Source organism: Kitasatospora sp. NPDC001132 (genome assembly GCF_053598415.1).
On the sequence record NZ_JBSFKF010000041.1, the window covers coordinates 1 to 56,379 of the forward strand.

Sequence of the window (56,379 nt, forward strand, 5' to 3'; positions counted from 1 at the left end):
GCACCGGCACCCTCGGCGCCCTCACAGCCCGCCACCTCATCACCCACCACGGCGCCCGCCACCTCCACCTCACCAGCCGAACCGGCCCCAACGCCCAGAACGCAGCCCAACTCGAAGCCGAACTCACCGCACTCGGCGCCCACATCACCATCACCGCCACCGACACCAGCAACCCCCACGACCTCACCACCCTCCTCACCCGGATCCCCGACCAACACCCCCTCACCGCCGTCATCCACACCGCCGGCACCCTCGACGACGCCGTCGTCACCGAACTGACCGAGGCCCACGTGGACCGGGTCTTCGGGCCCAAGGTGGACGGGGCCGTGATCCTGGACGAACTCACCCGCCACGCCGACCTGTCCGCGTTCGTGCTCTTCTCCTCGGCCGCCGCCACCGTCGGCGCCGCGGGCCAGGCCAACTACGCCGCGGCCAACGCCTTCCTCGACGCCCTCGCCCAGCGGCGGCGCCGCGCGGGCCTGCCCGCCGTGTCGATGGCCTGGGGCCTGTGGGAGCAGCGCTCCGGGATGACCGCTCACCTGGACGGCGCGGACCTGGGCCGGATGGCGCGCGGCGGCATGGTCCCGCTCACCGCGCAGGACGGCCTCGCCCTGTTCGACCAGGCCCTCTCCGGCGCCGAGCCGGTCGTCGTGCCCGCCCGGCTCGACCTGGCCGCGCTCCGGGAGCGGGCCGAGTCGGGCACCCTGCCGGCCGTGTTGGGGAGCGTCCTGCGGACCCCGTTGCCCCGCGTGGCGGCGGCGGGGGGTGCCGCACCGGCCGACTCCTGGGAGCGCCGACTGCTCGCCCTCCCGCCGGGCGAGCGGGAGGGTGCGCTGCTCGATCTCGTGCGCGGGCACGCGGCCGCGGTGCTCGGGCACGCGACGCCGGACACCGTGGACGCCGCGCGCCTCTTCAAGGAGAGCGGTTTCGACTCCCTGACCGCCGTGGAGTTCCGCAACCGGCTGGTCGCCGCGACCGGGCTGCGGCTGCCCGCGACCCTCGTCTTCGACCACCCGACGCCCGAGGCGCTGGCCCGTCATCTGCACGGGGAGCTGCTCCCCGACGAGCCCGCCGCCGCGGACGCGGCACTCACCGAACTGGCCGGTGTGGAAGCCGTGCTGAGTGGTGCCGCCGAGGCGGACGACGACGTACGGCAGGAGATCGTCCAGCGGCTGGAGGACCTGGTGGCCCTCTGGGGCCGGCTCCGCCGGCCGGAGGGGGAGCCGGCCACCGGCCGGCCGATCGATTCCCAGCGGATCGCCGAGGCGTCGCCCGAGGAGATCTTCGCCCTGATCGACAACGGCCTCGGCCGGGCGACGGGCCGCTGATGTCCCACCGACCGACCGATGCCGACGAGGAGAAGCCCACCGTGTCCAACGAAGAGAAGCTGCTCGACTACCTCAAGTGGGTGACGGCCGACCTGCAGGAGACCCGGGAGAAGCTGCGGGAGGCCGAGGAGGCGGCCGCCGAGCCGATCGCGATCGTCGCGATGAGCTGCCGCTACCCCGGGGACGTCCGTACCCCCGAGGAGCTGTGGCGGCTCCTGGAGACGGAGGCCGACGCCGTCTCGGCCTTCCCCCGCAACCGGGGCTGGGACCTCGCGTCCCTGTACCACCCCGACCCGGACCGAACGGGGACGACGTACGCCTCCGGCGGGGGCTTCCTGCACGACGCGGGCGACTTCGGCGCCGAGTTCTTCGGCATCAGCCCGCGCGAGGCCACCGCCATGGACCCGCAGCAGCGGCTGCTGCTGGAGACCGCCTGGGAGGCCTTCGAGGGAGCGGGCATCGTCCCCGAGACCCTGCGCGGCAGCCGTACGGGCGTCTTCGTGGGGGTGGCGGACATGCGCTACGCGCCGCACCCGCACGAGGCACCCGAGGAGTTCGAAGGCCAGCTGATGACCGGCACGTCGAGCAGTGTCGCCTCCGGCCGGATCTCCTTCACCTTCGGCCTGGAGGGTCCGGCGGTGACGCTGGACACCGCCTGCTCGTCGTCGCTGGTCGCCATCCACCTGGCCGTCCAGGCGCTGCGCGGCCGCGAGTGCGCGCTCGCGCTGGCGGGCGGTGCCACGGTGATGGCCACGCCCAACACCTTCGTCGAGTTCAGCCGCCAGCGCGGGCTGTCCCCCGACGGCCGCTGCAAGGCCTTCTCCGCCGGTGCCGACGGGACCGGGCTGGCCGAGGGCGCGGGCCTGGTGCTGCTGGAGCGCCTGTCGGACGCCCGGCGCAACGGCCGCCGGATCCTCGCGGTCGTCCGCGGCAGCGCGGTCAACCAGGACGGCACGAGCAACGGCCTGACGGCCCCGAGCGGGCCCGCGCAGGAGCGGGTGATCCGCCAGGCCCTCGCGGACGCCCGCCTCACCCCCGCCGACGTGGACGCCGTCGAGGCGCACGGCACCGGAACCATCCTTGGCGACCCCATCGAGGCCCGGGCCGTCCTCGCCACCTACGGGCGCGGCCGGCCCGCCGAGCGGCCGCTCCGGCTCGGCTCGCTCAAGTCCAACATCGGCCACACCCAGGCCGCGGCGGGCGTCGGCGGCGTCATCAAGATGGTGCTGGCCATGCGCCACGGCGTGCTGCCGAAGACCCTGCACGTGGGCGAGCCCACCCCGCACGTCGACTGGTCGTCAGGGGCCGTCTCGCTGCTCACCGAGGCGGCGCCGTGGAAGACGGACGCTGATCGCCCCCGCCGGGCGGCCGTCTCCTCCTTCGGGATCAGCGGCACCAACGCCCATCTCGTGCTGGAGCAGCCGCCCGCCGCCGAGGAGCCGGCGGCCGGGATGCCCGCGCAGGAAGGCCCGCTGCCGTGGGTGCTGTCGGCCCGCACCCGCGGCGCCGTACGGGCCCAGGCGCGGCGGCTGCACCGCCACCTGCTCGACCACCCGGAGACCGGGGCCGCGGACGTCGGTCTGTCGCTGGCGACCACGCGGACCCACTTCCCGCACCGCGCCGCGGTCGTGGGGCGGGACCGCGAGGAACTGATGGCCTCCCTCGCCGACCTCGCGCGGGACCGCGGCACGTCCGGGCTCGTGCGCGGCACCGCGGCCGGGGCGGGCGGCACCGCCTTCCTCTTCACCGGCCAGGGCAGCCAGCGGCTGGGCATGGGGGCCGAACTGAGCGAGGCCTTCCCGGTCTTCGCCAAGGCGTTCGGCGAGGTCTGCGACCACCTGGACGTCCACCTGGAACGTCCGTTGCGCGAGGTCGTGTTCGCCGCGCCGGACAGCCCGGAGGCGGCGCTGCTGCACCGCACCGCCTACACCCAGCCCGCGCTGTTCGCCCTGGAGACGGCGCTGTACCGGCTGCTGCGGCACTGGGGGATCACACCCGGCCGGCTCGCCGGGCACTCCATCGGCGAACTGACCGCCGCGCACGTGGCCGGGGTCCTCGACCTGCCGGACGCGGCCGCCCTGGTGGCCGCCCGGGCACGGCTGATGGACGCGCTGCCCGCGGGGGGCGCCATGATCGCCGTGGAGGCCGAGGAAGCGGAGGTCCTGCCGCTGCTGGCCGGATACGAGGACAGCGTCGGCATCGCCGCCGTCAACGGCCCCCGGGCGCTGGTGCTGTCCGGGGAGCGCGAGGCGACCGAGCGGGTCTCCCGGCACTTCGCCGAGCAGGGGCGCAGGACCACCTCGCTCCAGGTCAGCCACGCCTTCCACTCACCGCTCATGGAGCCCGCGCTGGAGGAGTTCCGGGCGGTCGCCGAGACGCTGACGTACCACCCGCCGGCGATCCCCGTCGTCTCGCTCGTCACCGGCCGCCCGGCCACCTCCGAGGAGCTGTGCTCGCCCGGCTACTGGGCCGGGCAGATCCGCGCGACCGTCCGTTTCCACGACGGCGTCCGCCACTTGAAGGACGCGGGCGTGTCCACCTACCTCGAACTCGGCCCGGACGCCGTGCTGACCTCCATGGCGCAGCTGAGTCTGCCCCCTGGTGAGACGGTGTGCGCACCGGTGCTCCTCAAGGGCCGGCCCGAGGCCCCGCGCGCGCTGGACGCCCTCGCCCGGGCCTGGGCCAACGGCGTGGACGTGGACTGGGAGGCCGTCCTCCCCGGCGGGCACCGCGTCGCCCTGCCGCCCTACGCCTTCCCGCGGCGGCGCTACTGGCTGGAGTCGGCCGCCGTCCGCGGCGCGCACCGCGCGAGCGGGGGCGAGGCGGAGTTCTGGAACGCGGTGACGGGCGGGGACCTGGACGCGCTGGCGGAGCGCCTGGAACTGGACGACGGCGGCCGGGCCGCGCTGGGCGAGGTACTGCCCGCCCTGTCCGCCTGGTGGAACCGTTCTGCCCCGGACGCCCCGGAAGAGGCCGCCGAGCCGCCCCAGGTCCTGGAGGACACCGACAAACAGCGGCGGCTGAGCGAGAGCCTCGCCGGCTCCTCCCACGAGGAGCAGGAGCGCGTCCTGCTGGACATCATCCGCACCCACGCCGCCGCCGTGCTCGGACACGACACGCCGGACGCCGTCGAGGCGGAGGTGACGTTCCAGAACGCCGGGTTCTCCTCCTTCACCGCCCTCGACCTGCGCAACCGCCTGTGCGAGGCCACCGGACTGCTGCTGGAACCGGTCGTCGTCTACGACCACCCGGCTCCCGTGTCCCTCGCCCGCTACCTGCGCGCCGTACTCGGCGCTCTGCACACCAAGGAGTGATCCGCATGACGACGAACGAGACCCGGCGACCGGTGGTGGTCTGCGGCGCCGGCCCGACCGGGTTGATGCTGGCCGCCGAACTGCGGCTCGCGGGCGTGGAGGTGGTGGTCCTGGAGAGGCGTCCGGGATTCACCGGCGAACGCGAGTCGCGCGCGCCGGGGGTGTACGCGCGGACGATCGAGATCTGGGACCAGCGCGGGATCCTCGACCGGTTCACCGGCAGCCGAACCGGCCGCTACAGCCACTTCGCGCTGCTGCCGGTCGGCGTCGACCTCGGTCGGCTCGACAGCCCGCACGCGGTGCTGCTGTTGCCCCAGGCGCGCATCGAGCGGGTGCTCGCCGAGTGGGCGGAGGAGCTCGGCGCCGAGGTCCGGCGCGGCCACGAGGTGACAGGGCTGCGCCAGGACGCGGACTGCGCGGAGCTGGAGGTGACGGGCCCGGACGGCCCGTACCGGCTCCAGGGCTCGTACGTCGTCGGCTGCGACGGCGGCCGCAGCACGGTCAGGTCGCTCCTCGACGTCGAATTCCCCGGGACCGACGCCACGGCGGACGTGCTGCTGGCCGACGTCTTCGGGGTGAGCCGGGACCTCCCCGGGCTGACGCAGCGGCCTTTCCCCTTCGTACGGAGCGAGCGCGGCTGGCTCGCGGTCTCCGCCGTCGCGGTCTCCACGGCGGGCGAGGACGTGCTGCGGTTCATCGTCGGCGACTTCACCCGGCCGCCGGTGCGACGGGCCGCGGCGCCGAGCTTCGAGGAGGTCTGCGAGACCGTCGCCGCCGTCGCCGGCATCGACCTCTCGGGCGCGACGCCGCAGTGGCTGAGCCGGTTCGGCAACACCACCCGACAGGCGGCGCGGTACCGCGTCGGTCGGGTGCTGCTCGCCGGTGACGCGGCGCACGTCCACCCGCCGTTCGGCGGCCAGGGGCTCAACCTGGGGGTGCACGACGCGGTGAACCTCGGCTGGAAGATCGCGGCCGAGGTCGGCGGCCGGGCGCCCGAAGGCCTGCTGGACAGCTACGAGCAGGAGCGCCACCCGGCCGCGGCCCGCGTGCTGCTCAACACCCGGGCGCAGAACGTCCTGATGACCGGGGGCCCCGACATCGACGCGCTGCGCACGATCGTCGCGGAGACCCTGGAGTCGGTCGAGGTGAACGACCGGCTGGCCGGGGAGCTCAGCGCCGTCGACGTACGGTACGACCTCGGCGGTGAGCACCCGCTCGTGGGCAAGCGCATGCCGCACCGCGAGCTGACAGCTCCGGACGGCTCCACATACGGCAGCCTGCGGCTGCTGGAGCGGGCGCGCGGGGTGCTGCTCGACCTGGCGGGCGCGCCTGAGTTGAAGGGCGTCGCCGAGGGCTGGGCGGACCGGTTGGACGTGGTCACCGCCACCTGTCCGCAGGCCGCGGCCGACGACCTGTCCGCCGTGCTGATCAGGCCGGACGGGCACGTCGCCTGGGTCGCGCCGCAGGGCCTCGCACCCGACGTGCGGGGGCTGGAGGCGGCCCTGGGCCGCTGGTTCGGGGCCGCCTCCGCGCAGGACACTCCCGCTTCTCTTCCCTCCTGACACCTTCATGTCCCAGGCAACCGAAAGGAATTGACAATGCATCTGATCGACCCGTTCCGCGCGGCGGTGGAGATGTGCCCCGAGTGCGCGGCCTCGATGGTCACCGAGCCGATGACCGTGTCGGAGAAGCCCGCAGGCGACTGCTTCGCGCTCACCGGCCTGTCCGAGACGGTGAACCTCGACTACAAGGCGGTCTCGGAGGACGGCTTCAACGCCGGTGACCGCAGCACGCACACCGACGAGTTCTTCACCGCCGACGGCACCTCCGTGGGCCACCTCGTCGGCCACAGCTGGAAGGTCGTCAAGCAGCCGTCCAACGGCCACCTGATGGCCTTCTACCGGGAGGAGATCACCCTGCCCGACGGGGAGATCCAGACGGCGGGCTGGATCGATGTCAACGCCATCCTCGCCGGCGAGTGGCAGGTGCTCCACGCGGTGGGCACCGGCGGCTCCTACATGGGCAAGGTGGGCGTGCGGGAACTGCGCAGCGAGGTGCTGCGCCACCGGTTCCAGGCGAATCTCGTGCTGTGCGGTGCGCCCGGCCGATGAGCGCTCCGGGGGCGGCGGCCCGCCGCCCCCGTACCACCCCTCCGAACGAGACCGTGGGGCGCCTCCGTACCAGGTGGAGGTTCGGTCCGAACCGCACCGCAGCCTTCTTCCGTTTCCGTTGACCGCGCCGATCGGCGCCGGTTAGGTTCCCAATACGGCTGGATGACATTGCGTCAGATTTTTTCCGCCGCTCCCCCACGACGTCGAAACGGCTGCCCTACCTGAGTACTTGGAGCATCACGTGCGCTACAGAATTCTTGGAAAGCTCCGCGTCATGCACGACAGCGAGCCGGTTTTCCTCTCGGCACGCAAGAAGGAGATCGTGCTCGCGTCGCTGCTGGTCCGGGCCAATCACGTGGTGTCGCTCGAGGAACTCATTTCCGAGATCTGGGGCGGGGATTCACCGCTGCGCGCCACCACGGCGGTCCACGTCCGCATCTGCGAGCTGCGGAAGTTCCTTCGCTCCTGCGGCATGGCCGGGAGCCCGATCGTCACGCGCTCCCCTGGCTACTTCATCCACGTCGAGCCCGGCGAGCTCGATGCGCACGTGTTCAGCTGGCTCGCCGAGGAGGGCCGCGCCGCGGCACGGGCCGGGGCGCACCACGAGGCCGTCGAGAAGCTCCGCTCCGCGCTGGAGCTGTCCCAGGAGACGTCCCTCGGGGGACTGCGCAGCGGCCCCATCATCAACGGCTTCGTGAACTGGCTCGACCAGGCCCGCCTGGACTGCACCGAGCAATGGATGGAATCGGAACTGGCATTGGGCCGGCACCGTGAAGCGGTGGGCCGACTCTATTCGTTATTCAGCCAGCACCCCTTACACGAGGCATTCCACCGGCAGCTCATCCTGGCGCTCCACCGCTGCGATCGGCGGGCGGACGCCCTGCACGTCTACCAAGTGGCCCGCAACACCCTCCGGGAAGAACTCGGCCTCGAACCCTGCCTTGCCACCCGCCGGGTCCACCACGCGATTCTCACCGCGGACGACCACCTGCACGCGCGGGCTTCCGCCTGACGGCACCGCGGGCGGGCTTCCGGGTGCTTCGGCCGCGGGGCTCCGCCCGGCCCTCCCCCGCGCGGCCGCACGCTCGACGGCCGGGCGGGGAGGCTCAGCCGGATCCGGGCGTGCGCAGTGCACCGGAGAGTTCCGTGCGCCTGTGGACGGCCAGCTTGCGGTAGACGGCGGTGAGGTGCTTCTCCACCGCGCGCCGTGTCACCCCCAGTTCGCCGGCGATGGCGCCGTTCGACAGCCCGCGGGCCGCCATGCGGGCCACCGTGAGCTGCACCGGGGACAGGCCGTGGACCGGGTCAAGAGCCGGTCCGCCCAGCAGCGCCCGGGCGCGGGCCGAGAGACCGGGCAGCCCGCAGGCGTCGGCGAGCGCGGCACCCTCTCTCAGCAGTTCCTCCGCCCGCGGGCCTCCCTCGTCGGCCTCCCGGCCGCCGAGCCGCACCAGTGCTCTGGCCAGTTCCAGGCGGTGGTGCGAGCCTCGCAGCACCTCCACCGCCTCGTACAGCAGCCCCCTTCCCCGTTCCCCTCCGGCCAGTGTGCCGTGCACGCGCAGGGCACGGCCGAGCGCGGCGGGGGCTCCCCAGGCCCGGGCCCGCTCACACTCCTCGCGCATCAGGTCCTCGGCCGCCCGCACGTCGCCGAGGCGGCGGTGGGCGAGGGCCGCCCAGCAACGCCACGGGCCGAGCGCGGGGTTGTGCCGGCCGTCCCCCTCCAGCCGCCTGCCCCAGGCGAGGAAGTGGTCCAGGGCGGTGGCGTCGTCGCGCCGCTGGAAGGCGCGTACGCCGCGGAGCATCCGGTAGGTGATGCCGCGGTGGACGTCGGCGGCCTCTCCGTACGCGGAGCCGGAGTCCTGCGCCAGGAGACGGTCGCACAGCCGCAGGTCCATGGTCTCGACGGCGACGGCGGCCAGGGCGACGTCGGCCGCCGTTCGATCCTCCCACCGCTCCCCCGCGAGCCGGTGGGTATCCAGGGCCAGGGCCCGGGCTCCGGCCACGTCCCCGGACCGCAGCCGCACCAGGGTCAGCTCGGTCCCCGTGCTCACTTGGGACACCAGGGCCTTTTGCTGTGCGGAGCGCGCCAGGCGCGTCTCCAGCCAGGCCGCGAGGTCGGTCAGGTCGTCCGCTGCCACGAGCGTGATCGCCAGCAGGGGCACGGTGGTGTACGACAGCTCGGGCACCGCCGGTTCGCGTTCCAGGACTCGCCGGGCGAGCCGGACGGCGTCCTCCCGCGCGATCCCCGCCCCCACCACCGCGTCGTGCAGGAGCGCGGTCACGAGCTCACGCTCCCCACCGGTCCCCAGCCCGGGTTCCGGGCCCAGTTCCCGCAGTCGCCGCACCGAGTCCGCGAGCCGTCCGGGGGCAGGGGGCTCCGCGCGGCGGACCCGGGCCTCCAGCCGCAGCGCCACCTCGTGTCCGGCGTCGCACGCCGCACGGTCGGGACCGAGCGCGGCGAAGACCTCGCGGAACAGGTCGACCGTCTGCGGTGTCGCGGTGTCGAGGACGGGCGGCGGGATGCGCAGCAGCGCTGCCGCCCGCTGCTCGGCCGAGGGCAGCAGGGGCACCGCCTGGGAGACGTGCCGCGCGGCCATCCAGGGGTCGGTGATCCGCTCGGCACCGGCCAGGTCCACCAGGACCACGGCGCGGTCGTCGCCGTCCGTGGAGGCTTCCTGGAGGGCCCGGCGCAGGAAGCGCACCGCGTCCCCGGGCTCGCCGCGGTCGAGTGCGGACTCGGCGGCCGCGCGCAGCACGGTCACCGTCCAGGGCGCGTCGGACGAGGCGGAGGGTGCCGTCGCCATCAGCCGGGCGGCGATCTGCTCGGCCGGGTGGTCGGCCCGGAGGAGGAGCACGGCCGCCCGGCTGAGCAGCCCTTGCCGTTCCTCGACGGTGGCGCTCTCCTCCGCGGCGGCCCGGAAGACGGGGTGGACGAAGACCGGCACCGGCGAGCCGGGACGCGGGCGGAGCAGGCCCAGCGCCCGCAGGGCCCGTTCGGCCGCGCGGCACCCGACGGCGTCCAGTTCCGCGAGCCGCGCCACGAGCTCCGGCTCGGCCTGTTCCCCCAGGACGGCCACGGCCCGAGCGAATTCCGGCAGGGGCGAAGGGAGCTGTTCCAGGCGCAGGGCGAGCCGTTCCTGGAGGGCGGGCGGGCTCACCCGCGCGGCCCGCTCGCCGTGCTCCGCGACCGGCCTCAGCCCCGTCCGGCGCAGGGCGTGGCCGACGGCGACCGTGATCATCGGGTTGCCCCCGCAGGCGTCGTGGCAGGCCCGCGCGAACCCGTCGTCCGCGGGCTCACCGAAGCTCCGCTCCACCAGGGCCCGGGTGCCCTGATGGGACAGCGGGCGCAGCGGTAGGGTGCGGCCGGCCGCGGCGAGGAGGTCCCGCACCAGGGGTGTCCGGGCCCCCGGGTCGCCGTCGGCGAGGGCCACGACGACCGTGACGGGCCGCATGGTGGGCCGTCTGGCGAAGTACGCCAGCCACCGCAGCGAGGCCTCGTCCGCCCAGTGCGCGTCGTCCACCGTGATCAGCAGCGGCTCGTCGACGGCCATGCGGGCGGTCAGCGCGCGCAGTTCCCGCAACAGGCGCGGGTGCGCGCCGTCCTCCGGAACGGGCGTCTCCTCGGTGAGGACGCTCCAAAGGGCCTCGGTGCCCGGGCTCAGCCAACGCTCCCGGGCCGCGGCCCCCGCGAGTGTCGGTTCGAGGAGCTGGCGCACCACGCCGAAGGGGAACTCCCGCTCCGGCCGCGCCGCGTCGGCCCGTAGGACCCGTGCACCCTTCTCCTCCGCGAGCTGCGGGAGGTGGTCGAGCAGCTCCGTCTTGCCCGCGCCCCAGGCCCCGGTGACGACGGTCAGTGAACTGCCGTGGGCCCCGGCGGTGTCCAGGGCGTCGGCCACCGCGCTCAGTTCGGTGTCCCGTTCGAGCAGCAGGGGGATCAGTCCTTCCGGGGGATGAGGCGGGGGAGGTCCCGCCGGCCGGAGACGCCGAGCTTCCGGTAGGCCCGGGTCAGGTGTGTCTCCACCATCCGGCGGGACACTGATAGCCGCTGGGCGACGGCCGTGTTGGTCATGCCGCCGCGGACCAGTTCGACGATGCGCCGTTCGGCCGCGGTGAGTTCCCGCCCGGCCGCCGGCCCGCGGAGGCCGGTCGGCTCCGTCGTGGCGTCCAACGGCGCCGGGAGGGTACGGGGCTCGCCGGTCAGCTCCCGGACCCGGCGGGCGCGACGGGGGGTCTGCCACGTTGGTGGGGCGGCGTCCCGCAGCAGCCGGGCCGCCGCGGCCCTGGCCTCGCGGGACCGCTCGCCCTCGGTCACCCGGCCCAGGGCGACCAGGGCCGTGCCGACCGCGCTCGCACTCCCCCACGCCTCGGCCGCCGCGTGCTCCGCCGCCGCCATGCGCTCGGCTCCGGCCCGGTCCCCGCAGCCCAGCCGGGCGACGGCCGCGGCCGAACGCCACGGCACGACGGCCGGGTTGGTCCATCCCCTGGCCAGCAGCCCGCGCCCGCACTCCAGCAGGTCGGACAGGGCCGCCTCGTGGTCTCCGGTGCGCAGCCCCAGCAGGCCCCTGGCGTGGAGGAACATCGGCCACCACATGCCGTTCACCGCGCGTACGGGCATCTCGGCCGCCGCGCACCGGCCCGCCTCGTCCACCTCGTCCCGCTCCAGGTGCAGCAGCAGGCGCATGGCCACGATCATCGGTCTGGCCTTGACGGTCGCGGGGCCGGGCATCGCCGCCCGCTCGACCTTCGCGAGGTCCCGGTCCGCCTCCTCCAGCCATCCCCGGCGCAGCGCCACCGCCGCGCGCAGGCTCAGCGCCGCCGCGACGGCCGGGTCCGCGCCCTGTCTCCAGGCCTCGTCGACGATCCCGTCGAGACCGGCCGCCGCCTCCTCGTACGCGTCCGTCAGGGCCATGACGTAGCAGGCCGCCAACCGAGTGGTGAACAGCGCCGGATGGGCGCTGTCGGGGCGCAGAGCGGCCTCGGCCAGGGTGCGTACGCGGGCGAGCGGCAGGGTCTGGGCGAGGGCCGAGCGCAGGGCCAGGACGCCCGCTTGGGCGGGTCCTTCCGGTGGCCCCCACAGCGGCGGTACGGGCGGGACGTCGACCCCTTCCTCCGTCGGCGCTCCGCCTCCGGTCAGCCAGTGCAGGGCCTGGAAGGCGCTCCGTTCCGCCCGGCCGGCCCCCGGCAGCGACCAGGCCGCCGCCGTGCCGCGGCGTACCGTGGCCGCGTGGCCCCACGCGGCGAGCAGGTCTGCGGCGCGCAGCCGGGCCGCGGGGGGCACGTCGCGCTCCGGGCCGTACAGCACGCGCCACAGGGCGCGTTCGCCGCTGTCGGGGGCGTCCGTCAAGGCGGCCGAGCCCAGGTCGACGAGCAGCCGCGCCCGCTGGTGGGGTTCCAGCGGTTCGGCGAGCGCGCGTTCCAGGAAGCGGGCCGCGCGGGCGGGTTCGGTGCTCCGGTACCGCGCGGCGGCGCCGGACAGGGCGTCCGCCGCCCATCCGGCCCCGCTGGGCCGGGCGCCCAGGAGCAGTTCGGCCAGCGGTGCGTCGGGGAGGGCCGTGCGGTGGCCGAGTGCGGCGGCGCGGGTGTACAGGTCCTCGCGCTGCCGCACGGTGAGTCCGGCGAGCACCTGGTCGACCACGCCCGGCGGCGCGCTCGGGTGGTCCGCGTCCGGGACCAGACCGGCACCGGCCAGCAGGCGCAGCGCGCGGGGAGCGGGGAGCGTGCGCAGTCCGGCCAGTTCGCAGAGCTGGGGCAGGCCGAGATGGGGGCCGCCCACGGCGATCGCGCGCAGCAGGGAGGCGGGTTCGGGACCGAGTCCGTCCACGAGTCTGGCGGTGCGCTCGCCCACCGCCTCGGCCGCGCGCGCCGGCAGCCCGGCCGCCGCATCAGCGGTGGGGCCGAGGCCGTCGGCCGCCAGCGAGGCCAGCAAAGAGCGCAGCACCGCCGGGTTGCCCTCGCACGCGGCGAAGGCCGCCTCGGCGAACGTTTCCTCGACGGGCCCCCCGCAGTGGGCGGCCAGCATCCCAGCCACTCCTTTCCGGGTCAGGGGCCGCAGTGCGAGATGCGCGGCCGTGCTCGGGAGGGCGGCTGGTACCGATCCGGGCGTTCCGGCGACCAGGAGGACGAGGGGCGCGCCGCGGGTGCGCCGCGCCATGCTCTCCAGCCACCCTCGCGAGTCCGTGTCGCCCCACTGCACGTCGTCGACGGCGAGGAGCAGCGGCCGCTCGCGCGCGGCCGTGAGGAAGGTCTGGCACGTCAGGGGCAGTGGCCGGTCGGCCGGGTCGTCGGCGTCGTCCGGGTCCAGGCGGGCGAGGAGCTGGGAGACGATGCCGAAGGGCCGGTCCGTCTCGGCCGGGGAGCCGTACGCGCACGCGGCGGCGAGTCCCGCGTCGAGGGCCGCCGCGCTGGCGTACCGCAGGAGCGCGCTGCGCCCGGTGCCGGGGAGCCCCTCGACCGCGATCACCGCCGAGCGGCCGGAGCGCAGCCCGTCGACGGCCTCGCGCAGGAGTGCCGTCTCCCCGTCCCGTTCGACGAGGACGTTCTCACCGGTCACCGGCCCCGCCCGACTGTGGGAGCCGCCGTCCCCGCCGTGCCGCCGGTCACGAAGCAACCGGGGTGGCGGCGCGGGCGGCAGGCTGTGCGAGGCCACGGAGCGCGGCGGGCAGGTCGGTCCGGCCGGCCAGCCCGAGTTTGCGGTAGGTGGAAGTCAGATGCGTCTCCACCGTGCGCCGGGAGAGGAACAGGGTCTCGGCGATCTCCTGGTTGGTGGCGCCTGCCGCCGCGGACTCGGCCACCTGCCGCTCGGTTCCGCTCAGCGGCTCGGCGCCGGCGAGGGGCCGGCGTCGGCGGTCGGCACCCGCGGCGGCCAGCGCTTCGCGGGTCCTGGCCGCCAGCCGGCGCGAGCCGCAGCGGCGCGCCGTCTCGTGCGCGCGCAACAGGTGCGCGCGGGCGCCGGCGGCGTCGCCGCGCCCCGACAGCTCCCTGCCCAGCAGAAGTTCGCAGCGGGCGCGGTCCAGCCGGGCCTGCGAACGGGAGAGGGTCTCGACGGCGGCGGCCAGCAGGTCCACGCGGCGGTCGCCGCGGGCCGCCGTGCCCGCCGCGAGGAGCGCGTGCCCGAGCGCGTGGGGGGTGCCCCAGCGGCGGGCCAGCTCCAGGCCCTCCTCGGCGAGGCCGACGGCTTCGGTGGGGCGGCCGAGCTCGGCCAGGGCCCTGACGGCCACGGTGCGCCAGGACGCCCATGCCGGGTCGCCCATGCCCGCCTCCGCGAACCAGCGCTCGCAGCGGCGGGCTCGGACCAGCGCGCCTTCCGGGTCACCCGCGCGGAGCCGGAGACGGGCCCAGGTCGTCAAGTACCAGGACTGCCCGAGGACCGACTGGCCCAGGCCGGACTCGGCCGCCCTGGCAAGGGCCGCCCTGGCGGCCTCGGTGGCTCCCTGCTCGCTCTGGACGGCAGCCCAGGCGATGAACGGCAGCGCGAAGCCGGGGCTCCGCCGGGGACGGCCCATGCACTCCAGCGCGTCCCGCGCGTCGGCGATGGCGGCGGGGATGTCGCCGAGCCGGTGACGCACCATCGACCGGTCCGCCAGCAGCCACCAACGGGGCAGGCATCCGTTGCCGACGGCCATCGCCGGTTCCAGCGTCTCCAGTGCCCTGCCGGGCTCGTCGGCCAGGTGGAACAGCACAGCTGCCTGGACCCGCATCCAGTCCGGGGCACCGGAGCCCGCGGCGCCCATGGCCCGGGCGGCGAGGCCGACGACCTCGCGGGCGGACGCGCCCTCCAGGGCGCCCAGTTGGGCCCGCACGAGCAGGCTGCCGCCCTGGGCGGACTCGGCGGGCTCCCGCGCCACGGCGGCACGAACCCGCTCCCGCACGGCCGCGAACGCCGGCTTCTCGTGCAACCCGGCAGAGAGGACGGCCGACTCGATCCTCCAGCACAGGTCACGGCTGGCCTCGTCGCCGTCCGGGCTCAGTGCGGCGCGCAGCGTGTCGAGGGCGCGGGAGAGTACGGTGAGCGCCGGGCGGCCCACGGCCTGCGCGGTCATCCCGAACTGCAGCGCGACCGACGCCCGCAGCCGGACGTCAGTGGTCCGGTCCAGCAGGCTCCGCAGGGTGTCCAGCGCGGCCTCGGGATCGGTGGCGGCCAGCGCTCCGGCCAGTTCCAGCCCGGTGCGCACGCGACTGCGCTCATCGCTCTCGTCCTCCAGCAGCCGTCGCAGGTAAGGGGTGGCCCGGGACCGGTCGTCGTGCCGCCGTGCCAGCTCGGCCGCGTCACGCAGGACGCCGCGCATCCACCCCTCGTCGAGCCGGGGTAACAGGAGCAGGTGGCCCGCCACCTCCGGGGCCGCGAAGCCCTCGTCGTTGAGCAGCCGGGCCGCGTCGGTGCGTAGACGGACCAGTTCCCCGGCCGGGATGGCCTCCAGGACCGCCGCGCGCAGGGCCTCCAGGCCCCCGGAGGCCAGGAGTTCGCCGTCGCGGTAGCCGGCGAGCACCGCCGACACCAGGAGGGCCGGTACGCCGGCGAGCGCGCCGACGCGCTCGGGCGACGCGACGTGACCGGTGCCAGTCGGCAGCGCGACGGGACCGGTGCCCGCCTCGGCGGCCGCCGGGGGACCCGTCCAACCGAGCACGGCCGCGGCGCTCACCACCCGGAGTTCCGTCGCCGACAGGCCTCTCAGGTGTGCCCGCACCAAGGAGGCGTGGATCCGGTGCCACGCCGCGTCGACGTCGGCGGCGGCACAGGGGCCGGGCGGTACGCCGTCCCTGCGCAGCCGCGTCAGGATGCGCCGGAGCAGCGAGGGGTTCCCGCCGGAGAGTTCCGTGCAGCGCCGCACGGCGGCGGCGCCGGGCGTCCGCCCCAGGCAACGTGCCGCGGCCACGGCCACGTCGGCCTCGGTCAGCGGCCCGAGCGGCAGCAGGCGGGTCCCCGGGTGGCGGACGATCCTGTCGAACGCCCGGCCGGCGGAACCACCGGGACCGCTGCCGCGACCGCCCCAGGCCAGGACGACCAGCAGGGGCAGGCCCTCCGGCCGGTGGAGGAGGGACTCCAGCCAGCGCAGGGAACGCTCATCGCACCACTGGGCGTCGTCGACGACGAGCACCAGGGGCCCGGGGGACGGAGCCGCCGGGACCAGCCGTTCCCGGCTGGGCGGTACGGCCTCCCGCCGGTCCCCGAAAAGCCGGCCGACCGTGGCGTACGGCGTCTCCGCGGTCGCGCGGTGGCCGGCCGCGGACAGCACGGTGGCCCCGTCCGGGCCGCCGTCGCGCCGGAACCCGTCGAGCAGCGCCGTCTTCCCGCTCCCGGTGTTCCCGCGCACCACCACGCAGCGCGCCTTCCCGGCGCGGGCCTGCTCGGCACAGGCGCGCAGCACGGCCAGTTCCGAGGAACGGCCGACCAGGTCCCACTCCACCGCCGGGGCGGAACCTCTCGCCCGGCGCCTCTGGAGAACGGGCCGGTACGGATCCTCCGTTGAACGTCCACCAGATCCGGCGACGGCCGTGACGACCACCGCAGCGCGGGCGTTCCCGGTGCGACGGCGCTCGGCACTGGACGACTCCATGACATGACCTCCGGCAATCCGGCTGACGGCCTGTGACCCGGAATCACGCTAGACGGCGCGCCCGGACCAGAGTTGATCACGAGGGCACAGGCCCGGCTCCCACAGCGCACTCCCGGGGAGGGCGTCCGGGACCTCCTGCCGGGTGGTCACACGCGAAGACCGACGGATGAGAATGTGACGACAGCCGTTCGCCGGACCGGCCGGCCCTCAGGCTCCAGGAAGGGCGCCACGGCGGCGACGAACTCGGCCGGCCGGGCGCTGTGCACCGGGTGACCGGCCTCGATGGTGACCAGGCGGCAGTCCGGCATCTGCCGGGCGAGTTCGGCGATCCGCTCCTGCGGGACGGGGCTGGCGGCCCCGCCCGCGATCGCCAGGGTGCGGGCGGGGATCCGGGCCGGCCCCTCGCGCCGGGCCGGGTCGGGGTCGTCGAACCGCGCCCGGCACAGCGGTGCGGCGCAGGCCCCGCCTGTCGCGGACGTCGCACCTCCGCCCGCGCCGGACCGCGCGCTCCCGCTACGCGGCCGGTGGTGACGGCCGTCACCCGCCCGAGTGGCCGGGCAGATGAGGGGGTGCCCAACGCCACGACCAAGTCTCGTGGCGGCGGGCTTTGCGTACGAGGGCCCCAAGTCGGTCGAAGGCCGTGTTGAGGCCGATGGCGAGGCCGACGAACAGCAGCGCACACGAGCCCCGAGCCGGACCGGCCTGCCGTGCCCTGACGCCTGTGACGCCGTCGGCACCCACGGCTCCGGCCGGGTCCGTGGTCCCGGAGTTACCCGCCAGCGCCAAGCTGGCGAGTTTTGTGCCCGGCCGCCTCTTCACCGGCCCGGACGACTTCAACCGCCAGCTGACCTCCTGGCTGCAGGTCGCCAACCGGCGTCATCACCGGTCGATCGACGCGCGCCCCGCGGACCGGTGGGAGGCGGACCGCGCACAGATGCTCACCATCCCACCGGTCGCCCCGCCCCACTGGTGGCCGCTTCGCATCCGTATCGGCCGCGACCACTACATCCGGGTCGACACCAACGACTACTCCGTCCACCCTCGTGCGATCGGCCGGACGGTGATGGTCCACGCCGACAACGAGGAGATCACCGTCACCTGCGGGGAGGAGATCGTGGCCCGCCATCCGCGCTGCTGGGCCAGGCACCAGAGCCTGACCGATCCCGACCACGCCGCCGCGGCCGACCTCATGCGCGGCGAGGTGATCCATCAGCAGGCCGCCCGCGCGGCCACCGCCCGAGCCTCCACCTTCCTTTCGATCCCGGTAGCGAGGACGCGGGCGTCGAGGACGGCGGCTTGGACCTGCCGAGGTAGAGGTCGGGCTCTGCGCAACAGCCCTCCCCCACTCGCCGAGCGGAACGTGGGCTTCCCGGTTCTCGGCCCCCACTGGTGCGCGGGGCGATGCGGCTGCGTTGGCTGGTCACGGCGCATCCGCGCGCTCCACCATGGCGTCGGCCGAGCCCATGGCTGGACTGAGGGTCACGTCGACGACGGCGTGGACGGTCGGGTGGCGTTGGTGCAAAACATGGTCGTCCTCGGGCACTCACCGGGTGGCGGCGTGCTCGCTTTCACCCAAGGCCACTGCCGTCGGACACAGTCCTATGGCTGGACAACCAGTCTTCTGGGCTGGCTGATGTGACCACAGCCCATACCTGATTGTTCGTCAAATCAGTGAGAATTCCCTAGACTCCTGCCTATCTGAACAATGCGGACACCGGATCGGTCGATCTACTTGCGTGCCTCGATCAGGAAGCGCGCCGAGTGGGCCACGAACGGGCCCTTGGCCCGAATCTGGGCGTCCAGTTCGCGCAGCCGGTCCCAGTAGGCGTCGACGGTGAAGCCCGGGACCATCCAGATCACCTTGCGAAGGAAGTACACCACCGCGCCGATGTCCCGAAACTCCATCCGCAGCCGCTCGGACCGCAGGTCCACCACCTCCAGCCCGGCCTCCCGGGCCTCGGCGCTCTCCCGTTCGGGGCGACGGCCCTCGCGCGCCTCGGGCTGCGGTCCGAGGAAGTACTCGACCAGTTCGAAGGCCGACGCCGGGCCCACGTGCTGGGCGAAGTACGTGCCGCCGGGGGTCAGCACCCGGGCGATCTCCGTCCACCAGGCCCGCACCGGGTGCCGACTGCTGACCAGATCGAAGGCCCCGTAGGCGAACGGCAGCGGCGGCTCGTCGAGGTCCGCGACCACCACCGCGCCCAGCGGGTGCAGCAGGTGGGTGGCGCGGGCCACGTTGGGCGGCCACGACTCGGTGGCCGCGAGCACGGACGGGCGCCCGCCCAGCCGTACGGCGCCCGCGAGCACCTCGCCGCCGCCGGTTTGGACGTCCAGGGCCGCGGTCGCCGTGCCCAGCCGACCGGCCAGCAGCCGCTGGTAGCCCCAGGAGGGCCGTTCCTCGGTGGCCCGGCCCTCCAGCCAGGAGAAGTCCCAGCCGTCCACGGACACCGCCTCGGCCTCGGCGATCAGTTCTTCGAAGGTGCGCATGTGCGCATCATCGCGGCGCCGGAACCGTCCGGCCAGCGGATTTCCCGTCCGGGCCGTCCGCGGGTGGAGGAGCCGGCGGGTACCGGAGGACGATACCGACCCCTACCTCCACGCCCCCGGCGGCGATCAGCCCGCTCACCGGCTCCGCGCCACCGCCGTCCGCCTCGAACGCGACCAGCACGCCCGGTTCCTCCCCGCACTGCCGCTCCACCAGCCGCCGCTCCTCGGGCGTGGGCGGGCGGAACACCGGGTCCTGGAAGGAGTCCGGACAGCGGACGTACAGTGGGTCGGCGAAGACCAGCTCCAGGCCGTGGTGGTAGCCGAGGTCGTAGCCGGCGGCCAACCGCAGCTCGCCGGGGCGCCAGGACCACACGTCCCAGTCCCACCAGCTGCCCTCCGGCAGCTCGATCACCCCGGCGACCGGCCCGGCCGGTCCGTGCCGGTCGCCGCTACAGAGCCACGGGCCGCCCGGCCGGTCGTCATCGTCCGGCATCCGTGCCATCTGCCCGCCCTCCCGGTGGCACCGAAAACCGGTACCCAGCCCCAGTGTGCCCGGGCGAGGATAGCGCCGAGACGGACGGACCGGTCACCGCGTTCCGCTCGACGCCCTGCCCTGTCCCGCCGTGCCACGCTTCGCCCGCCCGATGCCCCCGCCGACGTCCCGTGGAGAGCCCGAAGCCATGACCCAGTCCTCCCTCGGCCGCTTCTACGACGCGTTCGCCGACGACTACCACCTCCTCTACGCCGACTGGAACGCCTCGATCGCCCGCCAGGGCGCCGCGCTGGACGCCCTGATCCGCGCGGGCCTCGGTGACCGCCCCGCCGAGGTGCTGGACTGCGCCTGCGGCATCGGCACCCAGGCTCTCGGCCTGGCCGCGCTCGGCCACCGCGTCACCGGCACCGACCTCAGCCCGGCCTCCGCCGCCCGCGCCACCGCCGAGGCCGCCGAGCGCGGCCTCCGACTGCCCACCGCCGCCGCCGACATGCGGGAACTCCCCTTCCCGGACGGGCGGTTCGACGTCGTCGTCTGCGCCGACAACGCACTGCCCCACCTCCTCACGGCCGAGGACGTGCGCGCCGCGCTCGGTGAGCTTCGGCGGGTCCTGCGCCCGGGCGGACTGCTGCTGGTCACCACCCGCCCGTACGACGAGCTGCGCCGCACCCGGCCCGCTTCCACGCCGCCGCAGACCGCCGAGACCGACGGCCGGCGGTCGGTCGTCTTCCAGCTCTGGAAGTGGCACGAGGACGGTGAGCGGTACGACCTGGAGCTCTTCCAGCTCCTGGCGGAGGACGGCGGCCAGTGGCAGATCGCCGTCCACCGCGCCACCTACTGGGCGCTCACCCAGGACCAGTTGAGTGGCTTCGCCGCCGAGGCGGGCCTGGTCGGCATCCGCTGGGAGCAGCCCGTCGACACCGGCTTCTTCCAGCCCGTCCTGATCGCCCGGGCGTCCTGACCTTCCGAAGGGCTCCGGCACGGTTTCCCGCGATCACCTCCTCCGCTGTCCGCTCGTCTCACCACCTCGTCACCCCCGACCCGATCGTCATGACCGCACGGAGCACGAGCGGCATCCTGACCATCCGCGGCGTGGCCTCGAACCCCCGTCTCGCCACCGTGGTGCCCGATTGGCCGGAGCGCGCCCCCTGACCCGAGCCACGCAGCGCTCCGCGCCTCTGCCTTCTCTACCCGCCCAACGCCACCACCGCCTCCGCGACCCGGGCCCCGCCGTCCTCCTTCGCCATCGCGCGGGCCGCCGCCTGCGCTCCTTCCCTCAGCCGCTGCTGCTCGACGGACTGACGGATCGCCCGCGCCAGCCGGTCGGCGGTCAGGTCGGCGAACCGGATCGGAGGGGTGGCGGCCCCGAGTCGGGTGAGCCGGCCGGCCCAGAACGGCTGGTCCGCCGCCACCGGGACGGGGACGCTCGGCACACCCGCGCGCAGCGTCGCGGCCGCCGTGCCCGCACCCGCGTGGTGCACCACGGCCGCCATGTGCGGGAACAGCCGCGCGTGCGGGAGTTCGCCGACGGTCAGCACGTCGTCGCCCTCCCCCGCAATCCCGGCCCAGCCGGCCTGCACCACGCCCCGGACGCCCGCCCGGCGCAAGGCCTCCACCGCGAGGGCGCTCAGCCGCTCGCCCTGCCCTGCGGCCATGCTGCCGAAGCCAATGAACACCGGCGGCGGGCCCTCTCGCAGGAAGTCCTCGACCTCGGCCGGGAGCCGGTAGTCGTCCGGCACGTAGGGCCACCAGTTGCCGACCACCCGCAGGCCCTGCCGCCAGTCGGCCGGCCGCGGTACGACGGTCGGGCTGAAGCCGTGCAGCACCGGCCAGTGCGCCCGCTCCACGGCCCGCCGACGCGCCGTCTGGGAGAGCGCCGGGAGGCCGAGCCGCGCCCTCATCCGGCGTGCGGCCCCGGCATGCAGCCGGTCGACGACCCGCTGGCCGAGCGCCCCCGCCGCCCGGTTGCCCCAGCTCCCCAAGGAGCGACCGCCCCCGACGACCGGAGGGAACTCCCGTGTCGGCAGCGTGGGTTGCAGGTAGACCCCCAGGCTGGGGACGTCCATCGCCTCCGCGAGGTGCCAGCCCAGCGGCGCGGTGGTGGTGCTCAGCAGGAGCAGATCGGCTCCGGGTGCGGCGGCGTCCGCGAGCCCGTCGCCCAGGTGACCGATGAATGCCGCGGCCCGCGCGAGCAGTTCGGAGCGCCCGCCCGTCGACCCGGTGCCCGCCCCGCGCGGATCGACCGGGAGCGGGCGGAAGTCGAGGCCGCTGCCGGCCACCAGCTCGCGGAAGGTATCGGGCGCCGCGAGCGCGACCTCGTGCCCCGCACCGCGGAGGTGCGCCCCGAGACCGGTGTAGGGGGCGACATCGCCGTACGATCCGGCGGCCATCACGAGGATCCTCATCGGGCTGCCTCCTGGTGGCCGCTGCCGTCGCGCCGTTCGGCGTTGGCGCCGATCGCCGACCGGAGGTAGCCGGCCAGGCCGGGGCGCTGTTCGGCCGGCGGGACGACGAGGGCGAAGGCGCGGGCGTCCGCCTCGTAGTCGTCGGCGATCCGGCAGTGCATCTCCGGCGGGCAGGGCGTGAACCACCGGGTGATGTGCTGCCGGTGCTGCTCGGCGAGGTCCAGCACCGTCCGGTGGTCGACCGGCAGCCCCTCGTCGAAGGCGTCCAGGAGCCGGCCGCGCCATTCGGCGGCCTCCGCCATCAGCTGCTGCCAGTCCTCCTTGGAGTGGGTGGCGGCGCGGGCCAGGGCCTCCTGGTGGCTGTCCCGCTCGCCCCACTTGAGGTGGGCGTCGGCCGCGTAGCTGAGGTCGAAGACCACGTCCCCGAAGACCTCGAAGCGCTCCTGGGGCGTCAGTTCGACCCCGGTGCGCTGGACCTCGATGGCCCGCTCGGCGACGTCGACCAGCTTCTGCAGGCGGCCGATCTGCTCAGTGAGGGCCTGGCGTCTCGCCAGCAGGTGGTCGAGCGCGTTGGCTTGCGGATCCGCCAGGATGTCGGCGATCTCGTCGAGCGGGAAGCCGAGTTCCCGGTAGAAGAGGATCTGCTGGAGCCTGGCGAGGTCCGCGCCGCTGTAGAGCCGGTAGCCGGCCGGGCTGCGCTCACTGGGCGAGAGCAGCCCGGACCGGTCGTAGTAGTGCAGGGTCCGGATCGTGACCCCGGCGAAGCCGGAGACCTGGCCCACAGACCAGCTCATGCGTCCCTCCGATCATCCGTGCGTTCTGCTGCGCCCCACCGTGCGGCCTGACGTGGGGTAAGGGTCAACACGCGCAGCTCAGGGGCCTGCTCCGGATGCCGGGAGGCGCCCTCGGTCAGGTCTCGCGCTGCGGGTGGTAGGCGCTCTCGGGTATGCCGAAGGTCCAGGCGACCCCGGCGCGCGCGGTGCGGGTGCTCGGGGGGACGCGCAGCCAGTAGGTGCGGTGGGTGCCGTCCGGCTCGGGGGTGGAGTTGACCACCTCGACCATCACCACCGGCTCGTCGTCGGGCAGGACGATCCGCCAGAGCACACCGGTCTCGTCCCGGTGGACGGGCTCGGCGCCGGAGTCGGCCAGGTAGCGCTCGTATCCGTAGTGCTCCAGCAGGACGCGGCGCAGCTCGGCGTTCTCCTCGGTGCGGATCCGCTCGACCGTCACCCCGGCCAGGCCGGCCAGGAACTCCGGCGGGACGGGCATGCCTCGCCAGGCGTGCAGGGCGAAGCCGTCGGCGTACTCCAGGGCGGGCCCGTCCGCGCGGTCGAGCCGGCCGGCCTCGTCGCGGTGCAGGGCGGTGGGCCGCTCGCTGATCAGTGCCACGTCCTGGTACGGCCACCACCAGCCGACCCGCCGGGCCAGCTCGGCGAGCGGGGCGACGGCGTCGGCGCCCGCCCCGGCGGCTTCGAAGGCGGCGAACCACGGCGCGTCGTGCTGGCCCCGCACGGCGTCCAGCAGGGCGAGCCGGACGGTGGTGCGACGGGCCCGGGCCTCCTCGGCCACGGCGGCGTCGGCCTCCCGGTCGGCCTCGGGGGCGAGCCGGTCGAGCACGGCGTTGCGCAGCCGGTCGGCGAGCGGGGTGGTGACCGGGCCGAGCTCGCCGCCGGTGAGCGCCCAGTGGCCCGCCCACCCGGCGGTGCCGACCTGCTCGACAGCCCGCCGCCGGGCCTCCTCCCAGGGCCGGGTGCGCACGGCCTCGCGCACGCTCTGCGCGCCGGCGGCCCGCAGCTCCAGCGCCGCCTCCGTCGCGGCGAGCGGCGACCCGAACCAGCGGACCGCCGCGGGCTCGGGCAGCCCGGCCGCCCGGTAGGCGGCCCGGACGGCGTGCTCGGCCGCCGCCCGGTCGCCCGCCCCGGTGGCCGCCGCGGTGGCCGCCGCGGCCGCCCGCCAGCGGGCCGTCACCTCGGCCGGCCCGGACACCGCCTGCGCGGCGCCGCCGTGGACCTCGTCGTGGATCACCGTGTCCATCCCTGCTCCGTTCCCGGCCGGGCTCCCCGCCCGGCCGTCCGTTCCCGTTCCGTGCCGCGGCCCCGGCCGCGCGCTCCGCCCTCGTGCCCCGCCCCGCGCTCACCCGCCCGCCGACCCCCGTGCGGCGGGCGGAGCGGTCGTCAGTCCGCGACCACCCGCACGGCGCCCGGCACGTACTCGCGCTGGCGGACCACCCGGTACCACCCCTTGGGTAGCGGTATCGCCGCGTGCTCCTCGTGCACCACCCGGCCGCCCTCGGGCAGGTGGAGCCAGCTCGCGCCGAACGGCCCGCTCTCGCGGCGCAGCGCGCCGGGGCCGACCACGGCGTGCGCGTGCCCGGTGACCTCGCCGAGCGCGAGCACCATCCGGCCCCGGGCGTCCCGGGCCCGCACGGCCAGCTCGGCCACCCGCGGCGGCACCGCGCCCTCCTCGACCGGCACGATCAGCACATCGCCCTGGCGGTACATCAGTCCTCCCTCGCCGTACGGCCGGACTCCGGCGGACGCCGGAACCCGTGGCTCCGCCGCGTCCGCCGCGGTCACTCTCCGGAGCCAGGACCCGAACATAGGGCAAGGGTCTGACAACGCGCCCGGGCGGTGACCCGGCCGCCGGATTGTCAGTCCCGGCTGGTAGACAGTTGTTCGGCCCAGATCCCCGAGGAGCAGTGCATGACTGTCAACGACCACATCGAACGGTTCCACGGTCTCCCCGTCTTCGACTTCGTGGAGGCCTTGGCGGAGGCCGAGGAGAAGGGCGGCTCCGGCGCCGTCCGGCTGCCGGACGCGGCCTCGGCTGCCTGGCGGATCAGGCTCGACTACGAGTCCGACGCGACGTTCGTCGAGCGCTGGGAGCAGTTCCTCGCCACCGTCGACACCGAGCGGGTCACCGCGGTGGTGATCGGCCAGTGGTCGCCGGACGAGCCGGACGGCTTCCGGGAGCCGATGGAGGCGATCGTCGCCGCCGCCGGCCGACTGCCCGCCCTGCGCGCGCTGTTCGTCGGCGACATCATCGCCGAGGAGTGCGAGATCTCCTGGATCCAGCAGTGCGACATCACACCGCTGCTGACGGCCTTCCCGCGGCTGGCCGAGCTGGTGGTGCGCGGCGCCTCGCAGGACTGGGACGGCAAGGGCGGGCTGGCCCTGGAGCCGCTGCGGCACGAGGCGCTCGAGGCGCTGCGCTTCGAGGCCGGCGGCCTGCCTGGCTCGGTCGTGCGCGCGGTGGCCGGCTGCGACTTCCCGGCCCTGGCCCGGCTGGAGTTCTGGCTGGGCGTGGACAACTACGGCGGCGACGCCACGATGGACGACCTCGCTCCGTTCCTGGACGGCACCCGCTTCCCGGCGCTGCGCCACCTCGGCCTCCAGAACAGCGAGTTCCAGGACGACATCGCGGCCGCGGTGGCGCACGCGCCCGTCGTCGCCCGGCTGGAGTCGCTCGACCTCTCCATGGGCGTGCTGACGGACCAGGGCGCCACCGCCCTGCTGGAGGGCCAGCCGCTCACCCACTTGCGCGCCCTCGACCTGCACCACCACTACCTCACCGAGCAGATGCAGCAGCGCCTGCGCCAGGCCCTGGCCGGGGTCGAGATCGACCTCTCCGAGGCCGGCAAGCCCGACGACCGGTGGCGCTACGTGGCCGTGGCCGAGTAGCCGTCACCTCACGCGCGCACCGGCCGACCTCCCGCACGCGTCCGACCATCCGTCCGACCACTCGACCCATCAGGATCCGACATGGCCGTCTCCCGCCACATCGAACGCTTCCACGAGCTGCCGATCCACGAGTTCACGCCCGACGACGCCCGGCCGCGGCCCGCCGCCGGCGCCGTCGCCTGGCGGCTGTCCCTCGAATACGGTTCCAAGCAGGACTTCGCCCACCTCTGGCGGTCCTTCCTGGAGGAGGTCGATCCGGCCGGTGTGCGCGCCGTGGTGATCGGCGCCTGGTGGCAGGACGGCTACACCTCCGTGGGCCCCGCGGTCGAGGCCGTCACCGCCGACGCTCGGCGCCTGCCCGCCCTGGAGGCGTTGTTCCTCGGTGAGGTGACGTACGACGAGTGCGAGATCTCCTGGCTCGAGATGGACGACGTCACCCCGCTGCTGAACGCCTTCCCCGGGCTGAGGTCGCTGGCCGTGCGCGGCGGCATGGACCTCGCCCTGGAGCCGGTCCGGCACGACCGGCTGACCAGCCTGCGATTCGAGTCCGGCGGCCTTCCGGCCACCGTGGTGCGCGCGGTGGCCGGCTCCGAACTGCCCGCGCTGGAGCGCCTGGACCTCTGGCTCGGTGTGGACGAGTACGGCGGTGACGCCACGCCGGACGACCTGGCGCCGTTCCTGGACGGCACCCGGCTGCCGAGGCTGCGCCACCTCGGGCTGGCCAACAGCGAGTTCCAGGACGAGATCGCCGCCGCGGTGGCGCACGCCCCGGTGGTCGCCCGGCTGGAGTCGCTCGACCTCTCCATGGGCGTGCTCTCCGACGAGGGTGCCACGGCCCTGCTGGAGGGCCAGCCGCTCACCCACCTGCGCGCCCTCGACCTGCACCACCACTACCTGAGTGACGCGCTGCAGGAGCGCCTGCGGGAGGCCCTGCCCGGGGTCGAGATCGACCTCAGCGAGGCCGAGGGCGACGAGATGGACGACGAGGACGACCGCTACGTCTCGGTCGCCGAGTAGGCGGGTGCGGAGGCGATGACCATGCGGCTGACCGTCCTCGGCAATCCTGGGCACCGACGGGTGACGCTGTTCGCGGCCGCGGCCCGGGCCGCCGGACTGCCCGAGCCCGCCGTCCTGCCCTGGCTGGACGTGCTGCGTGGCCGGTACCGGCTGCCCGAGGGCGCTCTGCTGCGCGTCGAGTCGCCCGGCGAGGAGCCGGAGGTCGACAGGCTGCTGCGCGGCCCGGCGCTGGGCTGCGGCTACGCGCCGACCAGGGTCGAGGGCACGGCCGTCTGGTACGAGGGCGTCATGGCCGCGCTGCGCGGGCTGGCCGCCCGGCCCGGCGTGCGGCTGCTCGGCGATCCGGAGGAGATCGCCGTGATGTTCGACAAGCGACGGGCGCACGCCCTGCTCGCTGCGGGCGGAGTGCCAGTGCCCAGGGCGCTCGGCGGCGAGGTCACCGACTGGGAGCACCTGCGCGAGCGCCTCGCCGAGGCCGGCCTGCGCCGGGTCTTCGTCAAGCCCGCGCACGGCTCCTCCGCCTCCGGGGTGATGGCCCTGGAGTTCGGGCCGCGCGGGCAACTGCAGGCCACCACCTCGGTGGAGCTGGCCGACGGCCGGCTCCACAACTCACTGCGGGTGCGCCGCTACCGCGACGAGCGGGAGGTCGCCGCGATCGTCGACGCCCTGGCACCGGACGGATTGCACGTCGAGCAGTGGATCCCGAAGGCCTCGCAGTCCGGCCGCTCCGCGGACCTGCGGGTCGTGGTGGTCGCCGGCCGGGCCACCCACGCCGTGGTGCGCACCAGCACCCAGCCGATGACCAACCTGCACCTCGGCGGGGCCCGCGGCAGCGTCGAGCAGGCCCGGGAGACGGCGGGGCCGGCCTGGCCGGCCCTGCTGGAGACGGCCGAACGCGCGGCGGCCTGCTTCCCCGGCTCACCGATGGTCGGTGTCGACGTCCTGCCCACGGCCGGCTGGCGGCGCGCCCTGGTCGGCGAGGTGAACGCCTTCGGCGACCTGCTCCCCAACCTCACCGGCCTGCCCGGCGGCCCCGCCGAGGGTCTGGACACCTACGGCGCCCAGCTGGCCGCACTCACCGCCCCCTCCCCGTCGTCCCCCGTGGCGACGGACCACCAGATCACGGAACCCGCTCGATGAACCACCAGAACACCGCCCCCGTCCCGGCTCCCGCTCCCGACATGAACGCCGTCGTGGGCTCCCACGACCTGCTGCTCGTCACCCTCGACACGCTCCGCTTCGACGTCGCCGAGGAGCTGGCCGCCGCCGGCCGCATCCCGAACCTCGCCGCCGTCCTCCCCGGCGGCCATTGGGAGCGCCGGCACGCGCCCGGCAGCTTCACCTACGCCGCCCACCAGGCGATCCTGGCCGGCTTCCTGCCGACACCGGCCTCTCCAGACGGCCCGCACCCGCGCCTGTTCGCCGCCCGCTTCGCCGGCTCGGAGAGCACCGCCCCGCGCACCTGGGTGTTCGACGCCCCTGACCTGCCGACGGCCCTGGCCGCCTCCGGGTACCGCACGGTGTGCATCGGCGGTGTCGGGTTCTTCAACAAGCAGGGCCCGCTGGGCTCGGTGCTGCCCGGGCTCTTCCAGGAGAGCCACTGGGCGCCCGAGTTGGGCGTGGCGTCGCCGACGTCCTTCGAGGAGCAGGTCGCCCGGGCCGAGCGGGTCGCCGCCGAACAGCCCGCCGACCAGCCGCTGTTCCTCTTCCTGAACGTCTCGGCACTGCACCAGCCGAACTGGTTCCACCTGCCCGACGCCACTCGTGAGCACGGGGACTCCCGGAACAGCCACGCCGCCGCCCTGGAGTACGTGGACGCGCACATCGGCCGCCTCTTCGCCGCGATGAGCGCCCGCCGCCCCTGCTTCGCGATGGTCTGCTCCGACCACGGCACCGCCTACGGCGAGGACGGCTACACCGGGCACCGGATCGGCCACGAGGTGGTCTGGACGGTCCCGTACGCGCACTTCACCCTCCCCGCCCGGGCGGCGCACCCCACCGCGACCTCCGAGGAGCACGCATGACCACCGCACCCCCGCGCCCGGACTCGCCGTACCAGTCGTACGTCTACGCGTACCCGCACAAGACGGCCTACCGCCCGCTGCCCGGGCGTCCCCCGCTGCGCGAGCTGTGGGCCGGCGAGGCGCAGCACGCGCTCTCGCTCTACCTCCACATACCGTTCTGCGAGGTCCGTTGCGGCTTCTGCAACCTGTTCACCCGGATCGGCAGCCCCGAGGGCCTGACCACGGCGTACCTGGACGCCCTGGAGCGCCAGGCCACGGCGGTGCGCTCGGCACTGGACGACGGGGCCCGGTTCGCGCTGGCCGCGTTCGGCGGCGGCACCCCCACCTATCTGACGGCCGGTGAGCTGGAGCGGCTGTGTGACATAGCCGAGCAGCGGATGGGCGCCGACCTGAGGGCGGTACCGCTCTCGGTGGAGGCCTCGCCCGCCACCGCGACCGCCGACCGGCTGGAGGTGCTGGCCGCCCGGGGCACCACCCGGTTGAGCCTGGGCGTGCAGTCCTTCGACGACACCGAGGCGCGCTCCGCAGTCCGCCCGCAGAAGCGGGCCGAGGTGGAAGCCGCCCTCGGCCGGATCCGCGCGGCCGGCTTCCCGGTGCTCAACATCGACCTCATCTACGGCATCGACGGCCAGACCGAGGCGAGTTGGCTCCGCTCGCTGGACACCGCGCTCGCCTGGCAGCCCGAGGAGCTGTACCTCTACCCGCTGTACGTCCGCCCGCTGACCGGCCTGGCCCGGCGCGGCGAGCAGGAGAGCCAGGCCGCCTGGGACGCCCGCCGGCTCGCGCTCTACCGGGCCGGCCGCGACCACCTGCTCGCCCACGGCTACCAGCAGGTGTCGATGCGGATGTTCCGCCGCGCCGCCTCCCCGCAGGCCGGAGCGAGCGAGTACGCCTGCCAGACCGACGGCATGGTCGGGCTCGGCTGCGGCGCCCGCTCCTACACCTCGCGGCTGCACTACTCCTTCGACTACGCGGTGAACGCCACCGCGGTGCGCGGCATCATCGACGACTACGTCGCCACCGAGGACTTCCACCGGGCCGAGGTCGGCCACTGGATGGGCGGCGAGGAGCCCCGCCGGCGGCACCTGGTGCAGTCGCTGCTCCAGGCCGAGGGCATGGCGCTGGCGGACTACCGCGCCCGGTTCGGCAGTTCACCGGTCGAGGACTTCCCGGCGGAGCTGGCCGGGTTCGCCGAGCGCGGCTGGCTCGCCGAGGGCGATCCGGCGTACCTGCGGCTCAGCCCGGAGGGGCTGGCGCACTCGGACGCCGTCGGGCCGGTGCTGTTCTCGCCCGAGGTCCGGGCCCGGATGGCCGCGTACGAGGCGAAATGACCTTCCTCGGCATGCCCTCCGCCCCACCGTTGCCGGAGGACGGCGCGCGGAGCCTCACGCTGCTCTACCGCGGTCCGCTCGCCTCCTGCGACTACGACTGCCCGTACTGCCCGTTCGCCAAGCGGCGCGACAGCCCCGAGCAACTTCGGGCCGACCGGGCCGCGTTGGAGCGCTTCACCGGCTGGGCCGCCGGGCGCGCGGACACCGGCGACACCCTGTCGTTGCTGTTCACCCCCTGGGGCGAGGGGCTGGTGCGGTCCTGGTACCGCCGCGCGCTGGTCGAGCTGAGCCACCTGCAGCACGTCCGCCGCGTCGCGATCCAGACCAACCTCAGCTGCCGCACGGGCTGGCTCGCCGAGGCGGACCTCGACGCCCTCGCCCTCTGGGTCACCTTCCACCCCGGCCAGGTCACCCGCGAGCGCTTCCTCGCCAAGTGCCGCGAGTTGGACGCACTCGGCGTGCGCTACAGCGTCGGTGTGGTCGGCCAACCCGAGCACCTCACCGAGGCCCGCCGGCTGCGCGCCGAGCTCTCCGACGGCGTCTACCTGTGGGTCAACGCCGCCGAGGGCCTCGCCTACACCGACGCCGAGGCCGCCCAGTGGGCCGCGGTGGACCCGCACTTCGGCTACAGCCGGCACGCCCACCCCAGCGCCGGGCTGCCGTGCCGCACCGGGGAGTCCGTACTGTCGGTCGACGGCGACGGCACCGTGCGCCGCTGCCACTTCGTCCGGGACGTCCTCGGCAACCTCTACGACGGCAGCTACCGCTCCCGACTGCGGCCGCGCGCCTGCCCCCTGCCGGTCTGCGACTGTCACATCGGCTACGTCCATCTGGAGACCCTGCCACTGTACGAGCTGTTCGGCGCGGGCGTGCTGGAGCGCGTGCCGCACGACTGGCCGGCGGGCCGGCGATAAATCGGTTGCGATCCAACCACTCTGTGTGAAAGCGTACGAACATCCGCACAGGACCAGCTGGTTCGGACATTCGGAAAGGAGGCCCGCAGATGATCAGTGGTATACGGCCCGCCGTCGTGCCGGGCCTCGTACTCGGTGACACCTCGGCTCGCGCTTCGACGCGTGAGCCGCACCCGGCCTGACGCCCCGCGCCCGCCATCCCGGCGGCGCCACCGCCCGACGCGCCTGCTGCTCACCTCCTCGTCGAAGCGCTCTTCGTGTCCCCTGCACGATCGACCACGAGGAGTCCCGGTGTCCGACACCCACCGGCCCGGCATCATCGCCCTGCCCATCTCTTCCACCCTGCCCGCACCCTGGCACAGCGAGAACGGAGCACCCCCGCCGCGGCGCCTGATCGCCGCCGACGACACCCTGTCCGCCGGGGCCGCCTACAGCCTGGCGTGCGAGGGCACCGCCCTGCTCTGGCAGGGCACCTACCCCGGCGCACTGCGCCTCCTGCACGCCATGCGCCGCCGCGCCGAGCGGCGCCGGCCCCGATCCACCCCCGACTCCCCGGCCGATGCCTTCCGGCAGCACCGTCGGGAACGCGCCCGCCTCGCGCGTGTCCTCGGCACGCTGTTGGTGCCGCTCGGCGCGGACCACCGCATCCGGCTCCACCGGGCGCCCGACGTCCGCGAGGCCTGCCTGGCGGCCTACGGACCGCTCCTTGACAACAGAATCGTGTCCCTTCGCGAGCTCCTCGGTGTGATCGGCGCCCACCAGTGGCGCACCAGGGGCGTCGAGGTTCCGGCCCTCGGTGCCCGCATCCACCCGCACTACGGGGTCTTCTCACCCGTCCGCGGCGAGTACGTCGACCTCGTCGCCCGGGCGCCGCTGCCACCGGCCGCCCGTACCGACCCCACGGCCACCGCCCAGGACCTCGGCACCGGCACGGGGGTGCTCGCCGCGCTCCTGGCGCGGCGCGGACTGCGCGAGGTCCTGGTCACCGACGCCAATCCACGCGCCCTCGCCTGCGCCCGAGACAACGCCCGCTGCCTCGGGCTCGCCGACCGCATCAAGATCGCCGGCACCGGCCTCTACCCTCCCGGCCACGACCGGGCCGCCCTGATCGTGTGCAATCCCCCGTGGCTGCCCGGCCGCCCGAGCTCCAGCCTCGACGACGGCGTGTTCGACCAGGACGGCCGCATGCTCCGCGGCTTCCTCGACGGCCTGGCCGACCGTCTACTGCCCGATGGCGAGGGCTGGCTCGTCCTCTCCGACCTCGCCGAACACCTCGGCCTGCGCTCCCGCGCCGACCTGCTCGGCGCCGTCTCCGAGGCCGGGCTGCGCATCACCGGGCGTCTCGACACCGTCCCCCGCCACCCCCGGGCCACCGCCCCCGATCGGTCCGATCCCCTCCTGCGCGCCGCCCGCGCCGCCGAGGTCACCTCGCTCTGGAGGCTGGCCCCCGCATGACTCCCGGCAGCCTCCCGCACACGGCCCGACGCGGTCCTGCGCTCACCGGGCGGCACGGCCCGCGCGTCCCTAGCCCGGTGACAGGGAGGAGGCGAAACACCATGCTTGGAGACGCTCCGCTGCAAGCAGTCATCTCCGCCACCGATCTCGCCCGCGCCAAGGCCTTCTACACCGACGCCCTCGGCCTCAAGCTGACCGAGGAGGGTGCGGAGGAATTCGTCTGCGACAGCGGCGGCACCCAGTGCACTGTCTACCGCACCCCCAGCGGTGGTCAGGCCGCCCACACCCTCGCCAGCTTCAAGGTCGCCGACCTCGATGGCGAGATGACCGGCCTCCGCGGCCGCGGCATCACCTTCGAGGGGTACGACTTCCCCGACCTGCGGACCGTCGACGGCGTCGCCGAGGGCGAGGGCATGCACGCGGCCTGGTCCAAGGACAGCGAGGGCCACATCCTCTGCGTCTCCCAGCGAGTCGGCCCGTAGCCGCCCCGCGCCCGTCGCATACGCCACCGCTGCCCGGCCCGCTCGTACGGAGCGGACCGGGCAACAGCGGGCCGGTCGGCGTCCGCCGTCACGAGCGGCCGATCACGGCCCGCCCGCGCGCCCACCGCCCGCGTGCCCGCCGCCAGAGCGCCCTGGTCGAGGCGACCGGGTCGAAGGATCCCGGGTGGTCCCGCGTCAGCGGATAACAGGCGAATCCGATCAGCGCCGCGCTGAAGTGACCGATGCTGGTGTAGTCCCGGCTCTGCTGCACACCCAGTCCGTAGACGACCAGCACCCCTGCCGCGTACAGGTACCGCCAGGGCGGCACGATCAAGTAGGCGAGTACCGCGACCACCCCGGCCAGCGCGTAGCTGACGCCGTAGTCCAGGGTGTAGACGGCCCTCGGCGGGGCCAACCCGCGGCGGATCGCCCAGCCGAGCACGCCCTCGCTGAGGTAGGTAGCGCCGACATGTGCGACAGCCGCCACAGAGATCCAGCGCAGGGTGCCGAGCCACCGTTCGGCCGGCACGTGGAAGACGTTGTACAGCAGGAAGTAGAGCGGCCAACCACCGCCCGCGATCCACAGGGCACTGGTCGCCAGGACCCGCACCGGCGAGACCTGGAGGTGGTGGAGGTTGGTCGAGCGCCGATGCAGGATGCGGTCCGCGGTCGCCGGATCGACGTGCCTGATCACCTGCGTGGTGACGAGCAGGATCGCCAGCCAGATGTAGGTGCCCGGCGCGCGCCGGACGTAGGCCCACACCGCGCGGCCTGCCCGCGCCCACCAGGGCCGCCGGTGCGCTTCGGAGCCCCCGGCGGTGCTATCGGCCATCGACGCCTCCTCGACGCTGCTCCCCTCACCCTCACCCCCACCCGGCTCCACCGCCACCCGCCACGACCGAGGCCGATGCGCGACCGCACGAGGGTTCCCGGCCCCGGACCGCACACCCGCCTCCGGCCCCCACCGCCTTCCGGCCGCTCGCGTACGCTGGCGCTCGGACCGTCCGGCCGCGGGCTTCCCGGCCGCGCACCGGGCGATCCCTCACCGGGAACCGCCGAACAAGGGCACCAGGCACGATGAGCGATCGCCTCACGACGAGGACACCGACCGGCCCCGATGCCTCCCGGCGCCCGGCCCCGAGAGCCGCCGCCCCAAAGGCCGCCGCCCCGAGGTTCTCCGCCCTGGGAGCCGCCGCCCGGCTGCGGCTGACCGCGGCGTACGTCCTGCTGTTGACCGTGACGGCAGCCTGGCTGGCGAGCCAGGGCCATGCCGAGCGGGCCCGGTTCGTCCGGCACAACAGCAGCAATGTCCACCACCTGGAAGTGGGCAAGTGGTGGACCCTGTTCACCAGCGGCCTGGTGGTCGACGGCGTCCCGGCCTGGGCGGGCATCGCGGCGGTCGCCGCCGCCCTGGGCCTGGCCGAGTGGCGCTGGGGGCCGGCCCGGGCCGGAGCGGTCTTCCTCTTCGGACACCTGGGCGCCACCCTGCTCACCGAGGGCGCCATGTGGGTGATGGTGACCGCCCGCATCCCCGGCGCGCTCTCCCACGCCCGCGACGTGGGCATCAGCTACGGCCTGGTCGCCACCGGCGCCTGTCTGCTCGCCCTCGGCCCGCTCCCGCTGCGCCGCTACGGCCTGCCGGCGCTCGCGCTGACCCTGGCCACCGCCTGGGCGCTGGACCAGCAGCTGGCCGACGCCGGCCACCTGGTCGCCCTCGGGCTGGGCGTACTCGCCTCCCGTACCGCCTGGCTGCGCACCCGGCGGTCCGGGCAGGCGCCCTGATCCCCCCCAACCACCGGACCGCCCAACGGAGTTGGCCGGACACAAGACCCGCATGCGATGGCCCGGCGAGCCACCGTCGCCACCGGGGATTCCGTATGCCCTTGCATTACTCTGCAAATCTATGCCAGAGTTCGGGCATCGGATCGATTACGCCGAATCCCGTCACACATCGCTAGATCAGGGGCCCGCTCCTCGCGGGTCAGAGGGTGCATCCATGTCGAAGGTCTTGAGCAAGCTGCCGGTCGGTGAACGGATCGGCATCGCATTCTCCGGTGGGTTGGACACCTCCGTCGCCGTCGCGTGGATGCGCGAACACGGTGCCCTCCCCTACGCCTACACGGCCGACATCGGCCAGTACGACGAGCCGAACCTCGCCGACGTCCCGGCCCGGGGCCGCGCGTACGGCGCCGAGCAGGCCCGGCTGGTCGACTGCCGGGCCGCGCTGGTCGAGGAGGGCCTGGCCGCCCTCGCCTGCGGCGCCTTCCACATCCGCTCCGCCGGGCAGACGTACTTCAACACCACCCCGCTCGGCCGCGCCGTGACCGGCACGCTGCTGGTGCGCGCCATGCAGGAGGACGGCGTCTCCATCTGGGGCGACGGCTCCACCTACAAGGGCAACGACATCGAGCGATTCTACCGCTACGGCCTGCTCGCCAACCCCAACCTGCGGATCTACAAGCCGTGGCTGGACCAGGCGTTCGTCGACCAGCTCGGCGGCCGCAAGGAGATGTCCGAGTGGCTCGCCGAGCGGGACCTCCCGTACCGGGACTCCGCCGAGAAGGCCTACTCGACCGACGCCAACATCTGGGGCGCCACCCACGAGGCCAAGCGGCTGGAGTACCTGGACGCCTCCATGGAGATCGTCAGCCCGATCATGGGCGTGGCCTTCTGGGACCCGGCGGTCGAGATCCAGACCGAGGACGTCACCATCGAGTTCGAGTTCGGCCGCCCGGTCCGGATCAACGGCCAGGAGTTCGCCAGCGCCGTCGACCTGGTCCACCAGGCCAACACCATCGGTGGCCGGCACGGCCTGGGCATGTCGGACCAGATCGAGAACCGCATCATCGAGGCCAAGAGCCGCGGCATCTACGAGGCCCCCGGCATGGCGCTGCTGCACATCGCCTACGAGCGGCTGCTCAACGCCATCCACAACGAGGACACCATCGCGACGTACCACACCCAGGGTCGGCGGCTCGGGCGGCTGCTGTACGAGGGCCGCTGGTTCGACCCGCAGTCGCTGATGCTCCGGGACAGCATCCAGCGCTGGATCGGCCACCCGGTCACCGGCACCGTCACCCTGCGGCTGCGGCGCGGGCAGGACTACTCGGTCATCGACACCCAGGGTCCCAACTTCAGCTACCACCCCGAGAAGCTGTCGATGGAGCGCAGCGTCGACGCCGCGTTCGTCCCGGACGACCGCATCGGCCAGCTGACCATGCGCAACCTCGACATCGCCGACTCGCGCAGCAAGCTGGAGCAGTACGCGGTGCACGGCCAGCTGGCGCCGTGGAGCGGCCTGATCGGCGAGCTCGCTCCGGGCGGTGCGGCTCCCATCGCGGCCGGCACCGGTGACGAGGAGGACCCCACCGCGCTGGACCACGCGGCGATCGAGTCCGGCAACGACTGACACGCTCCGCGCTCGCGGAGGGCCGTCGCACCCCAACGGTGCGGCGGCCCTCCGCCGCTCTCGCCCCGCGCCGGCCCCCACTCGTGACTCCGCGCCCGTCCCCCACCCGCTCTCCCCACCCGACCTCACCCGAACGGCGGCACCGGCCGTGCGCCGACCGCCCGTCGGTAGCTGAATGGCGGACGGTGCCCGGCGACGGGAAGGCGGGTCGGGAGATGGGTGAGGCTATCGGCCCGATGCTGGCCTCCGCGGTGGCGGTCGCGCTCAGCCCGCTGCCGCTGATCGCCGTCCTCCTGATCCTCGCCTCACCGCACGGACGGGCCAACGGGATCGCCTTCACGGCCGGCTGGCTGCTCGGCCTGGCCACGGTGGTGGCCTCCGTCGTCGCGGCGGGCACCGCGCTGGACCCGGCCCGCACCACGCCGACCTGGTCCTCCTGGCTGAAGCTCGGCCTCGGCACCGCGCTCCTCGTGCTGGCCGCCCGGCAGTGGCGCGAACGGCCCCGCCCCGGCCGGGTCACCGCGCCACCGGCCTGGCTGCTCTCGATCGACCGGCTGACCGCCGCCCGGTCCGCCGGTCTCGCGGTGGTCCTGATCGTCGCCCACCCCAAGACCCTGATCCCGGCCGTCGGCGGGGCCGCCTCCATCGCCGCCGCGCCGCCCGGCGCCGGGGTCGGGGTCGGCATCACTACCGGCATCGGCATCGGTATCGGCGGGAAGGCGGTGGCCGCCACCCTGATGGTGCTCCTCGGCTCGCTGGGCACCCTGCTGCCGCTCGTGGTCCACCTCGTGGGCAACGACCACGCGCGGCAGACCCTCGGCGAGTGGCGGGCCTGGACGGCCACGCACAACGCGGCGATCATGACCGCCGTTCCGCTGCTGCTCGGCGCCGAGTACCTGGGCGCCGCCGTCTCGGGGCTCGCCTGAACCCCGACCGGCCGCACCCGTCACCGCACCCGTCCCCGCACCCGTCCCCGCACCCGCACCCGCACCTGCACCCGCACCCGCACCCGTCACCGGATCCGGACCACCCCCCGCCCCCGCACCGCCCGGACGCCCAACCGTCCGGGGTGCGCCCTCGGTCGCGCCGCCACGGCCTCCCGCACCGTCAAAAGGATCTCGCCGTCATAGTGCTCAGCCAGCAGCCGTGCCAGCTCCGCCGCCCCGCCCGGCCGGACGTCGGGCGCCAACTCCGGCAGCCGGCCAGGGGCGCTCAGGTCCTGGGCCTGGGCGGCCCAGCGGGCCGCGTCGCGCCGCTCGCCCTCGGCGGTGTAGTGCACCGCCAGGCAGTGCACGGCCAGCTGGTCCCCGTACTGAGCGGCTATCCGCCACCAGAAGACGCCGTCCGCCGTGCGGCCCATGCCGTACAACAGGCAGCCGAGGGTCCGGAAGGCGGTCTTCTCGGCGAGTTCGAGGTCCAGGGCCAGTTCCCCTGGCTCCACCGCGCCCGCCACCCCCGCGCACAGGTGCCGCAGGTCGCGCCGCAGCTCCGCCCGCCCCCCGGCCCACCTGAGCTGTCCCGGAACCGCCGCCGCCCCGGAGCCCGACCGCACTCCGGGGCCGACCCCCACCCCCGCCCCGGCGCCGGTCCCGGAGCCCGCCGCCACGGACGCACCCGGGCTGGGCCCCGCCGCCGGAGCGTGCGGGGGCCGGGCGCCGGCGGGTGGCCGGTCGGGGCGTTCGCGCACCACCGGGGCGGGTCGCCGGACGGCGGCGAGCCGCTCGGCCAGTCGGCGGGTGAAGGCCACCGGATCGTGGTCGTCGAACTCCCGCTCCAGCTCGACGGCGTGCGCGTGCAGCAGGTCCGCGACCCTCATGTCCGTGCCCCGCCGTCGTCCGGATGCTCCAGCAGGTACTCCAGGTGGCGCCGTCCGAGGCTGTAGTAGGTGCGGGCGGTGGTGTGCGCGATGCCGAGGGAGCGTCCGATGTCGGGGTAGGACAGTCCCGCCTGACGCAGCCGGACCACGTCGGCCTGGACCGGGGCGGCCCGCGCGAGCTCCTCCATCGCCCAGTCCAGCGCGTCCAGCTCGGCGAGCTCGTTCAGTTCGTCCTGGCTGGTGTCGGGACGGCGCTGGGCGATCACCCGCAGCCGCTTGCGTTCGGTGCGGCGACGCTCGCGCAGCACGTCCACCACGGCATCCTTGACGATCTTGAAGGCGAAGGCCTGCGGATCGGGGCTGGCCAGGGCCCGGCGCCAGTTCTTGTAGAGCGTGGTGCCCGCGTTCTGGACGGCATCCTGGGCGTCCTCACGGTGCCGCAGGCGTTGCTGGGCGTAGCGGAGGTACCCGGAGTTCTCTCGGGTGAAGAAGGCCTCGAAGTCGTTCGGCAGGTCGCCGAGCGGGTCGGCTCGCAGTCCCCGCTCCTCGCCCGGCCCGGGAGTGCTCACGCGGCCCCCCTTTCGTCGGTCAGCTGGCCGGCCCACCTGGTGGCACGCCGACGGCCCCTTGGGGCTCGTGGTGTAACCGTCCGGGAGCTCCGCGATGTTGACCGGATCGGGCGGACAATTGCCGAAAGATTCCGTTCACATTCGGACAGCGCCGCTGACCTGCCGCTTCACCCTCGCGAACCCAACGGACGCATCCGAAACGTGACCCAGATCACAGGCTCACGGAAGGATGGCTTGACAAGCCTTCCAGGGCCACCCCAGGGCCATCCCACCCGAACACCCCCCACTCCACCCGAACACCCCCCGCTCCAGTCGGCCACGCCCCTACGGCGCCGGCTCGACCTCGGCGGCGTCCAGCGCGGCGGTCACCCGGTCCAGCAACCCGCGCAGCGCCGCCAGGTCCTCGAGCGGCAGCCCGGCCGCCGCGAGCAGTCGGCGCGGGACCAGCCCGGCCCGCTCGCGCAGCACCGACCCCTCGGGGGTCAGGCGGACGGTGACCGACCGCTCATCCTCGGGGCTCCGCTCGCGGCGCACCAGTCCGGCCGCCTCCAGGCGCTTGAGCAGCGGGGAGAGCGTTCCGGAGTCCAGCCGCAGCCGCTCGCCGATCCGCTTGACGGGCAGCTCGCCCTCCTCCCACAGCACCAGCATGACCAGGTACTGCGGATAGGTGAGTCCGAGGTCCCGCAGCAGCACCCGGTACACACCGCCGAAGGCACGGGAGGCCGCATTGAGCGAGAAGCAGATCTGCTGGTCGAGGCGGAGCAGCTCCTCGTCCGCCAGGCCGGGATTGGTGGTCATGGACCCATGATAACGATCGCCAGCGCGCGACTTAGTTGTGCGCAATTGAATTGCGTGCTCTACTTGGTTACAACGCAGCGACCACCGAGCGGCCGCCGCGAAGCGGTCCGGGCCCCGCAACCGCCCGGACGACCGACCGCACGAACACCCAGGACCCGAAGGGAAGCCACCATGGACGCGCTCTACACCGCAGCCGCCACCGCCAACGGCCGGGAGGGTCGTGCCGTCAGCTCCGACGGCCGGCTGGACCTCACGCTGGCCATGCCGCCCGCGCTCGGCGGCAGCGGCCAGGGCACCAACCCGGAGCAGCTCTTCGCCGCCGGCTACGCCGCCTGCTTCGCCAGCGCTCTCGGCCTGGTCGGCCGGCAGGCCCGGGTGGACACCAGCGAGGTCTCGGTGACCGCCGAGGTGTCCATCGGCAAGGACGAGGCCGGCTTCGCCCTCGCCGTCGTCCTGCGCGTCGAGCTGCCCGAGTCCCTCGCGGGCGAGACCGGCGAGGTGCTGGTCAAGCAGGCGCACGAGGTCTGCCCCTACTCCCGCGCCACCCGGGGCAACATCCCGGTCGAGCTGGTCGTCGAGTAACCGGTCGGACGCCCAGGCACCCCCGCCCGTACGCCCGAGGCTCGCATCCCGAGGCCCGCAAGGCTCCCAGGTCCGCCTCCCCGAGGCCCCGCGTCCCGAGCCGACCCAGCTCAGTCCCCGCCCGGCCCGTTCGCCGAGCGCAACGTGTCCAGTCGGTGCCGGTACTCCTCCGCGTCGATCTCACCCCGCGCGAACCGCTCCGCGAGCAGCTGTTCCGCGGCCGGCCCCTGGCCCCCCTGCCCCACCTGGCCCCAGCCCTGTGCTCCGCCCGCCCCCGGCCCACCGGCGCCCGGAACCGCCCGCCCGGGCGGGATCGGCTGCCGGGTGTGCGACACGTAACGGAACAGGGCCACCGCGAGGAGCACCAGGATCACCAGGACCACCAGCATCCCGAACACCATCAGCCCCATGCCCCAGCCACCGACGTAGTTGTGTTCGTGCCAGTACCTCATCAGGACCTCCTCCTCCGGCCCCGCCGGGGCCCGCCGAGGTGAGCAGCGCCTACCACCATCGTGCGCCCGTCGACAGTGAAAGCGGCGTGAGGGAAGTCCGGGACGACGGTCCGGTGCTCGATCCGGCGTGCGCCCCGGGTAGCGTGCCGCTCGTGACCCACCACCCGCCGCCCATGTCCTCCGCCCCACCGCCCACGTCCGCCGTCCCGCCGCTCACGGTCGGCCACGCGCCCGACGACGACCGCTCCCCCGAGCAGCTCGTCGCCGCCGGGGTGCTGCGGCACCATCCCGACCCGCGCCCCCACCCCACGCTCGGCCACTCCCCGATCGACTACGTCACCACCGAACTCTGGGCCGAGCTCACCGCCCTCGCCATCGCGCCCACTGCCGCCGAGACCACCGCCACCGCGCTGCTGAACTCGATCGCCGACCGCGCCGTGGACGCGGCACTCGCCCCGGGCAACGAGCGCGCCCCGCGCGACGACCTTTACGTGACCGACCCCGCCCACATCGGCCCGCACCGCCGGGCGGTCTGGTTCCAGCGCTCCGGCCCGCGCGGCCCCCGCGACCCGCACAACCTGCTCACCCCGCTCGACCCACTCGGCGGGTTCGCCCCTCGCGGCCCGATCACCGCCTCCTTCGCCCCCCGCGAACCGTAGGCACCAGCACCCCACCCCGCGCACCCGCCGCGCCCCGCACACCCGCCGGGCCACGCACCCCGGCCGCACACTAAGCCGCCGAATTCACACGCCCCGCCGCACGCCCCGCCGCACGCCCCCCCCCCCCGCACACTCAGCCGCAGAACCGCACGTCCGCGCCGGACGCTCAACGCTCGACCTGGAGGCCGTGGCACACCCAGCTCAGCCGGTCCGGCCCGCCGTACGGCGGCCGGTCGTGGTAAGTCCCGTCCGCCACTGACATGTTGACGATCAGGTACGCGTGCCACGTCGACCCGACCCCGTGCAGGTCCGCGTAGACGAGCTCGTCCGCCACGTACCAGTCCACCGAGTTCGCGCCGAGCACGACCCGCAGGTCGAACGTCGCTCCCGGCCCGATCCCGGCGCTCGCGCCGTGCCAGTAACGGAAGCCGCCCCGCACGTGGTTGGAGATCTCCAGCAGGTCGGGGTTGTCGGGGTGGTACTCGAAGACGTCCACCTCGTTGCCGCCGTCCCGCCAGGTCCAGATCGCCGGCCAGGCGCCCAGCTCGACGGGCAGCGTCACGCTCGCCGACAGCACGTCCCCGGCGCGGAGTTGGAAGCCCTCCGGACTGCCCTCGGTGGTCAGCAGACTGCAGCTCCACAGCCCGCCGCTGTGCCGCCTGACCGCCGTGAACACCCCGCCGGGGCAGTAGTCGCGGCTGAGGTAGTCGAGCTTGTGGTCGCTTCTGTTGGTCGGCCCCATCCGGGGATAGGCGCTGCTGCGCCCGGCGGTCCACTGGCTGGTTGAAGTGAAGTCCGCGTCGAACACGACTGTCACGGCCGCCTCCCCGAAGCTCCGGCGTCCCGGCAGTCCGCACGCCGGGCACACAGAGTGAGTTCCCCGATACCCTCCGCAGTATGCGAAGCGCATAGTTCGAGCCCGGGACGAACGTGCGATTCGGTGCTGGCGCGGCCGGTCAGCCGACCGGTGCCGCGCCACCGGCCGCGAGCCGGTCGGTCACCGAGACCACCCCGTCCACCGAGCGGCACAGGTTGAGCACGATCGGCACCAGGTGGGGTTCGGGCACCGTCCCACTGAGCACCACCCGCCCCTGGTTGACCTCCACCCCGATCTCCGCCGGGCTGACCCCGTCGATCCGGCCCAGCACCTCCTCGACGATCTCCCGCCGGATCACCGCGTCCTCGCGCAGGAAAACCCGCAGCAGGTCGCCGCGGCTGACCATGCCGATGACCCGCCCCTCCTCGTCCAGCACCGGCAGCCGCTTGAGGCCGTGCCGGCTCATCAGCCGGGCCGCCGCGACCACGCTGGTGTCCGGCGTGGTACAGACCGGCTGCGCCGTCATCAGGTCGGCCGCGGTCACCTCGCCGTCCGGTCCCGCCTGGGCCGACTCGGGCGCCGGCAGCAGGCTGGCCGGGTCCTCCTGCGCGGCGAGGGTGCGCAGCAGGTCGGCCTCCGAGACCAAGCCGAGCGGCCGCCCCTCCGGGTCCACCACCGGTACGCCGGTGATGTCGTACTCGCTCAGCAGCGCCACGATCTCCCGGAATCCGGTCTCGGGTGAGACCAGGACCACGGGGCTGGTCATCACGGATTCGACGGTGGCATGCCGCACGCCGGTTCACCTCGTCCAACGATGCTGGTCCGACCGGGCACGGGTCGTCCCGGCCGGTACCGGCAGCATCGCTCGTGGCGGCCGGGATCGCCAGGGGCCAAGGGGCCGAACGGGTGGGACCTTGGGCCTCGGCCCGCGAACGCGCTCCCGACAGCGGTCAGGGGCGGACGGTCGCCCCACAGGCGGGGAGGGCACCGGCCGGAGGCCGTGGTGGAGCCGCAGGACCAGCCGTTCCGGCCGTACGTGTTCCGCAGCGCCTGGCCGTGCACATCGGGGTCCGCCCACCCGGCGCCCCGCGTCCCGCGTCCGGAGTGGCGGGCCCGACCGCACGGGCTCGCCACGAAGGCCGCAGCGATCCTGCCGCCGGCCGCGGGGACGACCCCCTCCAGGGCCTGCGGCACGAGCACGCCGGGGTCGCCGCCCGGCTTCCCGGTGCCCGCCGGTCATCCGGCCGAACCGGCGGCCGCCCGAGTACGGGTCGACGGCGTTCGGGTCGTGGCGGGACCGCGTCTGCTCCCGTGGTCCGCCCCGACACCGGAGGTCACCCGGGCGTGACCGTGCCGGACCCGGGAGTCCCGGCCGTACAGCCGGCGCGAGGCGGTCTCCCCGACCGCCGCGAGCGAGACGTTGCGGTCCGCCGCGAGCCGGTCGACGAGCGTGTCGACGGCCCGGGAACCCCCGTCGACCAGGCGGGCGGAGCATCCACCGCTGCTCGTCGGCGGGAGGGCCGCCGGCACGCGCCGGATGTCCTTGCCCCAGGGGCCCGCCGCACACCCGTCATATGACCGCCGATCTCCCCGGGCGGCGCAACCATCACATGATCGACTCGTCGCTTGTCCACCACGACGGCACCACGGCTACCGGGAGGGTTCCTTGGCAGGAACGGTCCGGCTCGCGCACCTGGCGCTGCCCGCCGACCGCGACCGGCACAGCCGGGTGCTCGCCACCCACGCCGCCGTCCAGCGCACCCTGCCACCCGCTGGGCCCGGTCTCCCCGGCCGACCGTCGCCGAGGCGTCCACTCCCGAACCTTCCGACGCCCCGGACGACGACGCCGTCTACGCCGCACTGCGTCTGCGGGTGCTGCGCACCGCGCTCCGGTCGCACCCGGCCGCCCGCCTCCTCACGCCATGGGTCCGGGGCCTGCGGCTGTTCACCCCGAACGGCGGCGAGGAAGACGCGGAAGTCGACCACCCGCTCGCCGCGGTCTCCGCCCCGGACAGGGCGGCCTTCGCCCTGCGGACGGTCGAGGGGCTGAGCCCGGAACGGGCCGCCGAGGTGCTGCGGCAGCCGGAGCGGCGCACCCGGCGGTGGCGGTGGCCATGGCCATGGCCGGACAGGTCCCCTCCGGTTCGGACCCGCTGCCGCCGGCCTTCGACCCGCGCGCCGTCCGGGTACAGCCCACCGACCTGCCGTCGCCGTTCGCTGACGGCCGTGCCCGCGGTCGGTGTGCTCGGACTCACCACCACGGCGGGCGTCCTGGGCGGCTCCCTCCCCGCGGTGCCCGGCCGTCCGGCGACGGTGTCGCTCCCGGGTCCGACACCGACCCCTCCCACCTGGTCCGGGTCGCCGCCGGCGCCTGGCAGCACACCACCCGGGTCGGCTTCACCGTCTGGCCGACCCGCGGCGAGCGGAGCACGGACGGCGCGCTGCTCGGCCGGGCCCTGGCAGCCTGGTCACGGCCCGGCGCCCGGACCCACGCCGAACACCGACCCGGCTCCGCCCACCGCTCCCTGCACCTGCTGTTCGCCGGGACGGTGGACGGCACCGGCGTGGTGGTGTTCCACGACGGCGGGCGGATCGCCCGCTCCACCGACGGCCGGGACGGGCAGGACGCCGAGTCGGACCTCGCCCGGGCCGACGACGCGGACCTCACCACGGCGGGCGCGGTGGTCCTGCACCCCTGGGGCGCCACCGTCCGCTACCTGCTGGCGCCCTGGGTGGACTCGGCCGAGACCCGGCGGATCGACCAACCCGACACCCCCGCGAGCCCGTTGGACCAACCCGACACCCCCGCGCGCTCGTTGGACCACCCCGACGGCCTCACAGCCCCGACCCCGGCCGGTGGTCCCCCCGGCTGCCGGGGCGCCACCCTGCTCCAACTGCGTTCCTCCCCCGTGGTCGCCGACCGGCACGCGTTCCTGCCGACCGACGTGGGCGGCCTGATCCCCACCCACCTCACCCACGCCCCGCCACCGGACCGCACCCAGGCCGATCGCACCCAGGCCGACCACGCCCCGCCCGCCCGCCCCCGAGCCGCGCGAGGCCACCGCCCAGGACCCGCTGCGGGCCTGGTCCCGGGCCGGCTGCGCCGCCCCCGACCGCGCACCGGGCGTCAGGCAACTGGACCTCCGGGTCTTCGCCGTGCAGCCGCTGCCGCAGAACGCCGGTTCGGCCTCCTGGGTCTGCCTGCGCGCCGACCGCTGGGGCGGCGCGGGCAGCGCGGCCACCGCCGTCCTGCTGCCGGGCTCCGGCCGCCCGCAGCGTACCGGCGGCGGATCGGGCCGGACGTGCAGCCGCTCCGAACGGGACACCGTGTTCTGGGCCTGGTGGCGTTCCCCGCGTGGATCGGAGTTCCTGCTCGCGGCGGGCAGCCGCCGGGTCACCCGGCTCGCCGTCAAGGGCCCGGACCGGTCCGCCGACCGCTCCACGCCGCACCGCACCCTGGCCGTCGAACGCCCCGCCCGGGCCGCCGTCCAGGTGGAGGCGCTGCTCGACAACGGAACCCGCATCAGCCCACCACACTGAAGCCCGTCCGCAGCCCGCCAGCAGCCCCTCAGCACCCGGGGCCGCGTCCACGCCGAGGCCCCGTCCGCACCTGGGGCCCCGCCCCGTTCAGCCCGTGGCCAACCGCCGCCGGGCCGACTCCCGCTCGTAGTCCGGCAGTTCGACGCTGCTGACCTGCTTGCCCAGCTCCAGCATCCGCTCCAGCACCCAGCGCCGGTTGAGCAGCGCGTTGCGCAGCCGCAGCCCGGTGGCCGTCCGCGGCGCGAGGAACGGCCCGGTCCGGTCCCCGCCCTTCTGGCAGCCCTGCGCGTAGCCGCGCAGCAGCCGCTCGTACCTCGCGAAGGCGGCGCGGTGGTCGCCGTCGGCCCGGGCCAGCTCGCCCGCCAGGACGTACGCGGCGACCACCGCCGTCCCGGTGCCCATGCCGCCGATGGTCGCGCCGCAGGCGGCGTCGCCGATCAGGGCGATCCGGCCGGTCGACCAGGCGGGCACGTCGGCGCGGCTGATCGAGTCGAAGTACAGCTCGGGGGCGGCGTCCAGACTCTCCAGCAGCTGTGGGACCCGCCAGCCGAGGCCCGCGAAGGCGGCCCGGACCAGCGCCTTCTGCCCTGCCGGGTCGTGGCGGTCGTAGCGCAGTTCGGGCGAGGCGAAGAGGCAGAACGCGCCGGCCCGGGCCGGGTCGCGGTGGGCCGCGCCGACGGACATCAGCCGGCCGGGGACGTTGAGGCCGACCGCGCCGACCGGCAGCCCGTGCTCGTTGGGCAGCCGCCAGGTGGCCGCGTAGTAGCCGAGGTGGCGGACGTAGTGCCGCTCGGGGCCGAAGGCGAGCCGGCGGACGTTGGAGTGCAGGCCGTCGGCGCCGATCACCAGGTCGAACTCGCGCGGCGCCGCGTGCCGGAAGGCGACCCGGACCCCGCTCGGGGTCTCCTCCAGCTCCGTGATCGCGTCGCCGAAGACGTACTCGGCGCGGGCGCTGTGCCGGTGGAGCAACTGGGCCAGCTCGCCGCGCGGGACCTCCAGGTCACCGCCGGCGAACTCGGCGGGCAGGTGCAGCAGTCCGCGCCCGTCGGGGCCCACGAAGGTCATCGGGCTGCCGCCGGTGCCGAGCGCGCGCAGCTCCTCCAGGACGCCCATCCGCTCGAGCACGGTCAGGTGGGTGCGGCCGCGGAAGTCGACGTCCTGGCCGCCGTCGCGCAGGGCGGGCGCCAGCTCGACCACGGTCACCTCGAAGCCGTACCGGCCCAGCCAGTGGGCCAGCGCGGGACCGGCGATGCTCGCGCCCGAGATCAGGACCCTGGTGCTCATGGAAACCACTCCGTCCGAGGAACGTGAAACTGTGTCTGGCGGACACTGTTCGTTGCTGTGTACGGTAGACACAGTTGCATCGGATGGGCAACCCCCCAGGTCGCGGCATGGACGGACACCCGGCCGGAAGCCCGGGGCGGCACACCCCGCAGGGGCCCAGGACGGGAGTGGATGATGGTCGAGTCGGTGAGCGACACCGTGCGGTTGCTCTGGGGTCCTCCGGCCAGGCCCACCCGGGGCCCGAAGCCGGCCCTCAGCCTGGAGCGGATCGCCGCTGCCGGGGTCGAGGTCGCCGACGCGGAGGGGCTCGACGCGGTCTCCATGCAGAAGGTGGCCGGGCTGCTCGACTTCACCAAGATGTCGCTCTACCGGTACGTCCCCGGCAAGGCCGAACTGATCGCCCTGATGGTCGAGTCGGCCGTCGGCGCACCTCCGGACGCACCCACCGGTGCCGGCTGGCGGGAACAACTCACCGCCTGGGCCCACCACTTGGCCGAGTCCTTCGCCCGGCACCCGTGGCTGCTGGACGCCACCGTCGGAGCCCGAGCGCTCGGCCCGAGGGAACTCGCCTGGCTGGAGCGGGCGGTGGCGGCGCTCGACGGCCACGGGCTGACCGGCCCCGAACGGATGGACGCCGCCGTCCTGCTCACCGGGCACGTGCGCGGGATCACCGCGCAGTCCCGCGCCGCCGGACCGGCCGGCACCCCCGAGGCCGAACTCCTGGCCGCCCTCGGCACCGTGGTCCGGGAGCACGCCGACCGCTTCCCGGCCGTCGCCGCCGCCATGGCCGACCCGGAGGGCCGCGACCAGGCGCTGGAGTTCGGCCTGGAGCGCATCCTGGACGGCCTGGCCGCCCTGATCGAGCGCCGGACCGGGCCCCGAGCCGAGCCCCGCGCGAACGCGGGCTGACCCGCTCACCCTCGACCCTCCGGGCCGACCCGCCCACCCTCGACCCGCCGAGCCGGACCGACCCGCCCTCGCCCTCGCCCGTCCGCTCCCCGAAAACCGTTCGGAGCGCCGCCCGTTCACTCGCTACCATCGCGCCTCATGGCGATGTTCGTGCACCTGACCGCCGCGGCCAACGCGCCGCGCATCCGCCGCGCCGGGATCCGCGCCGACAGCCACGGCCAGGGCGGCGCGCGTGGGGTGTACTGCTTCCCCGTGCTGCCCTCGTACACGCTGACCCATCAGTGGCTGCGCGAACTGGCCCGGTTCCACCCCAAGGGCGCGCTCGTCGCGGTGCACCTCCGGCTGGACGACGACCAGGAGGTCCTGGCCGGGCACTACCGCGACCGCGACCGGGGCACCCAGCGGCCGCTGCGCGCCGCCGAGGCGGTCCGGCGGATCGGCACGCTGGCCGACCCGCGTGGCTGGGAGGTGTTCCTGCCGCGCGCGGTGGGGGCCCGCGAGGTGCACCGGGTCCGCGCCGTACCGCAGGTCACCGGCTGGCGCTACCTCCCGGGCGCCCACGGCACCCGGCCGTGCACCTGTTTCGGCTGCCGCATCTACGGCGAGTACGGCGCCCGCCGACTGCGCGAGCGCCACCCGCACCCGCTGGACGGCCCGCCGCCGCCCGTCCCCGTGCTGCTCGCGCGGATCGCGGCGGCCGGCGTACCGGGCGATCCGGCCGAACTGCGCTCGGTGCTGCACTGGTTCGGGTTGCGCCGGCGCGGCCCTCTGGAGCGTCTGGCCCCGCTGGCCGCCCACCCGGACCCGGCGGTGCGGGGGGAACTGGTCTGGGCCGTCTGCCGCTGGTCGACCCCGGGTGTCGCCGAACTGCTGGACAGTCTGGCGGACGACCCGGATCCGGGCGTCCGCGAGGCCGTCGCGGCGGTCCGGGACCGCTGAGGCCCCGGCCGCCGTCGGATCGGAACAGGTCGGGCGTTTCCGTCAGGAGACGCGCTTGAGCTGCCAGGAGTTCTTCTCCAGGCTCGGCACCGCGGAGTAGTTGCAGCCGGAGCCGTAGAAGGTGCTCACGATCGTCCAGCCGGCCGGCGGCCAGGTGGAGGCGCAGGCGTTGACCACGGTGCCGACCGGGTAGCCGGTGAGCTGCATGATCTTCTTGGTGTTCGGGTTGAAGCCGGAGCCGCAGCCGGCGCTGTTCCACCACTGGACGTCCACGTAGCCGCCCGGCGTCAGCGAGGAGGAGCAGACGGTGCTGGTGTCACCGGGCGCGGCCTGGGCCGTTCCCGCGGTCAGGGTCAGCGCGGCGGCGGTGCAGCCCAGGGCCAGGACGGCGGAACGAAGGCGTGTCACGAGGGTCGGCTCCTTTCGGTGACGCGGCCCGTCCGCGTCCCGCCCATTCCTACCCGTACGGCCCGGACGGCGGACAGCGACTTTCCGGCCCCGCCTGCGGCTCGTTCTCGCCCATCCCTGTCGACGGCGGTCCAGCGAGATGCCGCTGGCCTGCGCGATCCCCCGCCGAGGTGCCCGTTCACCCGATCCGGGTGATCATGGGACGAACCGCGTCATCGGCGATACGGCGCACCCGGCCGCCGGCCCGGGGAGCGCTCGGAAGGTGGACTGCGATGTTCCAACTCCTGTGGATCCTGCTCATCGGCTTCGTGCTGGGCGTGATCGCCAAGCTCATCCTGCGGGGACCGCAGTCGATCCCCTGGTGGCTGACCATGCTGCTCGGCGCGGCCGGGGCCTGGCTCGGCAACGCCGTCTCCGGCTGGATCGGCGTCCGCCACACCTCGGGCATCGACTGGATCCGCCACATCCTGCAACTCGCCTTCGCCGTCGCCCTGGTCGCCATCGTCGCCCCCGCCTGGAGCAGGTCGCACCCGAGCCGCTGACCGGCCGGGACAACCTGCCCCACGTGCACGGCCGGGACGGCTCAGCACACGTGCACGGCCGGGACGACCCGCCCCACGTGCGTGCCCGGGGCAGCTCAGCCCACGTGCACGCCCGGGCCCGCTCAGCCCACGTGCACGGCCGGGCGGCGGGCCCGGTCCGGTTCGGCCTCGCGCAGCACCTCGCGGGTGACGGGGGCGATCTCACCCTGTCCGAACAGGAAGAACCGCAGGAACTGGGCGAAGGGGTTGCCCTCGGTCCACTCGAAGTAGATGTGCGGCTGCTGCCCGGTGAGGTCGCGCACCCGCAGCAACAGGGCGGCCAGCGCGTTGGGCACGCTGGAGCTCTCCAGCGACAGCACCCGGTAGCGGTCGTGCAGCACCTCGCCGCGCACGGTCAGCTCGGCCTCGAAGTCGGACGGGTCGAGCACGGTGACCTCGACGAAGACCAGGTCGTCCTCGGCCGGGATGTCGTTGTCCCGCCGGATCTGGTGGATCTTGTCACGGTACTCGGCGAGGTCCCGGCTGTTCGGCTCGTTGGCGATCAGCCGCAGCGGGCGGTGGGTGTAGTCCCGGACGAACCGCTCCGCGACCTCGTCCAGCACCACGTCGGTGACGCGCAGTTCGAAGGCGCGCTTGAGCCGGGACAGGAAGGAGACCAGCATGATGCCCGCGATGAAGCAGGCGCCGATCTTGACGCCGTCCGGCCGCTCGGCGATGTTCACCGCCGTGGTGTAGAGGAAGACCGCCGAGATCACTCCGAAGCCGGCCCGCCAGCGACGCTGCCCGGCCTTGTGGGCGGCGATGGTGACGGCGATGGCCGCGGAGCTGATCAGCACCAGCACGCCGGTGGCGTAGGCGCCGCCCTGGGCGTCCACGTTGGCGTCGAAGATCCAGGTCACCAGGAAGGCGATCAGGGTGAGCACGATGACGGTCGGCCGCACCGCGCGGGCCCAGTGCGGGGCCATGCCGTAGCGCGGCAGGTAGCGCGGCATCAGGTTGAGCAGCCCGGCCATCGCGGAGGCCCCGGCGAACCAGAGGATGGCGATCGTGGAGAGGTCGTAGACGCTGCCGAAGGTGCTGCCCAGGTACTCGTGGGCGAGGTAGGCGAGCGCCCGCCCGTTGGCCTGGCCGCCGGTCTTGAACTGGTCCTCGGGGATGAGCAGCGTGGTGATGAAGCTGGTGGTGATCAGGAACACGCTCATGATCGCGGCGGCGGTGGTCAGCAGCTTGCGGGCGCCACGGATGCGGCCGGTGGGCTTCTCCTCGGTGTCGTCCGGGTCCCCCTCGATGTGCGGCATCACGGCGACACCGGTCTCGAATCCGGACAGGCCGAGCGCCAGTTTCGGGAAGACGATCAGGGCGACGCCGATCATCGCGATGGCGTTGCCGTGTTCCGCGGTCAGCGCGTCCGTCCAGTCGCTGAACAGGTGCGGGGCGCTGAGCACGTGCCACAGCCCGTTCGCCACCACCACGACGTTGAGCGAGAGGTACACCGCGACCAGCACCACGGCCAGGCCGATCGCCTCGCTGAACCCCTTGAGGAAGACCGCGCCGAGCAGGGCGATCATGATCATGGTCAGCGAGATCTGCCTGCCGGCCAGGGCGCTGTGCAGGTGCGGGTTCTCCACCAGGTGGGCGCTGGCGTCGGCGGCGGACAGGGTGATGGTGATCATGAAGTCGGTGGACGCGAAACCCAGCAGGGTCAGCACGAAGAGCTTGCCCTGCCAGAACGACAGCAGCCGTTCCAGCATCGCGATCGACCCCTGGCCGTGCGGACTCTCCTGGGCGACCCTCCGGTAGACCGGCAGCGCGCCGAGCAGGGTGACGATCACCAGCACGATGGTGGCCAGCGGCGAGACCAGCCCGGCCGCGAGCGCGGCGATGCCGGGCTGGTAGCCGAGCGTGGAGAAGTAGTCCAGGCCGGTCAGGCACATGACCCGCCACCAGCGCTGGCCCTTCTCCTGCTGAGGCTCGGCGTGCGGGCCGGGGTGCTGTTTGGCCATGTCGGACAGGCCTTCCAGCAGCCAGGCCCGGAACCGCCCACCCCGGGAGGAAGGCACCGCCCCCTGCTCGGCCGACCCCGAAGACACCACGTGCACCCCTGTCCACGACTCGGCCGGGCGCGCGGCTCCGGGCCCCCTGCGGCCGCCGGACGGCGGGCCTGGTCAGGCTAGGGGACGTGATCGCCGGGGTCGGGCAAGCGCGCGGGCCGACACACCCGGGTGCGCCCGTACGGCCCTCCCCGGTGGCGGGCCGTCCCAGGCCTCACCCCCGCAGGGCGGCACCCCCGCGAGACCCCGTGATCCGGCGCGGCGGCCTACACCGGCTTCGCGAAACGCGCGAGGATGTCCGCGCACCCGACATGCCCGGCCGGGGCGGCCACGGGCACGGAACACGGGGCACGGAACACGGGGCACGGACACGGACGAGGGAAACAGGGAGGTCGCGGTGGTGGAGCCGAGCCGGCGGAGGGTTCTGGGCCTGGGCCTGATGGCGGCCGCGGTCACCTCCTGCGGCCCCCGCCGCCCGGACCCCGCCACCGACCCGCGCCCCTCCACCCCGGCAGCCGCCTCGGCACCCGGCGCCGCGGCACCCGGCGCCACCGCCCCCGCCTCCGGCGGCCCGGTCGCCGACGGGCACACCGGCCCGACGAGCGAGCGCTCCCTGCCCGGCAACCCCGACTGGGAGATCACCGACCCCGGCCCGGACGGCGCCATCGAGGGTTTCGCCGACCGGGTCAGCGTCCTGCCAGGGGAGTCCTTCGGCCTGCACGTCTCCACCTCCGCCGCCGCCTTCACCGTCTCCGCCTACCGGATGGGCTGGTACGACGGCGCCCGCGCCCGGCTGGTCTGGCGCCGCGAGCACGTCCCCGGCGGCAAGCAGGCCGCGCCGCACGTGGACCCGGCGACCCGCACCGTGCTGACCGGCTGGCAGCGCACCCTCGCGGTGGACACCGCCGGCTGGCCCGAGGGCGCCTACCTGCTGCGCCTGGACGCCGAGGACGGCTCCGGCCGGCGCTACGTCCCGCTCACCGTCCGCTCGGCGAGCACCGCCGGCCGGACCGTGATCATGAGCGCCCCGGCGACCTGGCAGGCCTACAACGAGTGGGGCGGCTACAGCCTCTACAACGGCCCGACCGGAGGCCTGGCCACCCGCTCGCTGCAGGTCGTCTTCGACCGGCCGTACGACTACGACCACGGCGCCGGGCTGTTCCTGGTCTACGAGGCGCCGCTGGTCGCCCTCGCCGAGCGGCTCGGCCTGCCGCTCGCGTACACCACCGGCATCGACGTGGCCCGCGAGCCCGGCCTGCTGACCGGGGCGAGCGCCGTCCTGTCCCTGGGCCACGACGAGTACTGGTCGCCCGAGCAGCGGGCCAACGTGGTCGCGGCCCGGGACGCCGGGACCAACCTGGCGATCCTCGGCGCCAACTGCTGCTTCCGCCGGGTCCGCTTCGAGCCGACCGAGCTCGGCCCCGACCGCACGGTGGTCTGTTACAAGGACGCGTGGGCGCAGGATCCGGGCCACCGGTCGGGCGCCCCGGCGACCACCGACTTCAGGGTCGGCCCGGGCGCCGACCCGGAGAGCTCGATGCTCGGCGTCATCTACGACGGCTACCCGGTGGACGCCCCGTACGTGGTCACCTCGCCCGGGCACTGGGCCTTCGAGGGGACGGGCGTCGCGGCGGGCGCGTCGTTCCCGCACCTGGTCGGGGTGGAGTACGACCGGGTGGACACCGGCTTTCCCACCCCGCGGCCGATCGAGGTGATCGCCCACTCCCCCGTGGTCTGCGACGGCCGCCGCTCCCACTCCGACACCGCCTACTACACCGTGCCGAGCGGCGCCGGGGTGTTCGCCACCGGGACGATGCGCTGGGTCGAGGCGCTGGAGGCCCGCGGCCCCGGCGGCGGCAAGGCCGACCACGGCATCGACTCGCACGCCGGGGACCTGGTCCGCCAGGTCACCGAGAACGTCCTGCGCGCCTTCGCGGCCGGACCGGCCGGCCGGACCCACCCTGCCCAGGACAACCTCGCGGTCGTCTACGGCACGGCGTAGCGGGCCCGGCTCGGCCGGCCGTGAGCGCCGGTGCGGACGCCCGCGCCCTGAGCCGGGGCCGGCGGCGCCCGACACCCCCGGTACACTCGCACGGTCCCATCCGGAGCAGGCACGAGGGAAACAGAACATGGTCGAGGCCTCCCCCAAGGTCGTTGTGGTCGTCCCCACGTACAACGAGCGGGAGAACCTCCCGGTCCTCGCCGGCCTGCTCGCGGAGCTCCCGGTGCCCAACCTGCACCTGCTGGTGGTCGACGACAACTCCCCCGACGGCACCGGTGAGATCGCCGACAAGCTCGCCGTGGACTCCGGCGGCACCGTGAGCGTGCTGCACCGCACCGAGAAGGACGGCCTCGGCCGCGCCTACCTGGCCGGCATGGCCAAGGCGCTGGACGAGGGCGCCGACGTCGTGGTGCAGATGGACGCCGACCTCTCCCACCCGGCCTCCGCGATACCCGCGATGGTCGAGACGCTGCTCACCGACGGCACCGCCGTGGTGCTGGGCTCGCGCTACGTCCCGGGCGGCTCCACCGCCGAGGAGTGGCCCTGGCACCGCAAGGCGCTCTCCGCCTGGGCGAACTTCTATGTCAACGCGATCCTCAGCCTCGGCGTCCGGGACGCCACGGCCGGCTTCAAGGCCTGGCGGGCCGACACCCTGCGCGCCATCGACCTGCCGACCGTGCAGAGCAACGGCTACTCGTTCCAGGTCGAGATGAACTACCGGGTCGTCAAGCAGGGCATGACCATCCGCGAGGTGCCGATCCGCTTCGAGGAGCGGATCGAGGGCGCCTCGAAGATGAGCATGGGCGTGCAGGTCGAGTCCGCGCTGGCGCCCTGGAAGCTGCGCTTCAACCGCGACGACTAGCGGGTACCGGCGGCGCACGGCACGGGCCCGGCCCGCACCGGCCCGGCCCGATGCGGGCGTACGGGTGCCGGAAGGTCCCGGGAGCGGTGTGAACGGCGGCTTCGGGGAAAGAAGGGCGACATGGCCCTTCTCCCGGAGACCCTCAAGGACCTGGTCCGCCGCAGCGCCCGAGACCCCTTCGTGGTCCAGACCATCCGGGCCACCGTCGCGGCCACCATCTCGTACGCGGTGGCGACGCGGCTGAGCAGCGAACCCGCCCCGCTGACGGCGCCGCTGACCGCGCTGCTGGTGGTCCAGGTCACCGTCTACTCGACGCTCAAGACCAGCATCCGGCGGGTCAACTCGGTGGTGGTCGGGGTGCTGATCGCGATCGGCTTCAGCTCCGTGGTCGGGCTCTCCTGGTGGAGCCTCGGGCTGATCATCCTGGCCTCACTGGTCGTCGGCCGGTTCGTCCGGGTCGAGGAGTTCGTCCAGGAGGTCGCGATCAGCGCGATGCTGATCCTGGGCGTGACCAAGCTGGCCTCGCAGGCCTGGGACCGGGTGCTGGAGACGCTCATCGGAGCCGCCGTCGGCCTGCTGTTCAACCTGCTGTTCGCGCCACCGGTCTGGGTGGACACCGCCGGGGAGTCGATCGAGGACCTCGCCCGGCGGGCCCGCCAGCTGCTGCTGGACATCTCCGAGGAGCTTGGCCGCCCCACCCCGGTGGCCAGGGCCGCCGAGCGGCTGCACGAGGCCCGCCGGCTCGACCAGGCGATCGCCGACGTGGACGCGGCGCTGCGCCAGGCCGAGGACAGCCTGCGGTTCAACCCGCGGATCAGCGAGGGGCTGCTGTCCCGGCTGGTGCTGCGCACCGGGCTGGACACGCTGGAGATCTGCGTCGTCGTGATCCGCGTGCTGGCCCGCTCGCTGACCGACCTGGCCAAGCGGCGCGGACCCGATGAACGGCTCTTCCCGCCGGAGGTCGCGGTGGAGCTCGAGGAACTGCTGGCGCACGTGGGCGGCGCGATGGTGAGCTACGCGGTGCTGGTGACCACTCAGGTGAGCCGCAACGCCGAGGAGGCGGAGGAGCGACTGACCGCCGAGCTGGCGGCCGCGTGGACCTGCCGGGAGAACGTCGCCCAGCTGCTGCTGCGCAAGGTCCAGGAGCACCCGGAGGCCTGGCAGCTGCACGGTTCGATACTGGCCGAGGTGGACCGCATCCTGGACGAGATGGACCTGGAGCACCGCGGCCGGCGGCTGATGGAGGAGCTGGACCGGGCCTCGGTGGCGAACCGGGAGCGGTTCTCCCGCTATGCCGCGCTGCGCCGCCTGCTGCGGGGCGAGCGGGCCCGCGGCGGGCGGTCCTCCGTCAAGGCGCAGCGCCCGGCGGCGTAGGCCGGGCGCCGTTGCCGGGGTGTCCCGCCCGGCGCTTCGCCGGGTCCCGGCCGGCGGGCCCGGCGCCGTTCCCCGGGGCTTCCCGCTCGGCGCCGTTCCCCGGAGCGCTGCGGTCAGGGCATCAGCCAGGGCTGCTGCGGCAGCGGGTGGCCGGTTTCCAGGTAGGTCTTGAGATTGGCGAGCACCGCCGACCAGCCCTGTTCGGCGTCGGCCCGCGCGGCCTCGTCGGCGAGGTTCTCGTGGATGACGGTGAGCCGGGTGAGGTCCTGCCAGCCCTGGATCTCGAAGGTGACCCGGGACGGCCAGCCGGCCCGGTCCTCCTGCGGCCCGGCCCAGGTGGTGACCAGCCGGTGCGGGCGGTCGACCGCCTCGACCGTGCCGGTGACGTCGGCGATGCCGGAGCCGTCGGTCCGCTGGTGCTCCCAGGGCGCGCCGAGCAGCCAGGTGGAGACGTTGCGGTGGCCCCAGTAGAGGCCGGACTCGTCGGCGTTGGTGAGCGCGTGCCAGACCCGCTCGGGGGTGGCACGCAGGTAGGTGATGCCGCGGTGGCTGAGGGCGGTCACGGCCTCACCCCTCGGCCGCGGCGAGCAGCGGCTGGATCTCGATCTTCTGCATCCGCAGCATGGCCGCGAAGACGCGGTCCGCCTTGGCCCGGTCCTCGCCCGCGACCAGGTCGAGCAGCACCCGGGGGGTGATCTGCCAGGAGAGGCCGTATCTGTCCTTGAGCCAGCCGCACGGGCCCGGCTGACCGCCGTCGGCGGTGAGTCCCGCCCA

The 56,379-nt window shown here is 74.5% G+C and carries 49 protein-coding genes (1 of these 49 only partly in view); 27 read left to right on the top strand and 22 right to left on the bottom strand.

What is annotated here, in order from left to right:
* The 5 genes from ACWDBE_RS34655 to ACWDBE_RS34675 all read left to right on the top strand — a co-directional run.
* Positions 1-1,328: SDR family NAD(P)-dependent oxidoreductase (locus ACWDBE_RS34655; protein ID WP_449809927.1), on the top strand; the 1,328-nt coding region annotated here is incomplete at its 5' end.
* 41 nt (positions 1,329-1,369) lie between these two features.
* A complete protein-coding gene (locus tag ACWDBE_RS34660) occupies positions 1,370-4,642 on the top strand; it encodes a type I polyketide synthase (RefSeq protein WP_449793493.1) in 3,273 nt (1,090 codons plus the stop codon).
* Between the two features lie 5 nt (positions 4,643-4,647).
* Complete coding sequence (locus ACWDBE_RS34665; RefSeq protein WP_449793494.1) at positions 4,648-6,204, top strand: FAD-dependent monooxygenase; 1,557 nt, start codon at positions 4,648-4,650, stop codon at positions 6,202-6,204.
* 36 nt (positions 6,205-6,240) lie between these two features.
* Complete coding sequence (locus ACWDBE_RS34670) at positions 6,241-6,753, top strand: allene oxide cyclase barrel-like domain-containing protein (protein WP_449793495.1); 513 nt, start codon at positions 6,241-6,243, stop codon at positions 6,751-6,753.
* A gap of 274 nt (positions 6,754-7,027) precedes the next feature.
* Positions 7,028-7,765 (top strand): AfsR/SARP family transcriptional regulator, encoded by a 738-nt coding sequence (locus tag ACWDBE_RS34675; RefSeq protein ID WP_449793496.1) that lies wholly within the window; start codon positions 7,028-7,030, stop codon positions 7,763-7,765.
* 94 nt (positions 7,766-7,859) lie between these two features.
* Here the strand turns inward: ACWDBE_RS34675 and ACWDBE_RS34680 are convergent, their stop codons facing one another.
* The 3 genes from ACWDBE_RS34680 to ACWDBE_RS34690 are packed head-to-tail and all read right to left on the bottom strand — an operon-like array spanning position 7,860 to position 16,154.
* Positions 7,860-10,790: an ATP-binding protein gene (locus tag ACWDBE_RS34680; protein ID WP_449809953.1), complete on the bottom strand. Its 2,931-nt coding sequence runs from the start codon at positions 10,788-10,790 to the stop codon at positions 7,860-7,862.
* The gene (locus ACWDBE_RS34685) at positions 10,685-13,300 is read right to left on the bottom strand and encodes an AAA family ATPase (protein ID WP_449809928.1); all 2,616 of its coding nucleotides are present in this window, start codon (positions 13,298-13,300) and stop codon (positions 10,685-10,687) included. The genes ACWDBE_RS34680 and ACWDBE_RS34685 overlap by 106 nt, the downstream gene beginning before the upstream one ends.
* A gap of 46 nt (positions 13,301-13,346) precedes the next feature.
* Complete coding sequence (locus ACWDBE_RS34690) at positions 13,347-16,154, bottom strand: AAA family ATPase (RefSeq protein WP_449809929.1); 2,808 nt, start codon at positions 16,152-16,154, stop codon at positions 13,347-13,349.
* Between the two features lie 871 nt (positions 16,155-17,025).
* Between ACWDBE_RS34690 and ACWDBE_RS34695 the strand changes: the two genes are divergently transcribed.
* On the top strand, positions 17,026-17,943 hold the full coding sequence (locus ACWDBE_RS34695) for a Mu transposase domain-containing protein (protein ID WP_449809930.1): 918 nt from the start codon (positions 17,026-17,028) through the stop codon (positions 17,941-17,943).
* 89 nt (positions 17,944-18,032) lie between these two features.
* Here the strand turns inward: ACWDBE_RS34695 and ACWDBE_RS34700 are convergent, their stop codons facing one another.
* Positions 18,033-18,791 carry a methyltransferase domain-containing protein gene (locus tag ACWDBE_RS34700; RefSeq protein WP_449809931.1) on the bottom strand — a complete coding sequence of 253 codons (759 nt, stop codon included), beginning with the start codon at positions 18,789-18,791 and terminating at the stop codon, positions 18,033-18,035.
* A 7-nt stretch (positions 18,792-18,798) separates the two neighbouring features.
* Positions 18,799-19,293 (bottom strand): hypothetical protein, encoded by a 495-nt coding sequence (locus ACWDBE_RS34705; RefSeq protein ID WP_449809932.1) that lies wholly within the window; start codon positions 19,291-19,293, stop codon positions 18,799-18,801.
* 178 nt (positions 19,294-19,471) lie between these two features.
* On the opposite strand from ACWDBE_RS34705, the gene ACWDBE_RS34710 reads away from it, so the two are divergent.
* Complete coding sequence (locus tag ACWDBE_RS34710) at positions 19,472-20,245, top strand: class I SAM-dependent methyltransferase (RefSeq protein ID WP_449792853.1); 774 nt, start codon at positions 19,472-19,474, stop codon at positions 20,243-20,245.
* A gap of 226 nt (positions 20,246-20,471) precedes the next feature.
* On the opposite strand, the gene ACWDBE_RS34715 is transcribed toward ACWDBE_RS34710, so the two are convergent.
* From ACWDBE_RS34715 to ACWDBE_RS34730, 4 genes are all read right to left on the bottom strand, one after another.
* The gene (locus ACWDBE_RS34715) at positions 20,472-21,689 is read right to left on the bottom strand and encodes a glycosyltransferase (protein WP_449809933.1); all 1,218 of its coding nucleotides are present in this window, start codon (positions 21,687-21,689) and stop codon (positions 20,472-20,474) included.
* The gene (locus tag ACWDBE_RS34720) at positions 21,686-22,483 is read right to left on the bottom strand and encodes a MerR family transcriptional regulator (RefSeq protein WP_392877695.1); all 798 of its coding nucleotides are present in this window, start codon (positions 22,481-22,483) and stop codon (positions 21,686-21,688) included. Before ACWDBE_RS34720 ends, ACWDBE_RS34715 begins: the two co-directional genes overlap by 4 nt.
* Before the next feature lie 115 nt (positions 22,484-22,598).
* The gene (locus ACWDBE_RS34725; protein ID WP_449792856.1) at positions 22,599-23,723 is read right to left on the bottom strand and encodes a DUF6745 domain-containing protein; all 1,125 of its coding nucleotides are present in this window, start codon (positions 23,721-23,723) and stop codon (positions 22,599-22,601) included.
* Between the two features lie 140 nt (positions 23,724-23,863).
* A complete protein-coding gene (locus ACWDBE_RS34730; RefSeq protein ID WP_449792857.1) occupies positions 23,864-24,190 on the bottom strand; it encodes a hypothetical protein in 327 nt (108 codons plus the stop codon).
* A gap of 201 nt (positions 24,191-24,391) precedes the next feature.
* Here ACWDBE_RS34730 and ACWDBE_RS34735 point away from each other — a divergent pair, with 201 nt between their 5' ends.
* From ACWDBE_RS34735 to ACWDBE_RS34770, 8 genes are all read left to right on the top strand, one after another.
* The gene (locus ACWDBE_RS34735) at positions 24,392-25,369 is read left to right on the top strand and encodes an STM4015 family protein (RefSeq protein ID WP_449792858.1); all 978 of its coding nucleotides are present in this window, start codon (positions 24,392-24,394) and stop codon (positions 25,367-25,369) included.
* An 81-nt stretch (positions 25,370-25,450) separates the two neighbouring features.
* Positions 25,451-26,386, top strand: coding sequence for an STM4015 family protein (locus tag ACWDBE_RS34740; RefSeq protein WP_449792859.1), 936 nt, complete (start codon positions 25,451-25,453; stop codon positions 26,384-26,386).
* 15 nt (positions 26,387-26,401) lie between these two features.
* Positions 26,402-27,526 carry an STM4014 family protein gene (locus tag ACWDBE_RS34745; RefSeq protein ID WP_449809934.1) on the top strand — a complete coding sequence of 375 codons (1,125 nt, stop codon included), beginning with the start codon at positions 26,402-26,404 and terminating at the stop codon, positions 27,524-27,526.
* Positions 27,527-27,567: 41 nt separating this feature from the next.
* Positions 27,568-28,410 (top strand): STM4013/SEN3800 family hydrolase, encoded by an 843-nt coding sequence (locus tag ACWDBE_RS34750; protein ID WP_449792887.1) that lies wholly within the window; start codon positions 27,568-27,570, stop codon positions 28,408-28,410.
* Positions 28,407-29,741: an STM4012 family radical SAM protein gene (locus ACWDBE_RS34755; protein WP_449809935.1), complete on the top strand. Its 1,335-nt coding sequence runs from the start codon at positions 28,407-28,409 to the stop codon at positions 29,739-29,741. Before ACWDBE_RS34750 ends, ACWDBE_RS34755 begins: the two co-directional genes overlap by 4 nt.
* Before the next feature lie 11 nt (positions 29,742-29,752).
* Positions 29,753-30,655 (top strand): STM4011 family radical SAM protein, encoded by a 903-nt coding sequence (locus tag ACWDBE_RS34760; RefSeq protein ID WP_449792862.1) that lies wholly within the window; start codon positions 29,753-29,755, stop codon positions 30,653-30,655.
* Positions 30,656-30,946: 291 nt separating this feature from the next.
* Positions 30,947-32,110 (top strand): methyltransferase, encoded by a 1,164-nt coding sequence (locus ACWDBE_RS34765; protein ID WP_449809936.1) that lies wholly within the window; start codon positions 30,947-30,949, stop codon positions 32,108-32,110.
* Positions 32,111-32,211: 101 nt separating this feature from the next.
* Positions 32,212-32,592: a VOC family protein gene (locus ACWDBE_RS34770; protein WP_449809937.1), complete on the top strand. Its 381-nt coding sequence runs from the start codon at positions 32,212-32,214 to the stop codon at positions 32,590-32,592.
* 88 nt (positions 32,593-32,680) lie between these two features.
* Here ACWDBE_RS34770 and ACWDBE_RS34775 read toward each other — a convergent pair whose 3' ends face one another.
* Positions 32,681-33,424, bottom strand: a complete 744-nt coding sequence (locus ACWDBE_RS34775) for a rhomboid-like protein (protein WP_449792865.1) — start codon at positions 33,422-33,424, stop codon at positions 32,681-32,683.
* 245 nt (positions 33,425-33,669) lie between these two features.
* Here ACWDBE_RS34775 and ACWDBE_RS34780 point away from each other — a divergent pair, with 245 nt between their 5' ends.
* From ACWDBE_RS34780 to ACWDBE_RS34790, 3 genes are all read left to right on the top strand, one after another.
* The gene (locus ACWDBE_RS34780) at positions 33,670-34,374 is read left to right on the top strand and encodes a rhomboid-like protein (RefSeq protein ID WP_449809938.1); all 705 of its coding nucleotides are present in this window, start codon (positions 33,670-33,672) and stop codon (positions 34,372-34,374) included.
* Positions 34,375-34,588: 214 nt separating this feature from the next.
* Positions 34,589-36,001: an argininosuccinate synthase gene (argG, locus tag ACWDBE_RS34785; protein ID WP_449809939.1), complete on the top strand. Its 1,413-nt coding sequence runs from the start codon at positions 34,589-34,591 to the stop codon at positions 35,999-36,001.
* 215 nt (positions 36,002-36,216) lie between these two features.
* Positions 36,217-36,927, top strand: coding sequence for a GAP family protein (locus tag ACWDBE_RS34790; protein WP_449792867.1), 711 nt, complete (start codon positions 36,217-36,219; stop codon positions 36,925-36,927).
* A gap of 86 nt (positions 36,928-37,013) precedes the next feature.
* On the opposite strand, the gene ACWDBE_RS34795 is transcribed toward ACWDBE_RS34790, so the two are convergent.
* The 3 genes from ACWDBE_RS34795 to ACWDBE_RS34805 all read right to left on the bottom strand — a co-directional run bounded on the left by ACWDBE_RS34795 (position 37,014) and on the right by ACWDBE_RS34805 (position 39,184).
* Entirely contained in the window at positions 37,014-37,817 is an 804-nt protein-coding gene (locus ACWDBE_RS34795; protein WP_449809940.1) for a hypothetical protein, read from the bottom strand.
* Positions 37,814-38,386 (bottom strand): RNA polymerase sigma factor, encoded by a 573-nt coding sequence (locus ACWDBE_RS34800; protein WP_392877724.1) that lies wholly within the window; start codon positions 38,384-38,386, stop codon positions 37,814-37,816. The genes ACWDBE_RS34795 and ACWDBE_RS34800 overlap by 4 nt, the downstream gene beginning before the upstream one ends.
* A gap of 324 nt (positions 38,387-38,710) precedes the next feature.
* A complete protein-coding gene (locus tag ACWDBE_RS34805; protein WP_449792869.1) occupies positions 38,711-39,184 on the bottom strand; it encodes a MarR family winged helix-turn-helix transcriptional regulator in 474 nt (157 codons plus the stop codon).
* Positions 39,185-39,355: 171 nt separating this feature from the next.
* On the opposite strand from ACWDBE_RS34805, the gene ACWDBE_RS34810 reads away from it, so the two are divergent.
* Positions 39,356-39,766 (top strand): organic hydroperoxide resistance protein, encoded by a 411-nt coding sequence (locus ACWDBE_RS34810; protein ID WP_449809941.1) that lies wholly within the window; start codon positions 39,356-39,358, stop codon positions 39,764-39,766.
* Between the two features lie 110 nt (positions 39,767-39,876).
* Here the strand turns inward: ACWDBE_RS34810 and ACWDBE_RS34815 are convergent, their stop codons facing one another.
* Positions 39,877-40,218 (bottom strand): hypothetical protein, encoded by a 342-nt coding sequence (locus ACWDBE_RS34815; protein ID WP_449809942.1) that lies wholly within the window; start codon positions 40,216-40,218, stop codon positions 39,877-39,879.
* A gap of 152 nt (positions 40,219-40,370) precedes the next feature.
* Here ACWDBE_RS34815 and ACWDBE_RS34820 point away from each other — a divergent pair, with 152 nt between their 5' ends.
* Complete coding sequence (locus tag ACWDBE_RS34820; RefSeq protein ID WP_449809943.1) at positions 40,371-40,877, top strand: hypothetical protein; 507 nt, start codon at positions 40,371-40,373, stop codon at positions 40,875-40,877.
* A gap of 166 nt (positions 40,878-41,043) precedes the next feature.
* Here the strand turns inward: ACWDBE_RS34820 and ACWDBE_RS34825 are convergent, their stop codons facing one another.
* The 3 genes from ACWDBE_RS34825 to ACWDBE_RS34835 form a co-directional block, all read right to left on the bottom strand.
* Positions 41,044-41,694, bottom strand: a complete 651-nt coding sequence (locus tag ACWDBE_RS34825) for a beta-glucanase (protein WP_449809944.1) — start codon at positions 41,692-41,694, stop codon at positions 41,044-41,046.
* Positions 41,695-41,833: 139 nt separating this feature from the next.
* A complete protein-coding gene (locus ACWDBE_RS34830) occupies positions 41,834-42,460 on the bottom strand; it encodes a CBS domain-containing protein (RefSeq protein ID WP_449792874.1) in 627 nt (208 codons plus the stop codon).
* Between the two features lie 1,702 nt (positions 42,461-44,162).
* The gene (locus ACWDBE_RS34835) at positions 44,163-44,387 is read right to left on the bottom strand and encodes a hypothetical protein (RefSeq protein ID WP_449809945.1); all 225 of its coding nucleotides are present in this window, start codon (positions 44,385-44,387) and stop codon (positions 44,163-44,165) included.
* 463 nt (positions 44,388-44,850) lie between these two features.
* Between ACWDBE_RS34835 and ACWDBE_RS34840 the strand changes: the two genes are divergently transcribed.
* Positions 44,851-45,234 carry a hypothetical protein gene (locus ACWDBE_RS34840; RefSeq protein ID WP_449809946.1) on the top strand — a complete coding sequence of 128 codons (384 nt, stop codon included), beginning with the start codon at positions 44,851-44,853 and terminating at the stop codon, positions 45,232-45,234.
* Between the two features lie 87 nt (positions 45,235-45,321).
* Here the strand turns inward: ACWDBE_RS34840 and ACWDBE_RS34845 are convergent, their stop codons facing one another.
* A complete protein-coding gene (locus tag ACWDBE_RS34845; protein WP_449792877.1) occupies positions 45,322-46,518 on the bottom strand; it encodes an FAD-dependent monooxygenase in 1,197 nt (398 codons plus the stop codon).
* Positions 46,519-46,704: 186 nt separating this feature from the next.
* Between ACWDBE_RS34845 and ACWDBE_RS34850 the strand changes: the two genes are divergently transcribed.
* On the top strand, positions 46,705-47,427 hold the full coding sequence (locus ACWDBE_RS34850; RefSeq protein WP_449809947.1) for a TetR/AcrR family transcriptional regulator: 723 nt from the start codon (positions 46,705-46,707) through the stop codon (positions 47,425-47,427).
* Between the two features lie 138 nt (positions 47,428-47,565).
* Positions 47,566-48,366, top strand: a complete 801-nt coding sequence (locus tag ACWDBE_RS34855; RefSeq protein WP_449792879.1) for a HEAT repeat domain-containing protein — start codon at positions 47,566-47,568, stop codon at positions 48,364-48,366.
* 42 nt (positions 48,367-48,408) lie between these two features.
* Here the strand turns inward: ACWDBE_RS34855 and ACWDBE_RS34860 are convergent, their stop codons facing one another.
* Positions 48,409-48,774 carry a hypothetical protein gene (locus ACWDBE_RS34860; RefSeq protein WP_449792880.1) on the bottom strand — a complete coding sequence of 122 codons (366 nt, stop codon included), beginning with the start codon at positions 48,772-48,774 and terminating at the stop codon, positions 48,409-48,411.
* A gap of 272 nt (positions 48,775-49,046) precedes the next feature.
* On the opposite strand from ACWDBE_RS34860, the gene ACWDBE_RS34865 reads away from it, so the two are divergent.
* Entirely contained in the window at positions 49,047-49,316 is a 270-nt protein-coding gene (locus ACWDBE_RS34865) for a GlsB/YeaQ/YmgE family stress response membrane protein (protein ID WP_449792881.1), read from the top strand.
* Positions 49,317-49,438: 122 nt separating this feature from the next.
* Here ACWDBE_RS34865 and ACWDBE_RS34870 read toward each other — a convergent pair whose 3' ends face one another.
* Positions 49,439-51,319: an amino acid transporter gene (locus ACWDBE_RS34870; protein ID WP_449792888.1), complete on the bottom strand. Its 1,881-nt coding sequence runs from the start codon at positions 51,317-51,319 to the stop codon at positions 49,439-49,441.
* A 487-nt stretch (positions 51,320-51,806) separates the two neighbouring features.
* Between ACWDBE_RS34870 and ACWDBE_RS34875 the strand changes: the two genes are divergently transcribed.
* The 3 genes from ACWDBE_RS34875 (at position 51,807) to ACWDBE_RS34885 (ending at position 55,605) form a co-directional block, all read left to right on the top strand.
* Positions 51,807-53,369, top strand: coding sequence for a N,N-dimethylformamidase beta subunit family domain-containing protein (locus ACWDBE_RS34875; protein WP_449809954.1), 1,563 nt, complete (start codon positions 51,807-51,809; stop codon positions 53,367-53,369).
* Positions 53,370-53,496: 127 nt separating this feature from the next.
* Entirely contained in the window at positions 53,497-54,231 is a 735-nt protein-coding gene (locus ACWDBE_RS34880) for a polyprenol monophosphomannose synthase (RefSeq protein ID WP_449792882.1), read from the top strand.
* A 120-nt stretch (positions 54,232-54,351) separates the two neighbouring features.
* The gene (locus ACWDBE_RS34885; protein WP_449809948.1) at positions 54,352-55,605 is read left to right on the top strand and encodes an FUSC family protein; all 1,254 of its coding nucleotides are present in this window, start codon (positions 54,352-54,354) and stop codon (positions 55,603-55,605) included.
* 113 nt (positions 55,606-55,718) lie between these two features.
* Here ACWDBE_RS34885 and ACWDBE_RS34890 read toward each other — a convergent pair whose 3' ends face one another.
* The gene (locus ACWDBE_RS34890) at positions 55,719-56,168 is read right to left on the bottom strand and encodes an SRPBCC domain-containing protein (protein WP_392877756.1); all 450 of its coding nucleotides are present in this window, start codon (positions 56,166-56,168) and stop codon (positions 55,719-55,721) included.
* Positions 56,169-56,172: 4 nt separating this feature from the next.
* Positions 56,173-56,379: the final stretch of a VOC family protein gene (locus tag ACWDBE_RS34895; protein WP_449809949.1), read on the bottom strand. Its footprint extends 267 nt past the window's final position; the window shows 207 of its 474 coding nt (coding positions 268-474); the start codon falls outside the window, past its right edge; the stop codon is at positions 56,173-56,175.

What these genes read in the sequence shown, in the direction of transcription:
- ACWDBE_RS34665 (WP_449793494.1), top strand. Translation starts at nt 4,648, where the DNA reads ATGACGACGAACGAGACCCGGCGACCGGTGGTGGTCTGCGGCGCCGGC.
- ACWDBE_RS34670 (WP_449793495.1), top strand. Translation starts at nt 6,241, where the DNA reads ATGCATCTGATCGACCCGTTCCGCGCGGCGGTGGAGATGTGCCCCGAG.
- ACWDBE_RS34675 (WP_449793496.1), top strand. Translation starts at nt 7,028, where the DNA reads ATGCACGACAGCGAGCCGGTTTTCCTCTCGGCACGCAAGAAGGAGATC.
- ACWDBE_RS34700 (WP_449809931.1), bottom strand. Translation starts at nt 18,791, where the DNA reads ATGCGCACCTTCGAAGAACTGATCGCCGAGGCCGAGGCGGTGTCCGTG.
- ACWDBE_RS34705 (WP_449809932.1), bottom strand. Translation starts at nt 19,293, where the DNA reads ATGGCACGGATGCCGGACGATGACGACCGGCCGGGCGGCCCGTGGCTC.
- ACWDBE_RS34710 (WP_449792853.1), top strand. Translation starts at nt 19,472, where the DNA reads ATGACCCAGTCCTCCCTCGGCCGCTTCTACGACGCGTTCGCCGACGAC.
- ACWDBE_RS34715 (WP_449809933.1), bottom strand. Translation starts at nt 21,689, where the DNA reads ATGAGGATCCTCGTGATGGCCGCCGGATCGTACGGCGATGTCGCCCCC.
- ACWDBE_RS34720 (WP_392877695.1), bottom strand. Translation starts at nt 22,483, where the DNA reads ATGAGCTGGTCTGTGGGCCAGGTCTCCGGCTTCGCCGGGGTCACGATC.
- ACWDBE_RS34725 (WP_449792856.1), bottom strand. Translation starts at nt 23,723, where the DNA reads ATGGACACGGTGATCCACGACGAGGTCCACGGCGGCGCCGCGCAGGCG.
- ACWDBE_RS34730 (WP_449792857.1), bottom strand. Translation starts at nt 24,190, where the DNA reads ATGTACCGCCAGGGCGATGTGCTGATCGTGCCGGTCGAGGAGGGCGCG.
- ACWDBE_RS34735 (WP_449792858.1), top strand. Translation starts at nt 24,392, where the DNA reads ATGACTGTCAACGACCACATCGAACGGTTCCACGGTCTCCCCGTCTTC.
- ACWDBE_RS34740 (WP_449792859.1), top strand. Translation starts at nt 25,451, where the DNA reads ATGGCCGTCTCCCGCCACATCGAACGCTTCCACGAGCTGCCGATCCAC.
- ACWDBE_RS34745 (WP_449809934.1), top strand. Translation starts at nt 26,402, where the DNA reads ATGACCATGCGGCTGACCGTCCTCGGCAATCCTGGGCACCGACGGGTG.
- ACWDBE_RS34750 (WP_449792887.1), top strand. Translation starts at nt 27,568, where the DNA reads ATGAACGCCGTCGTGGGCTCCCACGACCTGCTGCTCGTCACCCTCGAC.
- ACWDBE_RS34755 (WP_449809935.1), top strand. Translation starts at nt 28,407, where the DNA reads ATGACCACCGCACCCCCGCGCCCGGACTCGCCGTACCAGTCGTACGTC.
- ACWDBE_RS34760 (WP_449792862.1), top strand. Translation starts at nt 29,753, where the DNA reads ATGCCCTCCGCCCCACCGTTGCCGGAGGACGGCGCGCGGAGCCTCACG.
- ACWDBE_RS34770 (WP_449809937.1), top strand. Translation starts at nt 32,212, where the DNA reads ATGCTTGGAGACGCTCCGCTGCAAGCAGTCATCTCCGCCACCGATCTC.
- ACWDBE_RS34775 (WP_449792865.1), bottom strand. Translation starts at nt 33,424, where the DNA reads ATGGCCGATAGCACCGCCGGGGGCTCCGAAGCGCACCGGCGGCCCTGG.
- ACWDBE_RS34780 (WP_449809938.1), top strand. Translation starts at nt 33,670, where the DNA reads ATGAGCGATCGCCTCACGACGAGGACACCGACCGGCCCCGATGCCTCC.
- argG (WP_449809939.1), top strand. Translation starts at nt 34,589, where the DNA reads ATGTCGAAGGTCTTGAGCAAGCTGCCGGTCGGTGAACGGATCGGCATC.
- ACWDBE_RS34790 (WP_449792867.1), top strand. Translation starts at nt 36,217, where the DNA reads ATGGGTGAGGCTATCGGCCCGATGCTGGCCTCCGCGGTGGCGGTCGCG.
- ACWDBE_RS34795 (WP_449809940.1), bottom strand. Translation starts at nt 37,817, where the DNA reads ATGAGGGTCGCGGACCTGCTGCACGCGCACGCCGTCGAGCTGGAGCGG.
- ACWDBE_RS34805 (WP_449792869.1), bottom strand. Translation starts at nt 39,184, where the DNA reads ATGACCACCAATCCCGGCCTGGCGGACGAGGAGCTGCTCCGCCTCGAC.
- ACWDBE_RS34810 (WP_449809941.1), top strand. Translation starts at nt 39,356, where the DNA reads ATGGACGCGCTCTACACCGCAGCCGCCACCGCCAACGGCCGGGAGGGT.
- ACWDBE_RS34815 (WP_449809942.1), bottom strand. Translation starts at nt 40,218, where the DNA reads ATGAGGTACTGGCACGAACACAACTACGTCGGTGGCTGGGGCATGGGG.
- ACWDBE_RS34830 (WP_449792874.1), bottom strand. Translation starts at nt 42,460, where the DNA reads ATGACCAGCCCCGTGGTCCTGGTCTCACCCGAGACCGGATTCCGGGAG.
- ACWDBE_RS34845 (WP_449792877.1), bottom strand. Translation starts at nt 46,518, where the DNA reads ATGAGCACCAGGGTCCTGATCTCGGGCGCGAGCATCGCCGGTCCCGCG.
- ACWDBE_RS34855 (WP_449792879.1), top strand. Translation starts at nt 47,566, where the DNA reads ATGGCGATGTTCGTGCACCTGACCGCCGCGGCCAACGCGCCGCGCATC.
- ACWDBE_RS34865 (WP_449792881.1), top strand. Translation starts at nt 49,047, where the DNA reads ATGTTCCAACTCCTGTGGATCCTGCTCATCGGCTTCGTGCTGGGCGTG.
- ACWDBE_RS34870 (WP_449792888.1), bottom strand. Translation starts at nt 51,319, where the DNA reads ATGGCCAAACAGCACCCCGGCCCGCACGCCGAGCCTCAGCAGGAGAAG.
- ACWDBE_RS34875 (WP_449809954.1), top strand. Translation starts at nt 51,807, where the DNA reads ATGGCGGCCGCGGTCACCTCCTGCGGCCCCCGCCGCCCGGACCCCGCC.
- ACWDBE_RS34880 (WP_449792882.1), top strand. Translation starts at nt 53,497, where the DNA reads ATGGTCGAGGCCTCCCCCAAGGTCGTTGTGGTCGTCCCCACGTACAAC.
- ACWDBE_RS34885 (WP_449809948.1), top strand. Translation starts at nt 54,352, where the DNA reads ATGGCCCTTCTCCCGGAGACCCTCAAGGACCTGGTCCGCCGCAGCGCC.